Source organism: Streptomyces sp. NPDC006430, assembly GCF_040612395.1.
In the GTDB taxonomy this organism is placed as follows: Bacteria; Actinomycetota; Actinomycetes; order Streptomycetales; family Streptomycetaceae; genus Streptomyces.
Map to the genome: position 1 here is coordinate 224,085 of NZ_JBEXQA010000002.1, position 54,043 is coordinate 278,127.

58 protein-coding genes and 1 pseudogene (2 of these 59 only partly in view) are annotated in these 54,043 nt (G+C 70.1%); 23 read left to right on the plus strand and 36 right to left on the minus strand.

From position 1 onward, the window contains the following. A protein-coding gene (locus tag ABZZ20_RS04145; protein ID WP_356866510.1) for a serine hydrolase domain-containing protein crosses the window boundary here: on the minus strand, positions 1 to 912 show its 5' portion. Its footprint begins 258 nt before the window's first position; only the first 912 of its 1,170 coding nucleotides appear in the window; the start codon lies at positions 910 to 912; its stop codon lies off the left edge, out of view. 145 nt (positions 913 to 1,057) lie between these two features. Between ABZZ20_RS04145 and ABZZ20_RS04150 the strand changes: the two genes are divergently transcribed. Beyond that, positions 1,058 to 1,678 carry a hypothetical protein gene (locus tag ABZZ20_RS04150; protein WP_356866512.1) on the plus strand — a complete coding sequence of 207 codons (621 nt, stop codon included), beginning with the start codon at positions 1,058 to 1,060 and terminating at the stop codon, positions 1,676 to 1,678. Between the two features lie 218 nt (positions 1,679 to 1,896). On the opposite strand, the pseudogene ABZZ20_RS04155 reads toward ABZZ20_RS04150, so the two are convergent. The 3 genes and pseudogenes from ABZZ20_RS04155 to ABZZ20_RS04165 all read right to left on the minus strand — a co-directional run bounded on the left by ABZZ20_RS04155 (position 1,897) and on the right by ABZZ20_RS04165 (position 4,596). Then, positions 1,897 to 3,112 (minus strand): annotated as a pseudogene (locus ABZZ20_RS04155) (extracellular solute-binding protein). 420 nt (positions 3,113 to 3,532) lie between these two features. After that, entirely contained in the window at positions 3,533 to 4,150 is a 618-nt protein-coding gene (locus ABZZ20_RS04160; protein ID WP_356866513.1) for an SMI1/KNR4 family protein, read from the minus strand. Positions 4,151 to 4,209: 59 nt separating this feature from the next. Then, the gene (locus ABZZ20_RS04165) at positions 4,210 to 4,596 is read right to left on the minus strand and encodes a DUF192 domain-containing protein (protein WP_356866515.1); all 387 of its coding nucleotides are present in this window, start codon (positions 4,594 to 4,596) and stop codon (positions 4,210 to 4,212) included. Positions 4,597 to 4,667: 71 nt separating this feature from the next. On the opposite strand from ABZZ20_RS04165, the gene ABZZ20_RS04170 reads away from it, so the two are divergent. Next, positions 4,668 to 5,447, plus strand: coding sequence for an A24 family peptidase (locus tag ABZZ20_RS04170; protein WP_356866517.1), 780 nt, complete (start codon positions 4,668 to 4,670; stop codon positions 5,445 to 5,447). A gap of 132 nt (positions 5,448 to 5,579) precedes the next feature. Here ABZZ20_RS04170 and mgrA read toward each other — a convergent pair whose 3' ends face one another. After that, positions 5,580 to 6,617, minus strand: coding sequence for an L-glyceraldehyde 3-phosphate reductase (gene mgrA / locus ABZZ20_RS04175; RefSeq protein ID WP_356866519.1), 1,038 nt, complete (start codon positions 6,615 to 6,617; stop codon positions 5,580 to 5,582). 128 nt (positions 6,618 to 6,745) lie between these two features. Here mgrA and ABZZ20_RS04180 point away from each other — a divergent pair, with 128 nt between their 5' ends. The 5 genes from ABZZ20_RS04180 to ABZZ20_RS04200 all read left to right on the plus strand — a co-directional run bounded on the left by ABZZ20_RS04180 (position 6,746) and on the right by ABZZ20_RS04200 (position 12,587). After that, positions 6,746 to 7,507 (plus strand): isoprenyl transferase, encoded by a 762-nt coding sequence (locus ABZZ20_RS04180; RefSeq protein WP_356866521.1) that lies wholly within the window; start codon positions 6,746 to 6,748, stop codon positions 7,505 to 7,507. A 457-nt stretch (positions 7,508 to 7,964) separates the two neighbouring features. After that, entirely contained in the window at positions 7,965 to 9,281 is a 1,317-nt protein-coding gene (locus ABZZ20_RS04185) for a PhoH family protein (RefSeq protein WP_356866523.1), read from the plus strand. A gap of 410 nt (positions 9,282 to 9,691) precedes the next feature. Continuing rightward, positions 9,692 to 10,408 carry a transglycosylase SLT domain-containing protein gene (locus ABZZ20_RS04190; RefSeq protein ID WP_356867205.1) on the plus strand — a complete coding sequence of 239 codons (717 nt, stop codon included), beginning with the start codon at positions 9,692 to 9,694 and terminating at the stop codon, positions 10,406 to 10,408. A 102-nt stretch (positions 10,409 to 10,510) separates the two neighbouring features. Further along, entirely contained in the window at positions 10,511 to 11,917 is a 1,407-nt protein-coding gene (locus tag ABZZ20_RS04195; protein ID WP_356866525.1) for an AI-2E family transporter, read from the plus strand. Then, positions 11,901 to 12,587, plus strand: coding sequence for a hypothetical protein (locus ABZZ20_RS04200; protein WP_356866527.1), 687 nt, complete (start codon positions 11,901 to 11,903; stop codon positions 12,585 to 12,587). The genes ABZZ20_RS04195 and ABZZ20_RS04200 overlap by 17 nt, the downstream gene beginning before the upstream one ends. A gap of 74 nt (positions 12,588 to 12,661) precedes the next feature. Here the strand turns inward: ABZZ20_RS04200 and ABZZ20_RS04205 are convergent, their stop codons facing one another. Both ABZZ20_RS04205 and ABZZ20_RS04210 read right to left on the minus strand, forming a co-directional pair. Then, a complete protein-coding gene (locus ABZZ20_RS04205; protein WP_053786237.1) occupies positions 12,662 to 13,198 on the minus strand; it encodes an alkyl hydroperoxide reductase in 537 nt (178 codons plus the stop codon). Between the two features lie 3 nt (positions 13,199 to 13,201). Next, positions 13,202 to 13,756: a peroxiredoxin gene (locus tag ABZZ20_RS04210; RefSeq protein ID WP_356866529.1), complete on the minus strand. Its 555-nt coding sequence runs from the start codon at positions 13,754 to 13,756 to the stop codon at positions 13,202 to 13,204. A gap of 135 nt (positions 13,757 to 13,891) precedes the next feature. Between ABZZ20_RS04210 and ABZZ20_RS04215 the strand changes: the two genes are divergently transcribed. Then, entirely contained in the window at positions 13,892 to 14,839 is a 948-nt protein-coding gene (locus ABZZ20_RS04215) for a hydrogen peroxide-inducible genes activator (RefSeq protein WP_356866531.1), read from the plus strand. A gap of 46 nt (positions 14,840 to 14,885) precedes the next feature. Here ABZZ20_RS04215 and ABZZ20_RS04220 read toward each other — a convergent pair whose 3' ends face one another. The 5 genes from ABZZ20_RS04220 to ABZZ20_RS04240 form a co-directional block, all read right to left on the minus strand. Further along, positions 14,886 to 17,219, minus strand: a complete 2,334-nt coding sequence (locus ABZZ20_RS04220) for an FtsX-like permease family protein (RefSeq protein ID WP_356866533.1) — start codon at positions 17,217 to 17,219, stop codon at positions 14,886 to 14,888. Further along, complete coding sequence (locus ABZZ20_RS04225) at positions 17,216 to 17,902, minus strand: ABC transporter ATP-binding protein (RefSeq protein ID WP_356866535.1); 687 nt, start codon at positions 17,900 to 17,902, stop codon at positions 17,216 to 17,218. The genes ABZZ20_RS04220 and ABZZ20_RS04225 overlap by 4 nt, the downstream gene beginning before the upstream one ends. Further along, positions 17,899 to 18,423, minus strand: a complete 525-nt coding sequence (locus ABZZ20_RS04230; RefSeq protein WP_356866537.1) for a PadR family transcriptional regulator — start codon at positions 18,421 to 18,423, stop codon at positions 17,899 to 17,901. The genes ABZZ20_RS04225 and ABZZ20_RS04230 overlap by 4 nt, the downstream gene beginning before the upstream one ends. Positions 18,424 to 18,671: 248 nt before the next feature. Then, entirely contained in the window at positions 18,672 to 18,980 is a 309-nt protein-coding gene (locus tag ABZZ20_RS04235; RefSeq protein WP_356866539.1) for an AT hook motif protein, read from the minus strand. Beyond that, positions 18,977 to 19,888, minus strand: a complete 912-nt coding sequence (locus ABZZ20_RS04240) for an SPFH domain-containing protein (protein WP_356866541.1) — start codon at positions 19,886 to 19,888, stop codon at positions 18,977 to 18,979. The genes ABZZ20_RS04235 and ABZZ20_RS04240 overlap by 4 nt, the downstream gene beginning before the upstream one ends. A gap of 229 nt (positions 19,889 to 20,117) precedes the next feature. Between ABZZ20_RS04240 and ABZZ20_RS04245 the strand changes: the two genes are divergently transcribed. Beyond that, on the plus strand, positions 20,118 to 22,361 hold the full coding sequence (locus ABZZ20_RS04245) for a transglycosylase domain-containing protein (protein ID WP_356866543.1): 2,244 nt from the start codon (positions 20,118 to 20,120) through the stop codon (positions 22,359 to 22,361). A gap of 79 nt (positions 22,362 to 22,440) precedes the next feature. Here the strand turns inward: ABZZ20_RS04245 and ABZZ20_RS04250 are convergent, their stop codons facing one another. The 4 genes from ABZZ20_RS04250 to ABZZ20_RS04265 form a co-directional block, all read right to left on the minus strand. After that, positions 22,441 to 23,904: a catalase gene (locus tag ABZZ20_RS04250; protein WP_356866545.1), complete on the minus strand. Its 1,464-nt coding sequence runs from the start codon at positions 23,902 to 23,904 to the stop codon at positions 22,441 to 22,443. Between the two features lie 68 nt (positions 23,905 to 23,972). After that, complete coding sequence (locus ABZZ20_RS04255) at positions 23,973 to 26,339, minus strand: SpoIIE family protein phosphatase (protein ID WP_356866547.1); 2,367 nt, start codon at positions 26,337 to 26,339, stop codon at positions 23,973 to 23,975. A 280-nt stretch (positions 26,340 to 26,619) separates the two neighbouring features. Further along, positions 26,620 to 27,315 (minus strand): DUF402 domain-containing protein, encoded by a 696-nt coding sequence (locus ABZZ20_RS04260; RefSeq protein ID WP_356866549.1) that lies wholly within the window; start codon positions 27,313 to 27,315, stop codon positions 26,620 to 26,622. 103 nt (positions 27,316 to 27,418) lie between these two features. Further along, positions 27,419 to 28,834, minus strand: coding sequence for a class II fumarate hydratase (locus ABZZ20_RS04265; RefSeq protein ID WP_356866551.1), 1,416 nt, complete (start codon positions 28,832 to 28,834; stop codon positions 27,419 to 27,421). A gap of 106 nt (positions 28,835 to 28,940) precedes the next feature. Here ABZZ20_RS04265 and ABZZ20_RS04270 point away from each other — a divergent pair, with 106 nt between their 5' ends. Continuing rightward, positions 28,941 to 30,485, plus strand: coding sequence for a ricin-type beta-trefoil lectin domain protein (locus tag ABZZ20_RS04270; RefSeq protein WP_356866553.1), 1,545 nt, complete (start codon positions 28,941 to 28,943; stop codon positions 30,483 to 30,485). Positions 30,486 to 30,652: 167 nt separating this feature from the next. Here the strand turns inward: ABZZ20_RS04270 and ABZZ20_RS04275 are convergent, their stop codons facing one another. After that, positions 30,653 to 31,423, minus strand: coding sequence for a glycerophosphodiester phosphodiesterase (locus ABZZ20_RS04275; protein ID WP_356866555.1), 771 nt, complete (start codon positions 31,421 to 31,423; stop codon positions 30,653 to 30,655). 176 nt (positions 31,424 to 31,599) lie between these two features. On the opposite strand from ABZZ20_RS04275, the gene ABZZ20_RS04280 reads away from it, so the two are divergent. Then, positions 31,600 to 31,872 carry a hypothetical protein gene (locus ABZZ20_RS04280; protein WP_356866557.1) on the plus strand — a complete coding sequence of 91 codons (273 nt, stop codon included), beginning with the start codon at positions 31,600 to 31,602 and terminating at the stop codon, positions 31,870 to 31,872. Between the two features lie 673 nt (positions 31,873 to 32,545). Here ABZZ20_RS04280 and ABZZ20_RS04285 read toward each other — a convergent pair. The 4 genes from ABZZ20_RS04285 to ABZZ20_RS04300 all read right to left on the minus strand — a co-directional run bounded on the left by ABZZ20_RS04285 (position 32,546) and on the right by ABZZ20_RS04300 (position 35,972). Further along, positions 32,546 to 33,376: a helix-turn-helix transcriptional regulator gene (locus tag ABZZ20_RS04285; RefSeq protein ID WP_356867207.1), complete on the minus strand. Its 831-nt coding sequence runs from the start codon at positions 33,374 to 33,376 to the stop codon at positions 32,546 to 32,548. Further along, positions 33,373 to 33,891 (minus strand): DUF6879 family protein, encoded by a 519-nt coding sequence (locus ABZZ20_RS04290; protein WP_356866559.1) that lies wholly within the window; start codon positions 33,889 to 33,891, stop codon positions 33,373 to 33,375. Before ABZZ20_RS04290 ends, ABZZ20_RS04285 begins: the two co-directional genes overlap by 4 nt. Then, positions 33,881 to 34,078: a hypothetical protein gene (locus ABZZ20_RS04295; RefSeq protein ID WP_356866561.1), complete on the minus strand. Its 198-nt coding sequence runs from the start codon at positions 34,076 to 34,078 to the stop codon at positions 33,881 to 33,883. Before ABZZ20_RS04295 ends, ABZZ20_RS04290 begins: the two co-directional genes overlap by 11 nt. A 226-nt stretch (positions 34,079 to 34,304) precedes the next feature. Next, entirely contained in the window at positions 34,305 to 35,972 is a 1,668-nt protein-coding gene (locus ABZZ20_RS04300; RefSeq protein WP_356866563.1) for a fumarate hydratase, read from the minus strand. Positions 35,973 to 36,110: 138 nt separating this feature from the next. Between ABZZ20_RS04300 and ABZZ20_RS04305 the strand changes: the two genes are divergently transcribed. Together ABZZ20_RS04305 and ABZZ20_RS04310 are read left to right on the plus strand one after the other, a co-directional pair. After that, positions 36,111 to 36,806 carry a DUF1707 domain-containing protein gene (locus ABZZ20_RS04305; protein ID WP_356866565.1) on the plus strand — a complete coding sequence of 232 codons (696 nt, stop codon included), beginning with the start codon at positions 36,111 to 36,113 and terminating at the stop codon, positions 36,804 to 36,806. Positions 36,807 to 37,012: 206 nt separating this feature from the next. Beyond that, complete coding sequence (locus tag ABZZ20_RS04310) at positions 37,013 to 37,387, plus strand: WhiB family transcriptional regulator (RefSeq protein ID WP_356867209.1); 375 nt, start codon at positions 37,013 to 37,015, stop codon at positions 37,385 to 37,387. Positions 37,388 to 37,469: 82 nt separating this feature from the next. On the opposite strand, the gene glpX is transcribed toward ABZZ20_RS04310, so the two are convergent. Then, positions 37,470 to 38,501: a class II fructose-bisphosphatase gene (gene glpX / locus ABZZ20_RS04315; RefSeq protein ID WP_356866567.1), complete on the minus strand. Its 1,032-nt coding sequence runs from the start codon at positions 38,499 to 38,501 to the stop codon at positions 37,470 to 37,472. Between the two features lie 212 nt (positions 38,502 to 38,713). Between glpX and ABZZ20_RS04320 the strand changes: the two genes are divergently transcribed. Continuing rightward, a complete protein-coding gene (locus tag ABZZ20_RS04320) occupies positions 38,714 to 39,244 on the plus strand; it encodes a DUF4245 domain-containing protein (protein WP_356867211.1) in 531 nt (176 codons plus the stop codon). 126 nt (positions 39,245 to 39,370) lie between these two features. Here ABZZ20_RS04320 and ABZZ20_RS04325 read toward each other — a convergent pair whose 3' ends face one another. The 4 genes from ABZZ20_RS04325 to ABZZ20_RS04340 form a co-directional block, all read right to left on the minus strand. After that, positions 39,371 to 39,961, minus strand: a complete 591-nt coding sequence (locus ABZZ20_RS04325) for a malonic semialdehyde reductase (RefSeq protein ID WP_356866569.1) — start codon at positions 39,959 to 39,961, stop codon at positions 39,371 to 39,373. A 113-nt stretch (positions 39,962 to 40,074) separates the two neighbouring features. Further along, positions 40,075 to 40,308, minus strand: a complete 234-nt coding sequence (locus ABZZ20_RS04330) for an exodeoxyribonuclease VII small subunit (RefSeq protein ID WP_356866571.1) — start codon at positions 40,306 to 40,308, stop codon at positions 40,075 to 40,077. Positions 40,309 to 40,374: 66 nt separating this feature from the next. Beyond that, on the minus strand, positions 40,375 to 41,637 hold the full coding sequence (gene xseA, locus ABZZ20_RS04335; RefSeq protein WP_356866572.1) for an exodeoxyribonuclease VII large subunit: 1,263 nt from the start codon (positions 41,635 to 41,637) through the stop codon (positions 40,375 to 40,377). Between the two features lie 9 nt (positions 41,638 to 41,646). Continuing rightward, complete coding sequence (locus ABZZ20_RS04340) at positions 41,647 to 43,044, minus strand: APC family permease (RefSeq protein WP_356867213.1); 1,398 nt, start codon at positions 43,042 to 43,044, stop codon at positions 41,647 to 41,649. Between the two features lie 86 nt (positions 43,045 to 43,130). On the opposite strand from ABZZ20_RS04340, the gene ABZZ20_RS04345 reads away from it, so the two are divergent. Next, complete coding sequence (locus tag ABZZ20_RS04345) at positions 43,131 to 44,153, plus strand: 4-hydroxy-3-methylbut-2-enyl diphosphate reductase (protein WP_356866574.1); 1,023 nt, start codon at positions 43,131 to 43,133, stop codon at positions 44,151 to 44,153. A 144-nt stretch (positions 44,154 to 44,297) separates the two neighbouring features. Continuing rightward, positions 44,298 to 45,149: a polyphosphate--glucose phosphotransferase gene (ppgK, locus tag ABZZ20_RS04350; RefSeq protein ID WP_356866576.1), complete on the plus strand. Its 852-nt coding sequence runs from the start codon at positions 44,298 to 44,300 to the stop codon at positions 45,147 to 45,149. On the opposite strand, the gene ABZZ20_RS04355 is transcribed toward ppgK, so the two are convergent. Beyond that, positions 45,132 to 45,644 carry a DUF6542 domain-containing protein gene (locus ABZZ20_RS04355; protein ID WP_356866578.1) on the minus strand — a complete coding sequence of 171 codons (513 nt, stop codon included), beginning with the start codon at positions 45,642 to 45,644 and terminating at the stop codon, positions 45,132 to 45,134. The two genes, ppgK and ABZZ20_RS04355, sit on opposite strands and share 18 nt — an antisense overlap. Positions 45,645 to 45,778: 134 nt before the next feature. Between ABZZ20_RS04355 and ychF the strand changes: the two genes are divergently transcribed. Further along, positions 45,779 to 46,867: a redox-regulated ATPase YchF gene (ychF, locus tag ABZZ20_RS04360; protein ID WP_356866580.1), complete on the plus strand. Its 1,089-nt coding sequence runs from the start codon at positions 45,779 to 45,781 to the stop codon at positions 46,865 to 46,867. A gap of 111 nt (positions 46,868 to 46,978) precedes the next feature. Here ychF and ABZZ20_RS04365 read toward each other — a convergent pair whose 3' ends face one another. From ABZZ20_RS04365 to ABZZ20_RS04385, 5 genes are all read right to left on the minus strand, one after another. Then, positions 46,979 to 47,560 carry a Uma2 family endonuclease gene (locus ABZZ20_RS04365; RefSeq protein ID WP_356866582.1) on the minus strand — a complete coding sequence of 194 codons (582 nt, stop codon included), beginning with the start codon at positions 47,558 to 47,560 and terminating at the stop codon, positions 46,979 to 46,981. 61 nt (positions 47,561 to 47,621) lie between these two features. Further along, the gene (locus ABZZ20_RS04370) at positions 47,622 to 47,885 is read right to left on the minus strand and encodes a type II toxin-antitoxin system RelE/ParE family toxin (protein ID WP_356866584.1); all 264 of its coding nucleotides are present in this window, start codon (positions 47,883 to 47,885) and stop codon (positions 47,622 to 47,624) included. Beyond that, positions 47,878 to 48,147 carry a type II toxin-antitoxin system Phd/YefM family antitoxin gene (locus tag ABZZ20_RS04375; RefSeq protein WP_060180502.1) on the minus strand — a complete coding sequence of 90 codons (270 nt, stop codon included), beginning with the start codon at positions 48,145 to 48,147 and terminating at the stop codon, positions 47,878 to 47,880. Before ABZZ20_RS04375 ends, ABZZ20_RS04370 begins: the two co-directional genes overlap by 8 nt. Before the next feature lie 295 nt (positions 48,148 to 48,442). Then, complete coding sequence (locus tag ABZZ20_RS04380; RefSeq protein WP_356866586.1) at positions 48,443 to 48,835, minus strand: DNA-binding protein; 393 nt, start codon at positions 48,833 to 48,835, stop codon at positions 48,443 to 48,445. After that, the gene (locus tag ABZZ20_RS04385; protein WP_356866588.1) at positions 48,835 to 49,086 is read right to left on the minus strand and encodes a hypothetical protein; all 252 of its coding nucleotides are present in this window, start codon (positions 49,084 to 49,086) and stop codon (positions 48,835 to 48,837) included. Before ABZZ20_RS04385 ends, ABZZ20_RS04380 begins: the two co-directional genes overlap by 1 nt. A 300-nt stretch (positions 49,087 to 49,386) precedes the next feature. On the opposite strand from ABZZ20_RS04385, the gene ABZZ20_RS04390 reads away from it, so the two are divergent. Both ABZZ20_RS04390 and ABZZ20_RS04395 read left to right on the plus strand, forming a co-directional pair. Beyond that, complete coding sequence (locus ABZZ20_RS04390; RefSeq protein ID WP_356866590.1) at positions 49,387 to 49,668, plus strand: type II toxin-antitoxin system prevent-host-death family antitoxin; 282 nt, start codon at positions 49,387 to 49,389, stop codon at positions 49,666 to 49,668. After that, positions 49,665 to 49,919, plus strand: a complete 255-nt coding sequence (locus ABZZ20_RS04395) for a Txe/YoeB family addiction module toxin (protein ID WP_356866592.1) — start codon at positions 49,665 to 49,667, stop codon at positions 49,917 to 49,919. The genes ABZZ20_RS04390 and ABZZ20_RS04395 overlap by 4 nt, the downstream gene beginning before the upstream one ends. A 229-nt stretch (positions 49,920 to 50,148) precedes the next feature. Here the strand turns inward: ABZZ20_RS04395 and ABZZ20_RS04400 are convergent, their stop codons facing one another. Continuing rightward, a complete protein-coding gene (locus ABZZ20_RS04400; RefSeq protein WP_356866594.1) occupies positions 50,149 to 50,535 on the minus strand; it encodes a CPCC family cysteine-rich protein in 387 nt (128 codons plus the stop codon). A 148-nt stretch (positions 50,536 to 50,683) separates the two neighbouring features. After that, the gene (locus tag ABZZ20_RS04405) at positions 50,684 to 50,851 is read right to left on the minus strand and encodes a hypothetical protein (RefSeq protein ID WP_356866596.1); all 168 of its coding nucleotides are present in this window, start codon (positions 50,849 to 50,851) and stop codon (positions 50,684 to 50,686) included. Between the two features lie 136 nt (positions 50,852 to 50,987). On the opposite strand from ABZZ20_RS04405, the gene ABZZ20_RS04410 reads away from it, so the two are divergent. Further along, on the plus strand, positions 50,988 to 51,188 hold the full coding sequence (locus ABZZ20_RS04410) for a DUF5988 family protein (RefSeq protein WP_356866598.1): 201 nt from the start codon (positions 50,988 to 50,990) through the stop codon (positions 51,186 to 51,188). A gap of 53 nt (positions 51,189 to 51,241) precedes the next feature. On the opposite strand, the gene ABZZ20_RS04415 is transcribed toward ABZZ20_RS04410, so the two are convergent. Both ABZZ20_RS04415 and ABZZ20_RS04420 read right to left on the minus strand, forming a co-directional pair. Continuing rightward, the gene (locus tag ABZZ20_RS04415; RefSeq protein ID WP_356866600.1) at positions 51,242 to 51,940 is read right to left on the minus strand and encodes a hypothetical protein; all 699 of its coding nucleotides are present in this window, start codon (positions 51,938 to 51,940) and stop codon (positions 51,242 to 51,244) included. Next, the gene (locus ABZZ20_RS04420) at positions 51,937 to 52,506 is read right to left on the minus strand and encodes an RNA polymerase sigma factor (RefSeq protein WP_356866602.1); all 570 of its coding nucleotides are present in this window, start codon (positions 52,504 to 52,506) and stop codon (positions 51,937 to 51,939) included. Before ABZZ20_RS04420 ends, ABZZ20_RS04415 begins: the two co-directional genes overlap by 4 nt. 164 nt (positions 52,507 to 52,670) lie before the next feature. Between ABZZ20_RS04420 and ABZZ20_RS04425 the strand changes: the two genes are divergently transcribed. The 3 genes from ABZZ20_RS04425 to ABZZ20_RS04435 form a co-directional block, all read left to right on the plus strand. Then, positions 52,671 to 53,108 carry a copper-binding protein gene (locus ABZZ20_RS04425; protein WP_356866603.1) on the plus strand — a complete coding sequence of 146 codons (438 nt, stop codon included), beginning with the start codon at positions 52,671 to 52,673 and terminating at the stop codon, positions 53,106 to 53,108. Then, the gene (locus tag ABZZ20_RS04430) at positions 53,098 to 53,535 is read left to right on the plus strand and encodes a hypothetical protein (RefSeq protein ID WP_356866605.1); all 438 of its coding nucleotides are present in this window, start codon (positions 53,098 to 53,100) and stop codon (positions 53,533 to 53,535) included. Before ABZZ20_RS04425 ends, ABZZ20_RS04430 begins: the two co-directional genes overlap by 11 nt. Positions 53,536 to 53,818: 283 nt before the next feature. Next, positions 53,819 to 54,043, plus strand: partial view of a DEAD/DEAH box helicase gene (locus ABZZ20_RS04435; RefSeq protein WP_356866607.1) — the beginning only. 1,950 nt of this gene lie beyond the right edge of the window; only the first 225 of its 2,175 coding nucleotides appear in the window; the start codon lies at positions 53,819 to 53,821; the stop codon falls past the right edge of the window.

Sequence of the window (54,043 nt, forward strand, 5' to 3'; positions counted from 1 at the left end):
GTGGAGCCGCGCGAACTCGGCCGCGGTCTTCGGCGCCAGCAGCGGGGCCCGGCCGCCGAGGCCGCTGATCGCCGCCGCGTACATCCCCGCGACACCGCGCGCCGTGCCGATGCCGCCGGCCGAGGCCGGGCCCATCGCCTTCACCTTCGGGTGGTTGGCGAAGGCCACGAGGTCCATCGGCGGCTCCCGGTGTGCGTTGAAGGCGACCGGCAGCAGCTCGGGCATCACCCGGTCGTCCGCCGCTTGGGCCGCCAGCTGATCGGGCGTGGGGAGCATGTCCAGGACCGGCTTCCAGCGGTCCTCCAGCGCCTGTGGCAGGCCCATGTACAGGTCGAGGCCGTGCGGTGCGCGGATGCGCTCCTCGAATACCTCCTGGAGGGACCTGCCCGTGGCCCGCCGCACCAGCTCGCCGATCAGCGCGCCGATCACGAAGGCGTGGTAGCCGTACGCGGTCCCGGGCTCCCAGTACGGCTTCTGCGCGGCCAGCCGCGCCGCGACCAGCGCGTCGTCCGCGATCTCCTCGTAGTCGAAGCCCTCCGGGGTGTTGAGCAGCCCGGACCGGTGCGAGACCAGCTCGCGCACCGTCAGCCGTTCCTTGCCGTCGCCGGTGAACTCGGGCCAGTACGCCGACACCGGGCGTTCCAGCTCCAGTACGCCGTCCTGGACGAGCAGTGCCACCACCAGGTGCGCCCCGCCCTTGGTGATCGAGTAGACCCCCGTCAGGGTGTCGGCGTCGGTGTCCGCACCGGCCCACAGGTCGACCACGCGGCGGTCGCCCCGGTACACCACCAACTGCGCCTCGGGGGAGTGCGCCTCGGCTGCGACGAAGGCCTCGAACTCATCCCGCACGGGCTCCCAACCTGCGGCGACCGTGCCGTTGACACTCGCGTCCGCTCGCGCGCTCACACCCATCGGGACCCCCTGTTGTCGCTGCGTTTCCTCGCTCCGCCCCGGTGAACTGAAGGCGATCAAGAGATATTCCGGCACGCCGATCCCGTACGGGTGAAAGCCCGCCCGGCCTCGTTCCAGCCCGCCGGAAGCCCCCGTTGGACCGGACATGAAGCGCACCCGCATCGCCGTTCTCGCCCTCGCCACCGCCGCGGCGGCCCTCGCCCCCCTCCTCGGCCAGGCCGCCACCGCCGCGGAGGGCACCTACCTACAGGACCCCTCCGGCGGTGAGAAGGCGATGAAGTCGCAGTGGACCAAGGACGAGATGCACAAGGTGGAGGGCCAGTTCCGCCTCTACCCCGGCATCCAGTACAAGACGGTGGCCCGCCCCGGTCCTTCGGGCGCCCCCGACTACGAGCGGCGGGTCGCCGACCCCAAGTCCCTCGCCTGGCAGCCGGCGTTCGACTTCGCGTGGGCGGTGTCGGACTCGACGGTGGTGAAGAAGGCCCTGACGACCAAGGAGGGCAAGCACCCCATCGTCGTGCACGCAGTCCTGCGCTCCGCGGGCCACGGCAAGGCGCTGGAGGTGCACCAGGAGCTGACGGACCAGCCGGCGACCGGGCGCGCCAGGGTCCCGGGAGGCAAGCGGATCGCCTGCGACACGGGCGAGTACACGGTGGAGTGGTCGGTCACGCGCTCGGGCTACGGGACGCTCACGGGCACGCTGCGCTGGGACTCCAGCTGCGAGCAGTACCGGACGGCCTTCTCGACGGAGAACGGCAAGGCTTGACCCGACCAGACACGACCCGGAGTCCGCCCCGGAATGAACGGGGGAGCGGGACGCGGGGAGTGGGACGGCGGGGAGCGGAGGGGCCGGCCGCCCCGCGCACCTTGTGGGCGCTCGGCGGGCGACTGGGCCGCGGCCTTGGATCAAGGGCCGTAGCAGCCATTATGCCGCACGGGGTGGGGTGCGGCAGGGGGCGAAAGTCCCTTTTCGGACGGGACGTTTCAGTGCTTTCTGCTGGCCTCGTTCGCCTTGGTGGCGATGTCTTCGAGGACGGCCTTCGCGTCGCCGTTCGCTTCCACGGCACGGCCGATGTTGCGCTTGATGATGTCGCTGACCGTCACCCACGACGGGTCGTTCACCGGGTACAGCTGGGCGCCGCGCAGGGCGGTGAGGAACTGCTCGTCGTTCCGGTCGATCCCACCGCCGGACGGGTTGCGGGAGGCGGAGACGGTCGAGGGGAGCAGGTGGTAGCGGTTCGCGAAGTCCGACAGGCTCTTGTCCTGGTAGACGAAGTCCAGGAACGCGCCGATCTGCTCCCGCTTGCCGTGCTGTTTGAACGCCATCATCCAGTCGGCGACGCCCACGGTCGGCGGCACCTCCCCGGACCCGATGGTGTCCGAAACCGGCATGGCCACGGTGCCCACGCCGATGCCCTTGGCACGCGCCTCGTGGGCGAGCGAGGGATAGCCGTTGAGCATGCCGACCTCGCCCCGCACGAAGGCGGCGAACGCGTCGGCGCGGTTGAGCCGGGACGGGCCCGGTCAGCCCGGGGGTGACGAGGTTGTCCTTGATCCAGCGGAAGGTCTGGACGTTCTGGTCGGAGGCCAGGTCGTAGTTGCCGCTGTTGTCGGCATAGCCGCCGCCGTTGCTCAACTCCCAGATCATCGCTTCGGCGTGCGCCTCCTCCGGCCCCAGGGGCATGGCGTACGGGAACTTCACACCCTTGTCCTTGAGCGCCTTGGCTGCGGACTTCAGATCGGACCAGGTCTTGGGGGCGCTGACGCCCGCCTGCTTGAACAGTCCTTCGTTGTAGAAGAGGAGACGGCTGCTCGCCACCCAGGGCAGGCCGTAGAGGGTGCTGCCGACGGAGCCGGCCTCGGCGAGCGGCTGGAGGAAGTTCGCCTCGGCGTTGACCGAGAGGAGCTCGTCCGCGGAATAGAGCTCGCCCCGGGCCGCGAAGTCGGAGTACGAGCCCATGAGGGCGATGTCCGGCGGGTTTCCAGCCTTGACCATACGAGAGACCTCGCGGTCGATGTCCGTCCACGGCAGGAGTTGGACCTGGACCCTGATGTCGGGGTTGGCGCGGGTGAATTCGGCCGTCACCTCGTCCCAGAAGGCTTTGGAACTGGTGGCCTGGCTGTCGCCGTATTCCGCCGCGACCAGGCGCAGCGTGCCCCTGTCACCTGTGTCGTTGACGGAGCCGCCGCATCCGGCCAGCGGGATCAGCAGGCCGAGCACGACCGCGGTCGCGGCCGTGCCGGAGATTCTTCGTTGCACGGTGGTATTCCCCTGAATTTCTTTTGAGTCCCGTTACTGCTTATGAGTTGCTCCGGGCCGGGCCGGGCAGGGCCGGGGCGTCCGTCCGTGGCCCGTTGGCCGGAATTCTCTCCTGTGGCGGGGCAGTTGATCCCATTGGCTCAGCACTTGTGGTCAATGCTCCAAGTGCGGCTTTTCCAGATGGTGTTTTCCGATATGTGGTCAACAAATCGGACGCGCGTAGACATGCCGAAACGCCCGGTTCCGGCCGATCGGGGTCGGGGAACGGGATGACGGGTGCGGATCAGGCGGGGCGGGCCGGGCGGGCCGGTCGGGTCGAACAGACAGGGCGGGCCGGGTGAGCCCGCTGGAGCGGGCGGCTCAGTCGGCGAACTCGCCCGCGTACGGGTCGGGCTCGCCCGTCTCCGGATTGCGGCCCTCCTGCCAGCGGCGCTGGGCCTTGCGCCAGTGCACGAAGCTGAGGTGCCCGCCGTCCCAGAAGGTGATGCTGACCGGGCTGACGTCGAACTCGTCGGAGCAGAGCCGGTAGAGGAATTCGGCCATGCCGTACGGATGGACGGCGAAGGGGTCGGAGGTGTGGCGGCCTATCACCAGGACGGGCCAGCGGTCCGGATCGGGGTCGGTGGTGAGCCAGCAGAGGATGTCGGACCCGCCGGTGACGCCCCACGCGATGACCGACTCGGGGTCCACGTCGAAGGCGGCCCGGCCGCCCTCCGCCTCCCAGAGTTGGCGGGCGTTGTCGGTCTCCTCGGCCATCGTGGCCGGGTCCCACTGGAGTCCGGGCTTGGGCAGCGGCAGCAGGATGCTGGCCTCGCCATTGATGGAGCCGGCGCCGAAACGGCCCATGAACGCGATGAAGTCGGCCGGGAAGCGGGTGTTCCATGCGGCCTCGGCCGCAGGCCAGTCGATGTCCTCGTCGGCGCCGTGCGTCGCCGGCATGATCTGCTCCAGCGCCTTGATCCGCGCGTTCTCCGTCATGCCGCTCCCCTGAGACCCCAGCTCAACCGCCCCAACCTACCGCCGGGGCCGCGCGTGACCTAGCGACAGTTGAGACGCTCCGGTCCGTCGATGCTCACCTGTGACCCGACCCGCAGACCCCATGCGGCCATGGACCCGGCCCCGGCCTCCAGGACGTGCCGGGAGCGCAGCCGGGGCAGTCCCAGCCGCCCGGGCGGCATGGTGGTCAGGGCAATGACCCGCAGGCGGCGGTCCAGGTACGCCACGTCGATCGCGAACCGCATCCGGAAGGTGTGCACGCTCCCGGCCGGAGTGAGGAGCAGGGCGCCGTCGATCCGGTCCCGCCCGAGCAGGCCGCGGGTCCGGGCCCGGTAGGAGGCCGCGATCTCCAGGGGGACGGGCTCGTGGTCCGTGTCGAGGCGGAGCAGGGCCCCGCCGTCCTTCCACCGCCGCCGCGTGACCGTCATGGCCGCCAGGGTAGGGGTGGTTGGGCCCCCGGGCCCATGCCGGCGGCGGCGTCTGCGCCTACCGTCGGCGGATGGGCCTGGTCGTGATCATCCTTGCCGCCGCGTACGGCGCGGCCACCGGGCTGTTGCTGCCGCGGGCCGCATACCGACTTTCGGTCGAGCCGGGCGAGCCCTGGCGGGACCGCTGCCCCGAGGGCCACGCGATCCCCGGCTGGCTGGGCCCGTCCCGCTGCCGGCTCCCTGCGGGTGCCCCGCCGTCCCCGGGGACGGCGGGGACGCCGGCGGCGGGGGCGGCGGGGCGGCATGCGTACGGCCCCGGCGCGGTCGGGGCCGCCGCGGTCGCCGGTGGGGTGTGCGGGGTTCTCGGTTGGGCCGTCGGGGGGCGGCCCGAGACGGTGGTGTTCGTCGGGGTGGCGCCGCTGCTCGTGTTGCTGGCGCTCGTCGACCTGGCCGTGCACCGGCTGCCCGACGTGCTCACCCTGCCCCTGGCGGCCGGCATGGCCGCCGCGCTCGGTGGGGTCGCCCTCCTGCCCGGCTCCGCCGGGTCCTGGCGGCTCGCGCTGCTTGGCGGGGGCGCGCTCGGCGCTGCGTACCTGGTGCTCTTCCTGATCAATCCCGCCGGCATGGGGTTCGGCGACGTCAAGCTGGCGCTCGCGCTCGGGGTCGCCCTTGGGTGGTACGGGTGGGGGGTATGGGCCGCCGGGGCCTTCCTCGGCTTCCTCTTCGGCGCCCTGTACGGCCTGACCCTGGTGCTCCGGGGCTCCGGAGGAGGCGGGAAGGCGTTCCCCTTCGGTCCGTTCATGGTCGCCGGAGCCCTCACCGGAGTGCTGCTGGGTGGTTTCGGAGCGTAATCATCTTGCGCCAATGCACGCATCACGCTTTACGAAGGGTTATGGTGGAACCCCCCCCTCGGGCCGGTCCGTATCCCCCCCCACGGACCGGCCCGTTTTTTGTTTTCCGGAGCTGTCGGGCAAAAGCGCAGGTCAGCCCCGCTGGGCCCAGATGTTGGTGCCGGGGGTGGAAACGGCGAAGGAGTCGATCTCCTTCAGCTCCTGTTCCGAGAGCGGCGCGCCGGCCAGAGCCGCCACGTTCTCCTCCAGCTGGGACACGCTCGAAGCACCGATCAGTGCGGAGGTCATCCGCTCGTCGCGGAGCACCCAGCTCAGCGCCAGCTGCGCCAGCGACTGCCCGCGCCGCGCGGCGATCTCGTTCAACCCGGTCAGGCGTCGGAGCACCTCGTCCGACAGCAGGTCCGGGTCGAGGGACTTGCCCTGGGTGGCCCGGGAGCCCTCGGGGATGCCCTTCAGGTACTTGCCGGTGAGCAGCCCCTGCGCGAGCGGCGCGAAGGAGATGCAGCCCATGCCGGCCTCCTCCAGGGTGTCCAGCAGCCCGTCCTCCTCCGTCCAGCGGTTGATCATGGAGTACGAGGGCTGGTGGATCAGCGGTCGCACCCCCATCTCGCGCAGGATCCCCGCCGCCTCGGCCGTCTGCTCTGCGGTGTACGAGGAGACGCCGACATAGAGCGCCTTGCCCTGCTGGACCGCGGACGCGAGCGCGCCCATGGTCTCCTCCAGCGGGGTCTCCGGGTCGAAGCGGTGCGAGTAGAAGATGTCGACGTAGTCCACGCCCATCCGCTTCAGCGAGGCGTCGAGCGAGCTCATCAGGTACTTGCGGCTACCCCACTCGCCGTACGGCCCCTCGTGCATGAAGTAGCCGGCCTTGGTGGAGAGGATCAGCTCGTCGCGGTAGGACGCGAAGTCCTGCGCGAAGATCTTGCCGAAGTTGAGTTCGGCCGAGCCGGGGGGCGGCCCGTAGTTGTTCGCCAGGTCGAAGTGGGTGACGCCGAGGTCGAAGGCCCGGCGCAGGATCGCCCGCTGGGACTCCAGTGACTTGTCGTCGCCGAAGTTGTGCCAGAGGCCGAGGGAGATCGCGGGGAGCTTGAGGCCGCTGCGGCCGGTGCGCCGGTACTCCATGGAGTCGTAGCGCGAGGGCTCTGCCCGATAGAGATTGTTATCAGTCACGTTGTCCTCCCTATCACGGACTTGTGACAGACCGAGTTGGGTACCCGATCCCGCCGCGCAGTAATGTGGCGGCCTCGGGGGAGGACCGCAATTTGCACGGGGGCTTTGCACGGAGGGGCTGGAAGATCGTGAAGCTGCGCGACCTGGTGTACAGGCTCTATGCACGCCGGGTGGAAGGCCGCCTCGACCACGACGCGTCGCCCAAGCACATCGGCGTGATCCTGGACGGGAACAGGCGCTGGGCGAAGGCGTCCGGAGGTACGACGGAACAGGGCCACCAGGCCGGGGCCGACAAGATCTCCGAGATGCTGGGCTGGTGCACCGAGACGGACGTCGAGGTCGTCACCCTGTGGATGCTGTCCACGGACAACCTGGACCGGCCGGAGGTCGAGCTCCGTCCGCTGCTCAACATCATCGAGAACACGGTCCGGGGCCTTGCCGCGGACGGCCGGTGGCGCATCCACCACGTCGGCAACCTCGACATCCTGCCCGGGCAGACGCAGTCCGTCCTGAAGGAGGCCGAGCAGGCCACGCATGACGTCGACGGGATACTCGTCAACGTCGCCGTCGGCTACGGCGGCCGCCAGGAGATCGCGGACGCGGTCCGCTCGCTGCTGCTGGAGCACGCGGAGAAGGGCACCTCCTTCGAGGAGCTCGCCGAGATCCTCGACATCGACCACATCGCCGAGCACCTCTACACGCGCGGCCAGCCCGACCCGGACCTGGTGATCCGCACCAGCGGCGAGCAGCGGCTGTCCGGGTTCATGCTGTGGCAGAGCGCGCACTCGGAGTACTACTTCTGCGAGGTCTTCTGGCCGGCCTTCCGCAAGGTCGACTTCCTGCGGGCGCTGCGCGACTACGCGGCACGCCACCGGCGCTACGGCACCTGACGACCGGGGCGCCTGACGCCCCCTCGGGCCCCCTCCGCCCCTCACCGCTCCCCCTCGGCCTCTTCCACCCCTCCCGAAACACCGTACGGCGATTTTCGGCACCTCTCGCGGCGCGCCCCGGACCTCCGGTGGCGCGCCGTCGCCGTGCCCCGCGCGCCCCTTCGGCACCACCCGTCCTCCCCGCAAGGCCTTCACTAGGGATTCACCGAGCGTCCGTCATATGCCATGGCATGGCTGGACCTGTTCGGGGAATATCCCTTTCAGGTCGATGCCCGATCCACGGGTGTCGAGTCTCAGCGGACGGCATGGGGTCGTCCGCCCGGGAGGCCCTTTGCACCAGGACGCACGTGCGGTTCGCACGGACGAAGTGGGAGGGCCGGAAATCGGCCCCGGCATGGGTGCCGATGACCGGTCCGGTCTTCATGGCCCGACCTCTTCCGAGGGGGTACGTCCTTCCGTGGTGACCAGCACAAAGCGCCGCCTGCCCGACAGGCGGACCTACGTCCTCGACACCAGCGTCCTGCTGGCAGACCCCAACGCGTTCTCCCGTTTCGACGAGCACGAGGTCGTGCTCCCGATCGTGGTGATCACTGAGCTGGAGGCGAAGAGGCACCATCCCGAACTCGGCTACTTCGCCCGTCAGGCCCTGCGCCTGCTCGACGACTTCCGGGTCCGCTACGGTCGCCTCGACGCTCCCATCCCACTGGGCGATCTGGGCGGCACCCTGCGTGTCGAGCTCAACCACTCCGACCCCGGTGTCCTGCCCGCCGGCTTCCGACTGGGGGACAACGACTCGCGGATCCTCGCCGTCGCCCGCAATCTCCAGGCCGAGGGCTATGACGTCACGGTCGTTTCGAAGGATCTCCCGCTGCGCATCAAGGCCTCCTCCGTGGGGCTGCTGGCCGAGGAGTACCGGGCGGAGCTCGCGATCACCGATGCCGGCTGGACCGGTATGAGCGAGCTCGTGCTCTCCGCGGAGCAGATCGACCTGCTCTACTCCGAGGAGCGGCTGTACGTACCGGAGGTCGCCGAACTGCCCGTGCACACGGGGCTCGTCCTGCAGTCCGAGCGGGGCAAGGCCCTGGGCCGGGTCACGGCGGACGGCAACGTGAGGCTCGTACGGGGTGACCGCGAGGCCTTCGGGCTGCACGGGCGCAGCGCCGAGCAGCGGATCGCCCTCGACCTGCTCCTCGACCCGGAGATCGGCATCATCTCGATGGGCGGCCGGGCCGGCACCGGAAAGTCGGCGCTGGCGCTGTGCGCGGGCCTGGAGGCGGTGCTGGAGCGCAGGCAGCACCAGAAGGTGATGGTCTTCCGGCCGCTGTACGCCGTCGGCGGCCAGGACCTCGGCTACCTGCCCGGGGACGCGTCCGAGAAGATGAGCCCTTGGGCGCAGGCGGTCTTCGACACCCTCTCGGCGGTGGCCGGCCGCGAGGTCATCGAAGAGGTGCTCAACCGCGGGATGCTGGAGGTCCTGCCGCTCACGCACATCCGTGGACGCTCGCTGCACGACGCCTTCGTGATCGTGGACGAGGCACAGTCGCTGGAGCGCAATGTCCTGCTGACCGTTCTGTCCCGAATCGGGGCCAATTCACGGGTCGTTCTGACCCACGATGTCGCCCAGCGGGACAACCTGCGGGTCGGCCGGTACGACGGAGTGGTAGCCGTCGTTGAGAAGCTGAAGGGCCATCCGCTCTTCGCCCACGTCACGCTCGCCCGCTCCGAGCGTTCGCCGATCGCCGCGCTGGTCACCGAGATGCTGGAGTCCCTGTAGGGATGAACGCCTCCGGGGCGAACCCGGCAAACGCCCCGTAAGGGAAAGAGAGTTGGCGCCGCCCGGCAAAGGCATCAGAGCCTAGTCGGGCGGCGTCGTGCTGCACAGGTCTTTGACGAAACCAACCGCAACATGCCTGGTGTGACCTTTCCCACGCATCGGAGAATTGCCTTGCGGTGTCGGGGTCCGGCAGAGTCTGTTTTCCGTCAGGCCCCGCATACGGCCACACCTGTACCTCTCGTGAGGTACGCGCAGCACCACAACTCCACAGTCGTTCGCCGTATGCCGCCCGAGCACCACGCGGCAACCTCCGCAAGGGAGTTGCCCACGGGCCAGCGCCTCCAGTGATCGCAGCAGTATGGAGGCCAGTATCGAGGGGCACTATTGCGCCCGCCCGGTCACTGCGGACGCTGCTGGAAGGACACCGTGTGAGCCGGATCTCGGTCCGGGGATTCGCTGTGGCTTCGGCCACGGCGGTCACCACCGTCGGCGCAGTCGTGGGCGTTGCCGCTGGCGACCCCGCCTCGAACGATCTCGAGACCACCGCGTCCGGGGCGACCCTCCTCACGGACATCCCGGTCGGCGAGCAGGCGCAGGTCCAGAACGCGTCCCTGACGCAGCAGGCCGACGCCATCGCCCAGGGTGCCGACGCCGATGCCAAGCGCTCGGCCGAGGAAGCCGCCCGCATCCAGGCCGCCGAGGACGCCAAGTCCAAGAAGGCCGAGGCGCAGAAGGCTGCCGACGAGAAGGCGAAGAAGGAGCGCGAGGAGAAGGAGCAGGTCGCCAGCCGCTCCGCGACCCGCAGCGCCGGCGACTTCGCCGTCCAGAGCTCCTACACGGTCGCCCAGGTCAAGGCCATCGCCCAGCAGATCGTCCCGGCGGGACAGTTCCAGTGCTTCTCGAACATCGTCGATGCTGAGTCCACCTGGAACTACAAGGCCGTGAACTCGTCCTCGGGCGCGTACGGTCTGGTCCAGGCGCTCCCGGGCTCGAAGATGTCCTCGGTCGCCGCCGACTGGCGCACCAACCCGGCCACCCAGATCCAGTGGGGCCTGAACTACATGAACAGCCGCTACGGCAGCCCGTGCAGCGCCTGGAGCTTCCACCAGGCCAACGACTGGTACTAGCCTCCGCTCAACTCCCAGGAGCCCCGCACCGTCCTACGGTGCGGGGCTCCTCGCGTGTACGGTCTTTCGAGGTGTGTCCACGCATGGGGGGAAAGGAACGACATGTCGAAGACGGCAGGCTGGCTCGGCCGGCTCGGGAACAGGCTGAACCGCATGGAGGCCCGGCTCAACGCGCGGCGTGCCGAGGTCGAGGCCGAGGCCATGGGCGCCCGTCCGGTCCCCGCTGCCGTCCCCGCCGCCGCTGCCGTCCCCGCCGGTGTCGGGAGCGGCGCGGACGCTTCGGTGTCCCCGACCCCCGGAGCCTTTGCGGCGCATCGGGAACACCTCGACCGTCCGGGCCCGCCCGGCCCGCGCGAGCGCCCCGATCCGGTGAGCGTCGTCCCGTGGGGCGTGCGGGTCGCCGCCGAGGTCAGCTGGCGGCTCCTGCTGCTCGCCGGGATGCTCTGGGTGCTGATGAAGGTGATCAGCGAAGTCCGCCTGGTCGTCCTCGCCTTCGCCGCCGCCCTGCTCGTCACCGCGCTGTTGCAGCCCTTCGTGGTCCGGCTGCGCCGCCTCGGCCTGCCGCGCGGGCTCGCCACCGCTGTCACCGCGATCCTCGGGTTCGTGGTCATCGGCCTGGTCGGCTGGTTCGTGGTCTGGCAGGTCATGGAGAACCTCGACGACCTCTCCGCCCGAGTCCGCGACGGCATCAACGAGCTCAAACTCTGGGCACTGGACAGTCCGTTCCACGTGACCGAGAAGCAGATCAACGACATCGCGAAGAACCTCAGCGAGACCATCGGCACCAACACAGAGCAGATCACCTCCGCCGGTCTGCAGGGCGTGACGGTGCTCGTCGAGGTGCTGACGGGCATCCTGCTCGCGATGTTCTCGACGCTGTTCCTGCTCTACGACGGCAAGCGCATCTGGGTCTGGGTGCTCGGCCTGGTCCCGGCCGCCGCCCGACCCGGCGTCGCGGGCGCCGGTCCGCGCGCCTGGCGCACGCTGACGGCGTACGTGCGCGGCACGGTGCTCGTCGCCCTGATCGACGCCATCTTCATCGGCCTCGGCATCTACTTCCTCAAGGTGCCGATGGCGGTGCCACTGGCCGTCTTCATCTTCCTCTTCGCGTTCATCCCGCTCGTCGGCGCCGTCATCTCGGGCGCCCTCGCGGTCGTCGTCGCCCTGGTGACCCAGGGGCCGTGGACCGCGCTGCTGGTGCTGGCCGTGGTGCTGGCCGTGCAGCAGATCGAGGGGCACGTGCTCCAGCCCTTCATCCTGGGCCGGGCGGTACGGGTGCATCCGCTCGCGGTGGTGCTCTCGGTGGCCGCGGGCGGCATGATCGCGGGCATCGGTGGTGCGGTCGTCGCCGTCCCGCTGGTCGCCGTCACCAACACGGTGGTGGGCTACCTGCGGGCCTACTCCCGGGACCAGCTGCTGTACGGCGCAGCCCCGATCGGGCCCGCTCCGCACGGGTCGACGGCGTTCGAAGAGACCGTTCGGGAGGCCGGGCGTGATCAGCGAGCCTGAACTCGAAGGGGAGTGGGAGGCCGGCCGACCTGCCGGGCCGGCGGAACCCGACGCCCCGCGCGAGCCGGTACGGGGGTTGCGTACGGCCTGGTTATGGGCCCTGGGCGGGGCCGTGCTGGCCTCGGCCGTCTGGGCGGGGCTCCTGGCGGTGCAGGACCGTTTCGCCGATGCGCCGCGGATCGCCTACCGGCAGACCGAAGACCTCTGCAAGGTGCCGCTGCCCGCGGTGTTCCGGTCCACGGCGGTGCTCGCCGAGGGCACTTCGCGCCACGGCGAGCACCCCGCGCTGGACTGGTCGTACTGCGCGCACGAGGCTTCGTACGTCGAGGGCCGTACGTCGTACGAGGTCCAGGTGGCGGTGCAGCTGCACAAGAAGACCGATCCCCGGCCCGAGTTCGGCGCGGGCCCGCCCAGCATCGGGGGCATCGGGGGCTTCGGGGACATGGCGGGCACGGGCGCCGCGAAGGAACAGGTCCCCGGGCTCGGTGAACGGGCGCTGCTGCACCGGTGGACCGGTGGCACGCGGCTCCAGGTGATCGACGGCGGCGCCGTCTTCACGCTCAGCGTCCACTGGTTCGGGGAGTCGAACGACAGCCGCCCGGACGAGGACGCCGTCCAGGCGGCGATGATCGAGGACATGCGCGCGCTGATGGCGGCCCTGCATACGTGATGCGGCACACGTGACGCGCCAGGCCCCCGCGGCCGGGAACGGCTGCGGGGGCCTGGAGTCCGTACGGGGAGGACCTACTCGGCGGCGAGGGCGGCCTCGGCGTCGAGGGTGACCGCGACGGCCTGGATCACCGAGGCGATCTTGAAGGCCTCCTGGATCGTCTCGCGGTCGACGCCGGCCTTGCGCAGGACCTGCTCGTGCGAGTCCAGGCACTGGCCGCAGCCGTTGATCGCGGAGACGGCGAGCGACCACAGCTCGAAGTCGACCTTCTCCACGCCCGGGTTGCCGATGACGTTCATCCGCAGGCCCGCCCGCAGCGTGCCGTACTCCGGGTCGGAGAGCAGGTGCCGGGTGCGGTAGAAGACGTTGTTCATCGCCATGACCGCGGCTGCGGACTTGGCGGCGGTGTACGCCTCCGGCGACAGGGCCGCCTTCGCCTCCGGCTCCAGCTCACGCAGCACGCGCGGGGAGCGCGCGGCGATCGCACAGGACAGGACCGTGCCCCACAGCTGCTGCTGCGGGAGGTCGCTGTTGCCGATAACCGAGCCGAGATTCAGCTTCAGGTCCTTGGCGAAGTCCGGTATCGCGGACTTGAGGGAGTCGAGCGACATCCGTCACTCACCGGCCAGCAGCGCGCCGGCGTCGAGGGTGTCCTCGCCCTTGGTCCAGTTGCAGGGGCACAGCTCGTCGGTCTGCAGGGCGTCGAGGACCCGCAGGACCTCCTTGGGGTTACGGCCCACGGAACCGGCGGTCACCATCGAGAACTGGATCTCGTTGTTCTGGTCGACGATGAAGACGGCGCGCTGCGCGAAGCCGTCCTCGCCCTGCACGCCACAGGCCTGCATGAGCTCGTGCTTGGAGTCGGCCAGCATCGGGAAGGGCAGGTCACGCAGGTCGGCGTGGTCCTTGCGCCAGGCGTGGTGGACGAACTCGGAGTCGCCGGAGACGCCGAGGACCTGGGCGTCGCGGTCCAGGAACTCGTCGTTCAGCTTGCCGAAGGCGGCGATCTCGGTCGGGCAGACGAAGGTGAAGTCCTTCGGCCAGAAGAACACCACGCGCCACTTGCCCTCGTAGGTCTTGTGGTCGATCTGGGCGAACTCGCTGCCGGCGTCGAGCGAGACACAAGCGGTCAGATCGTAGGCAGGGAACTTGTCACCGACAGTGAGCACGTGCTCTCCTTGCGGAAAGGAAAATAGCCCTTTTGGGGGTTTTCCGAGGGGGTTGGACGGATCTCACATGCTGACACAGCTGCATTGATTACGGAAATAGATAGTCTTGTGTTGGGTGATCGGAGGTGCCTATCAGTGGCTGTCGGTAATAGGGGAGCGAAGCAGGCGACGCTCGCGCAGCTGCGCGCGTTCGCGGCCGTCGCCGAGCACCTGCACTTCCGGGACGCCGCCGCGGCCATCGGAATGAGCCAGCCCGCGCTCTCCGGGGCCGTCTCCGCCCTGGAAGAGGCCCTCGGCGTGCAGCTGCTGGAGCGCACCACCCGCAAGGTGCTGCTGTCCCCGGCGGGTGAGCGGATCGCGGCCCGGGCCCGGGCGGTCCTCGACGCCATGGGCGCCCTGCTGGAGGAGGCCGAGGCGGTACGGGCCCCCTTCACCGGAATCCTGCGGCTCGGGGTCATCCCCACAGTGGCTCCGTACCTGCTTCCGACAGTGCTCGGGCTGTTCCACCGGCGCTATCCCCTGATGGACCTCCAGGTGCACGAGGAGCAGACGTCCTCGCTGCTGGAGGGGCTGGCCGGAGGGCGGCTCGACCTCCTGCTGCTCGCGGTGCCGCTCGGGGTCCCCGGGGTCACCGAACTGCCCGTCTTCGACGAGGACTTCGTACTCCTCGCCCCCCGGGAACATCCCCTCGCCGGCCGCCGCGACATCCCGCGCGAGGAACTGCGGGGCCTGCAACTCCTGTTGCTCGACGAGGGGCACTGCCTACGCGACCAGGCCCTGGACATCTGCCGCGAGGCGGGCCGGACCGACGGGGCGGACGTCACCACCACCGCGGCCGGACTGTCCACCCTCGTCCAACTGGTCGCCGGTGGACTGGGGGTGACGCTGTTGCCGCGCACCGCGCTGCGGTTGGAGACCGCCCGCAACGAGTACCTGGCCACCGGGTACTTCGCCGAGCCCGCCCCCTCGCGACGGATCGCGCTCGCCATGCGGACGGGCACGGCTCGCCAGCAGGAGTTCCGGGAGATCGCTGCCGCGCTGCGCGAAGCCGTACGCCCGCTCCCGGTCTGGCCCGCCGAGTAGGGCGGCCCGGCGGGAACGGGCGTACGGACGGCTGCGTGCCAGGGGCTCACTCCGTACGCAGGCCGTCCGGGCGCATCAGGCGCAGCAGCGGCGGCAGGCTGAGCAGGGTCACCAGGGCGACCACGCCCGCGCCGGCGGCGACCAGGGCGGCGACCGCGTACCAGTCGATGTGGACCGCCACGTCCGTCATCCGCATCAGCACCGAACCCAGCCCGACGCCGACGGCGGTGGCCAGCCCCAGGCCCAAGCCGATCGGCAGCGCCGTCTGCCACAGCACCGACATGCTCAGCGTGGAGCGCTTGGTACCGAAGGCGACCAGCGCCGACAGCAGCTTCTTACGCTCGCGCAACTGCTCCAGCTGCGAGACCAGCAGGCTCGCGCCGATCAGCACCAGCACCACGGCGGCCCCGATGAACAGGGCGGTGCGGATGGCCGTGAAGCGTTTGCTCTGCCGGACGTACTGGAGGGTCAGGGCCGTACCCGTCGGGTCGGCCCGGAAGGCGGCGGCCCGGGCCCACTCCAAGGCGTCCGGCACGTTCGGGTCGACCTGCGCGTGCACCTGCGACCATTCGGTCGCGCCCGTCGGCTTCGGCGCCGCGGCGGGGGTCACCAGCAGGCCGCCGTGTACGACGCCGACCGGGTCGCGCCGCCCGGCGGCGCTCTTCAGCCGGGCGGGAACGGTCCACGACCCGACGCCGGAAGCGTCGGACGGGTGCTGCACCGCCCCGACGAAGACCTTCCGTCCGGGCGCCGCGGTCTCGGGGTTCGCGCCGGGCAGGACGAAGACGTCCCCGTCCTCGCAGGAGTCGAAGAACGCGATCTCGCGCAGCGACTCGCAGGTGCCGATGGTGAGTTCGACGCCGGTGTTCGTCGGGGCGGGGACCGAGGGCGCGGCGCGCACCCCGGTCAGCCCCACGGCCCGGGTGACGCCCCGAGCACCCGCCATCTCCCGGGCGACGTCCTCGGCGGTGGGGTCGCCCGTCCCGGCGCGCAACTGGATCGAGAGGGAGGCCCGCGAGGGGTCCTCGCCCGTCTCCTGGAGGTACTTGTCCTCCACGCCCGCAAAGAGCATCTGCAGGGCGATCGCCCCGGCCACGGCGACCGCGATGCCGTTGACCAGCCGTGCCGCCGTGCCGCTGCTGACCTGGAGGCGGCGCACGGCGAGCTGCACCGACACCCTGCCACCCCTCAGCCGTCCCACGACCCGCTCCAGCACCCAGGGCAGGAGGGCGGTGATCCCGACGAGCAGGAGGACCACTCCGCCGGAGACCTGCCACTGGTTGAACCGGCCGCCGGAGTCGCCGCGGCCCGTCAGCGGCACCAGCGCGGCCAGTCCGGCCAGCGGCATCAGCAGCCGCCACGCCACGCGCCGTCGGCCGGGGGTGATGGTCCGTACGACGCCCAGCGGTTCGATGACCACGCCGCGCAGGGTGAACAGGGTCACGGCGACGGCGACGGCCGGGACGGCGAGCACGACGAGGGTGGCCAGCACGGGGGAGGGGTTGAGGTCGGCCGGGAAGATGCTGCGCTGCGAGACAGAGATGTCGCTGACGAACCGGCTGCCGATCAGGAAGAAGCCGGTCCCCAGGACGAGCCCGGCCAACGAGCCCGCCAGGGCCTCGCCCGCCGCGATCCGGCGTACCGCACGCCCGTCGGCGCCGACCAGCCGCAGGGCGGCCAGCCTGCGGTCGCGGCTGTCGCTGCCGAAGCGGACGGCCGCGGCGACGAACACGGCCACCGGGGTCAGCAGGGCGACGAAGGTCAGCACGACCAGCAGCATCAGGACGGGGGTGAGCGGCTCCTCCCCGAAGTCGTCGGCGAAGTCGGTGACCCGCTTGACGCGGGAGGCCGGGCTGCCGTCGGCGCCGTGGAGGTCGCCGCGACCTTGGTAGAAGTACAGCTCACCGGGGCCGGCCAGGCCCGCGTCGCCGATGATCGCGGTGACGGGGCCGCTCAGGCGCGCCCGCAGGGCCGCGCCGTCCTCGGACTTCAGCAGCGCGTCGAGGGCGGGGGAGACGGCCAGTTCACCGTCACCGGGGATCTTCTTCAGGCCGGGCGGCACGGGGGCGTCCGGCCCCTCGGCCTTGAGGAGCGCACCGAACACGCTCAGGTCGCGGAAGGTCTGCGAGCTGGGGGAGACGAGCAGGGTGTCCGCCGCCGGCTCGCGCGCCAGGTGCGAGCTCGCGGTGGAACGGGCGCTCCCGCGCTCCTCCCGGGCAGCCAGGGCGCTCGGCAGGGCGGCGGTGATCAGCAGCAGGGCGACGCCGAGGCCGACGCCCACGCCGGTGAGGAGGATGCGGGTCCAACCCTCGCGGCCACCGGCGAGGGCGAACCGGGCGCCCATGGACAGGTCGCGCCCCCACACCCGGATCCTGCTCATGCGATGCGCTCCATGTCGCGGGACCTGCCGTCGCGTACGACGATCTCGCGGTCGGAGTACGCGGCCACCCGGGTCTCGTGCGTGACCAGGACGACGGCGGCATCGGCGGAGCGGGCGGCCTCGGTCAGCAGCTGCATCACCAGCTCGCCGTTGAGGGAGTCCAGGGCGCCGGTGGGTTCGTCGGCGAAGATCACTCGGGGGCCGGTGACCAGGGCGCGGGCGACGGCGACGCGCTGGCCCTGACCGCCGCTGACCTCGCCGGGGCGCTTGTGGCCCACTTCCTCGACCTCGAGCTGCTCCATCCAGTGCAGGGCGGTCCGTTCGGCCTCCCTCCGCTTCACCCCGTTCAGGCGGAGCGGGAGGGCGACGTTCTCCACGCAGCTCAGCTCGGGGACGAGCTGGCCGAACTGGAAGACGAAGCCGAACTCGCTGCGGCGCAGCGCGCTGCGCTCGGCGTCGTTCATGGCGGACAGCTCGCGGCCCGCGTACGTGATGGTGCCGGAGTCGGGCGGGACGATCCCGGCGAGGCAGTGGAGCAGGGTCGACTTGCCGGAGCCGGACGGGCCCATGATGGCGACGACCTCACCGGGGTGGATGGAGAACTCCGCGCCGTCGAGGGCCTTCGTGGGGCCGTACGTCTTGCGGAGGTCCGTGGCCGAGAGCAGGGCGGCGGCTGGGGTCATCGGCGTACCTCCTGGGCGAGTTGGTCGAGGCGTGCGGCGGCGAGCTCCAGCCACCGCAGGTCCGCTTCCAGGTGGAAGAGGGCGTGGTCGCACACGAGTTGGTCGGCGAGGTCGCCGTTGCGCTTGCGCTGCGTCAGGACGCGCATGAGCCGCAGGTGTTCGGCCCGCTGGCTGTCCAGCAGGTCGGCCGCGCTGCGGCCGGTGAGCAGGGCGAGGACGACCTTGGTGTAGAGGGTCGAGTGGAGGTAGGGCTCGGGCTTCTCGGGCTGGGCGAGCCAGGCGTCGACGTCGGTGATGCCGGCGTCGGTGATGGTGTACCGCTTGCGGTCCGGTCCGGAGCCGCTCTCCATTCCCTCGACCTCGACGAGGCCGTTCTTCAGGAGGCGGGACATGGTCGAGTAGACCTGCCCGTAGGCGAGGGGGCGGTCGTGGCCGAACTTCTCGTCGAAAGCGCGCTTGAGGTCGTAACCGTGGCGCGGGCCGGCCTCCAGGAGGCCGAGCAGCGTGTGACCGATGGACATGCACCGGACTATACACACGGTGTATACGCTCCATGTATACATCCGGTGCACAGCGGGCTTCGCGTCCACCCTGCGGCCATTCGAAGGGACTTGGGCCCGCCGGGCGGCGGCTCGGAGCCGGGCCCCGGGGCGGCTGGCACCTTGAGGGCAAAGGGCCCTGCTCCGGAAGCTCTCGAAAGGCGCGCCGTGCACGCCCCCACCACATCGGGCCGGGGCCGGCCCCGGCCCGGGCGCCACCCGTACGGCCGTCAGGAGTCGGGCGAGACCCGGGGGCGGCCGCGGGGCGGGATCGGGGCGGCGCCACCCGGGAGGCGGCCGGCCTCGGACAGGGCGCGCCGGAGCAGGAACTCGATCTGCGCGTTCGCGCTGCGCAGTTCCTCGCCCGCCCAGCGCGCGAGGGCGTCGTACACCTGCGGGTCGAGCCGCAGCAGTACCTGCTTGCGTGCCTGGCGGGCCGTGCGCGTATCCCGCTCCTGCCCCGGCGTGGCGCCCGGCGCTCGCCCCGGTGCCCGGCGCCGTTCCTGCCCGGAGGTTTCCGGCTCGCCGGCGGGGCTCACTGGTAGAGGGTGCCCGTGTTGACGACCGGCTGGGCCGCGCGGTCCCCGCAGAGGACCACCATCAGGTTCGAGACCATGGCGGCCTTGCGTTCCGGGTCCAGGTCCACGATGTCCTCCTCCGCCAGGCGGGTCAGGGCCAGTTCGACCATGCCGACCGCCCCTTCGACGATCTGCTTGCGGGCCGCCACGACCGCACCTGCCTGCTGGCGCTGGAGCATCGCGGAGGCGATCTCCGGAGCGTACGCGAGATGCGTGAAGCGGGACTCGATGATGTGGACGCCGGCCGCCTCCACCCGTGCGTGCAGTTCCTGCGCCAGCTTCTCGGTGATCTCCTCGGCGTTGCCGCGCAGCGACAGGCCGCCCTCCTCGTGCGAGTCGTACGGGTACTCGATCGCGATGTGCCGGACCGCCGCCTCGGTCTGGGTCTCCACGAACTCGGTGAAGTCCTCCACCTCGAAGGTGGCCCGCGCGGTGTCCTCCACCCGCCACACCACGACCGCAGCCAGCTCGATCGGGTTTCCGTAGGCGTCGTTGACCTTCAGGACGGCCGTCTCGTGGTTGCGCACCCGGGTGGAGATCTTCTCCCGCGAGGTCAGCGGGTTGACCCAGCGGAGCCCGTCGGTACGGATCGTCCCCCGGTAGCGGCCGAACAGCTGGACCACGCGGGCCTCGCCCGGAGCCACCGTGTTCAGACCGCTCATCGCGACGACCGAAGCGAGGATCAGCAGGATGCCGGGCATGATCAGGCCCACGTGCGCCGGGGCGCCGTCCGCGCTCGCGCCGAGTGCGATCAGTCCCGCCCCGGCTATCGCCCCCAACAGCCCTGTCAGCAGGGCCAGTCCACCGCCGACGCTGCGCGCCGTGAACTCCCGTACGTCTATCGCGGTTCCCGCCGTCTTCGTCATCATCTGCCCCGTTTCGTTAGATGGCGGCCGGTCGAGCCGCCTAGCAAAGTGATATCACTTTTCTGGGGTGCCGCAACCCTATGGGCTTGGGGCGCGTCGGTTCCCTTGATGTGGGTGCTGATTCTCACGTCCGAATTGACCGATATTGGCCATGGTTGGCCAACCTTTGTCACAACCTGCGGTGTTAGCTTTCTGAGCTGACATCGGGGGGATATCGAGCGGAGCGGGAGCGATGGGCCGAGCAGAAGCGCGAAAGGCGCAGCAGCAGCGCGGCGCGCGGCGTACGCCACGCGGGCGCGCCACGGGGAAGGGAAGTACCGGCAAACGGACCGGTATACGCCGCTTCTTCACCTGGAAGAAGATCCTCGGGGCGTTCTTCGGGATGGCTCTGCTCGGCATGGGCGCACTCGTCGCCCTCTACTTCTACGTGGACGAGCCCGACCCCAACGCCGACGCCATCAAGCAGAGCAACGTCTACAAGTACGCCGACGGCTCGATCATGGCGCGCGACGGCACGATGAACCGCGAGATCGTGCCGATCGACAGGGTTCCGGAGGACGTCAAGACGGGCTTCATCGCGATCGAGAACAAGTCCTTCTACCAGGACAGCGGCGTCGACTTCATCGGTGTCGCCCGAGGCCTGTTCAACACGGCCACCGGCAAGGGCACGGCCGGCGGTTCGACGATCACCCAGCAGTACGTCAAGAACTTCTACCTGAACCAGGACCAGACGGCGACCCGGAAGCTCAAGGAGCTGGTGATCTCCCTCAAGGTCGACCAGCGCATGAAGAAGCCCGAGATCCTCGCCGGCTACCTGAACACCAGCTACTTCGGGCGCGGCGCATACGGCATCCAGGCCGCGGCCCAGGCCTACTACGGCGTCGACGTCGACAAGCTGACCCTGGAGCAGGGGGCCTACCTCGCCGCCGTCCTCCAGGCTCCCAGCGACTACGACGTGGCGACGGCCGGCCCGAACGGCAAGAGACTGGTCATGATCCGCTTCAACGGCGTCCTCGACAACATGGTCGAGATGGGCGCACTCGACGCGGCCAAGCGCAAACAGCTCCAGTTCCAGGCGCCGATCAAGCCCAAGGCCGATCCCGGCATGGAAGGCCAGAAGGGCTACCTGAAGCAGGCGGCCGACGCCGAGCTGCGGCGGCAGACCGGGATGACCTCCCAGGAGCTCAAGGCCGGCGGCTGGGAGATCACCCTCAACATCCAACCGAAGAAGCAGGCGGCCCTGGAAAAGGCCGTCCAGGACGAGCTGGAGTCCAAGCTCGACCGCAAGGACCGGCCCATCGACGCGAGCGTCCAGGCCGGCGCCACCTCCGTGGACCCCAAGACCGGCGCGATCGTCGCGATGTACGGCGGCACCGGCCTGTCCGACCACTGGTCGAGCAACGCCCTGCGCACCGACTTCCAGCCGGGCTCGACCTTCAAGCCGATCGTGCTCGCCTCCGCGCTGGAGAACAAGGCGACCACGCAGGACGGCAAGCCGATCACCCCGAACGCGCTCTACGACGGCACCAGCAAGCGCCCGGTCGTCGGCAGCAAGGTCCCCTTCGCGCCGCAGAACCAGGACAACGTCAACTACGGCGACCCGATGCTCACGGTCCAGGCGGCCACCAACTCCTCCGTGAACTCGGTGTACGCCCAGATGATCGTGGACGTGAAGCCGCAGAACGTGAAGAAGACGGCCCTCCAGCTCGGCATGCGCGACCGCGACGGCTGGCCCGACGACAAGCCGGCCATGTCGCTCGGCACCATGAGCGCCAACACCGTCGAGATGGCCGGCGTCTACGCCACCCTCGACAACCACGGCAAGAAGATCACCCCGACGATGATCAAGAGCGCCAAGCACCACGACCGCGAGTACAAGCCGGTCGAGTCCGTCGGCGCCCAGGCCGTCAGCCGCGAGACCGCCGACACGGTGACCAAGGTGCTCACCGGCGTCGTCAACGACGGCTCCGGCAAGGCCGTCAAGAGCTCCGCCTACGAGGCCGCGGGCAAGACGGGCACCACCGAGTCCAACGTGGCTGCCTGGTTCACCGCGTACACGCCGGAACTCGTCACCGTCGTCGCGATGTTCGGTGAGGAACCGGGCACCGCCAAGCAGGTCACCCTGACCGGTACCGCCGGCGGTGGCCGAGCAGGTGGCTCCAGCTTCCCGGCCGAGATCTGGAAGGCGTACACGCTGGCCGCGCTCAAGGGCGTGGACACCGCCGAGTTCGACCTCTCCGAGGCGAAGATGGGCCCCTCGCAGACGCCGACCCGCAGCAACTCCCCGTCGAGTTCGGCCAGCCAGTCCTCCAGCCCGCCGGCGGCCAGCAACTCGCCGTCGCAGGCCTCGCCGGGCCCGACCAAGAGCTCGCCGAGCCCGACCAAGAGCCCGACGAAGCCGGACCCGACGAAGTCCCCGGACCCGACGAAGAGCCCGGACCCGACGAAGAGCCCGCCGAACCCGGTGCTCCCGTAGCGGATCGGGGCCCCGAACACACCGCCGCCCCGCAGCATCCGTGCTGCGGGGCGGCGGTCGTTTGTCGCGTGGTCCGGACTCAGCCGCCCTGCACCGCCGTGGCGATTCGGTCGCCGAGGGTCTTGTCGACGTTGCGCCAGTACTGGAACGCACGCTCCAGGACCGGGGCACTGACCCCGTCCTTCAGGTGCCCGCTGACGTTCGAGACGAGACGCTCGCGCGCCGCGTCGTCCAGCACCTGGCGCACCATCGTGCCCGCCTGCCCCCAGTCGTCGTCCTCGCTGCGCAGGGAGTACGCCTCCCGCACCATCTCGCCCGCCGTCGCCCAGCCGGCCGGCTCACCGAAGCGGTCGACGTCGGCCGCCGGGCCGCCGTACGAGTTGGGCGCGTACGGACGGGCCGCGTTCGACGCCTCGAAGCGCATGGCGCCGTCCTTCGCGTACGAGGAGACCAGCGAGCGGGCCCGGTTCGGCGGGAGCTGGGCGTAGTTCGGCCCGATCCGGTACCGGTGGGTGTCCGGGTACGAGAACAGGCGGCCCAGCAGCATCTTGTCCGGCGACGGGCCGATGCCCGGCACCAGGTTCGAGGGCTCGAAGGCGGCCTGTTCGATGTGGATGAAGTAGTTGTCCGGGTTCTTGTTTAGCGTCATCCGGCCGACCTCGATCAGCGGGTAGTCGCCGTGCGGCCACACCTTGGTCAGGTCGAAGGGATTGAACCGGTAGTCCGGAGCGTCCTCGAACGGCATGACCTGGATCTTCAGCGTCCAGCTCGGCGGCTCGCCGTTCGCGATCGATTCGAACAGGTCCTGCCGGTGGTAGTCGGGGTTCTCGCCCGCGATCCGGTCGGCTTCGGCCTGCGTCAGGAAGTCGATGCCCTGGTCGGTCTTGAAGTGGTACTTCACCCAGAACTTCTCGCCGCCGCCGTTGACCCACAGGTAGGTGTGGGAGCCGTAGCCGTTCATGTGGCGGTACGTCTTCGGGATGCCCCGGTCGCCCATCAGCCACGTCACCATGTGCGCGGACTCGGGGGACAGGGTCCAGAAGTCCCACTGCATGTCGTGGTCGCGCAGCCCGTTGTCGGGTCGGCGCTTCTGCGAGCGGATGAAGTCCTGGAACTTGCTCGGGTCCCGCACGAAGAAGATCGGCGTGTTGTTGCCGACCAGGTCGTAATTGCCGTACTCGGTGTAGAACTTCAGGGCGAAACCGCGCGGGTCCCGCCAGGTGTCGGGAGAGCCCTGCTCTCCCGCGACCGTCGAGAAACGGGCCAGCATCTCGGTCCTGCGGCCCGGGTGGAACACGTCCGCCTTGGTGAACTGGCTGACGTCGTTGGTCACCTGGAAGACGCCGTACGCGCCCGCACCCTTGGCGTGGACCACCCGTTCGGGGACCCGCTCGCGGTTGAACTGGGCCATCTTCTCGATCAGGTAGTGGTCCTGGAGCAGGATCGGGCCGTCGGGGCTGACGGTGAGCGAATGCTCGTCGCTCTCCACCGGCACCCCGGCGTTGTTGGTCGTGTACGGGATCTTGCGCGCATCCTGGGTCACGAGCGTCATCCCCTGGGTCGGTAGGGTCGCTTCTCCAGCCATCGCTGGGCCTCCCCCCGCCTACCCAGTCAACGCCGATCATGCGCTCCGGGCAACGGGAGCTCGAACCAGACCACCTTTCCGCTGCTCAGCCGGGTCGCACCCCAGCGCCGCGCCATCCGGTTGACCAGGAACAGCCCGCGGCCGCCCTCGTCGGTGTCCCTGGCCCGGCGCTGGCGGGGCAGCTGCGGAGAGTCGTCGCCCACCTCGCAGCGCAAGACGTCGGTCCGCAGCAGGCGCAGGGTCACGGGCCGCTCGGCGTACCGGACGGCGTTGGTGACCACCTCGCTGACCAGCAGTTCCAGCGAGTCCTGGAGCTCCTCCAGACCCCACCGGGTCAGCGCGCGGCGGGCGAACCGACGGGCCCGACCCGGAGCGGTCTCCTCCGGGTCCAGGAACCAGTACGCCACGTCACTCGGAGCGATCCCGTCGAAGCGGGCCGCGAGCAGGGCGATGTCGTCGTCCCGGTCGCCCGGGCCGAGCATGTCCAGGACGTCGTCGCACAGCGCCTCCAGCGGCGGCGGGTGGTCCAGTCCCGTCAGCTGGGCGGTGGTGGCCAGCCGCTCGCGCAGTTGCTCGATGCCGGTCCACACGTCCCGCAGCCGGGACTCCACCAGGCCGTCGGTGTACAGCAGCAGGGTGGCCCCGGCGGGCGCGTCCAGTTCCACGGCCTCGAAGTCCACGCCGCCGACGCCGATGGGGGCGCCCGGCGGCACCCGCAGCACCTCGGCACGACCGCCGAGGTGGAGGAGCACCGGCGGTGGGTGGCCGGCATTGGCGATGGTGATCCGGTGCGAGACCGGGTCGTAGACCGCGTACAGGCAGGTGGCCATCCGGTCGGAGCCCAGGCGCTGCGCCTGCTCGTCCAGGTGGTGCAGCACCTCGGCGGGCGGCAGGTCCAGCTGCGCCAGGGTCTGCGCGGTGGTCCTGAGCTGGCCCATGATCGCGGCAGAGGTCATGGAGTGACCCATGACGTCGCCGACGACCAGTGCGACCCGGCTGCCGGGCAGCGGTATGGCGTCGTACCAGTCGCCGCCGACCCGAGCCGTCTCGGCGGCGGGCAGGTAGCGGGAGGCCAGCCGGACCCCGGTGGGCTGGGGGAGACTGTCGGGGAGCATGGTGCGCTGGAGCTCGTCGGCGATGTACGCCTCACGGCCGTACAGGACCGCCTTGTCGATGCCGAGCGCGGTGTGCGTGGCCAGCTGGGCGGCGACCAGGAGGTCATTCTGCTCGAAGGCGGGCCGCTCGGGGCTGCGCAGGAACACCGCCGCGCCGATCACGCGGCGCCGGCCGCGCAGCGGCGCGAGGATGGCCCGCTGGCCGCGCGGTACGGGGTGCTCCGAGCCCAGCAGCTCCGGCAGCGCGTCCATCGCGCCGGCCGAGGACCCGAAGACGGGCCGTACGCCGCGCAGCACCTCGGCCAGCGCGCCGCCGGAGAGGATCTCGCACAGCTCCGCCGCGGGCAGGTCACCCTGCGGGCCCACCATCGGCAGCTGGCTGAAATCGAGCCCGTCGGCCGTTCCGCTGGGCGCGCCGGTCCCGGCGGTCCCGGCGGGTGCGCCGGCCGTGCCGGTGCCGGCTCCAGCGCCGGTGACTGGGCCCGCGTCGCTGCCGGTCAGATCGTCGATCGGCCGGAGCCGGTCGGTTCGTCGGAGCCTTAAGACGACGGGGCCGACGGGGCGCTCGTCACCCACCGGCAGGGGATCGCGCAGGTAGACCAGAATGGCGTCCGAGAAGGTCGGCACGGTGGCCCGGCACAGGCCGAGCACGATCTCGTCGAGGTCGATGCCGCGGGCGATCCGCCGCGTGGCCGCCCCGACGAAGCGCAGCCGGTCCCCCTCCCGACGGGCCAGCCCGCCGTCCCCGCCCAACGGGGCCTGCCCGACCCCGGAGCTCCCGCCGCCCGGGGCCACGGGCGCGTCCGTGCCGGCGGCGTCCCGGGCTTCGTGGGCGCGGTCGGCGGGGGCGTCCGCGCCGGTCTCGGCCTCGGCGCCGCGCGGGCGTGATCCGCTCGGTATCCCTGCCGCGCCGCGAGCGGCATTGCGTGCCGCGTCGCCGTCGCGTCCGCGCCGGCCGCCCGAGCCCTGCGCTGCGGCGCCGCGCGCACGGGAGCGGCCCGGGCGGGGTGCGCCGTCCTGCGGGGCGGGCACGCCCTCGCCGCGGGGGCGGGGGACGTCGGAACCCCGACCGGTGGCTTCCGCGTGCGCACGTACGGGGTCGTCGCCGGGCGCGGCCGAACCGCGAACGGCCTCGGCCGCCGGGACGGGAGCCTTCCCGTGGCCGAGCTCGTCCGCGCGACCGCCGGAGGTGGAGGGCATGCCGGGGCCGCCCGGGGCCGGTGTCGCGGCGGCCGCGGCAGGCTGCTGGCCCTCCTGCGAGGTGGGGTACTCCGTCACGCGTGGAATTCCGTCCGTTTGCGCTCGATGTGCGCTGCACTCAACTCGGTCAGTCGCGGTATACCCGCTCAGCGGCCGGGGCACCATCACCCCGCGGTTCCTCTCCCAAACTTCGTCCGGGGGGACCCGCCCACCCGCTCGATACCTCTCGCCTTGTGTTGACCCTCGGTCAAATTCCGCGTACGGAACGACATTTACGGTGGTGCGGCCGAGCACTTCTTCCGCGCGAGGCCTGCGGAGGGAGATCTTACGTTTGAACCCCGGGGGCGCATCAAGGGTCTCATGAGGTCATATGCGCCGGGGTGCGGTCCCAGTCTTCGGGCAGGGTCGGAACGCGCCAGTTCGGATCCGGCCGCCAGTCCTGCCAGCCGTCGGAGAACGGAGCTCCCCACTCCTTGATCACCCCGACCGCCGCCCGCCCGGCGTCCTGCACCCGGCGGGCCTGCGCCGCGTCCATCAGGCCGGACCGCTGGGCCTGCGCGAACTCGTCCTCGTCCCGCCACTTCCACGTGCGGTCGGGGTAGACGGAGATGTCGAGGAAGTGGTCCACCGAGTCGACCCCGCGGGCCCAACGCGTCCGCGGTTCCTCCAGGTTCACGTACCAGCTCTTGAACCGCCAGCCGTGCTCCCAGAACAGCCACACCGACCACGGGTCGCCGGGCCGGGCCAGCTTCAGTACGCCGGCGCCGAACCAGCGCGACCGTACGGTGGTGCGCGGCGCCGTGTACCGGGTGACGAGGGGCTCCTCGTGGACGGGGGTGCCGTCGGCCAAGACCGGCTTGACGCATTCGGTACCGGGAGCCATCCACACGGCCAACAGCTCGGCGGTGTCCTGCACCACGGTCACCGGGCGGCAGATGTGGACGGCGCCCTTCAGGCCCGGGGCGTGGTCGCGGTAGCGCCAGAGGATCTGCTCCCCGGGCTGCCAGCGGGTGCCCTGTGCGTCGCCGCCCCCGCGGCCTCCGGTACCTGTCATGCGCAGATCTTAGGGCTGGGGCCGCTGCGCCCGCTGCGGTGCAGGTCACGGAGGTGCGCGAGGACGGGAAACGACCGAATCCGGCCCCTGTCCAGAAACGTTTTCAGGGCCGGGTCATCCGCAGGACGTCGAGGGCCTCGTCCAACTGTTCCACGGTGAGGTAGCCGCGGTCGACGTATCCGGACTCCAGCACGACCTCCCTGATCGTCTTCCGCTCCGCGAGGGACCGCTTGGCGACCTTGGCCGCCTCCTCGTAGCCGATGTACCGGTTCAGCGGGGTCACCACCGAAGGAGAGGATTCGGCGAACTCCCTGGCCCGCGCCGCATTGGCGGTGATCCCGCCGATCGTGCGGTCGGCCAGCAGACGACTCGCGTTGCCGAGCAGCCGGATCGATTCCAGCAGGTTCCTGGCCATCACCGGCAGCATCACATTGAGCTCGAAATTGCCCGCCGCGCCCGCCACCGCGACCGTGGTGTCGTTCCCGGTCACCTGTGCGGCGACCATGAGTACGGCCTCCGGGACCACCGGATTGACCTTCCCGGGCATGATCGACGAGCCCGGTTGGAGATCAGGCAGGTTGATTTCGGCCAATCCTGTGCGCGGTCCCGAAGCCATCCAGCGCAGATCGTTGCAGATCTTGGTCAGCGAGACGGCGATCGTACGGAGCATCCCCGAGGTCTCCACCAGCGCGTCCCGCGCACCCTGGGCCTCGAAGTGGTTGCGGGCCTCGGTCAGCGGCAGTCCGGTCGCGGCGGCCACCTCGGCGATCACGGCGGCGGAGAACCCGGTCGGGGTGTTGATTCCGGTGCCCACCGCGGTCCCGCCCAGCGGCAGCTCGGCGAGTCGGGGGAGCGCCGCCCGCAACCGCTCGACGCCGTAGCGCACCTGCGCGGCGTACCCGCCGAACTCCTGGCCCAGCGTCACCGGGGTGGCGTCCATCAGGTGCGTCCGGCCCGCCTTGACCACCTCGGCGAACTCGGCGGCCTTGAGTTCCAGGGCGGCCGCGAGGTGCTCCAGTGCCGGGAGCAGGTCGCGGGTGACGGCGGCCGTCGCCGCGATGTGGATGGAGGAGGGGAACACGTCGTTGGAGCTCTGCGACGCGTTGACGTGGTCGTTGGGGTGGACCTCGCGGCCGAGCCGCTCGCCGGCCAGGGTGGCGATCACCTCGTTGGCGTTCATGTTGGACGAGGTCCCGGAGCCGGTTTGGAACACGTCGACCGGGAAGTGCTCGTCCCAGCGTCCCTCGGCGACCTCGGCGGCGGCGGACCGGATCGCGTCGGCGACCGCCTCGTCCACCACCCCCAGCTTCGCGTTCACCGCAGCGGCGGCGGCCTTGATCAGGGCGAGCGCCTCGATGTGGGCGCGCTCCAACCGTTGTCCGGACAGGGGGAAGTTCTCCACCGCGCGCTGGGTCTGAGCTCGCCATTTGGCGTGCGCGGGCACCCGTACCTCGCCCATCGAGTCGTGCTCGGTCCGGTACCGGCCCGCCTGTCCGTCGGCCTGTTGATCGTTCGTCATATTCGTTGCCTCCTCAAAAAGTTGAGCAATTGTCTTGTTCGAAGTGTTCCCAACTCCCCTACCGGCCAGTAAATACCGGGGGTAACACCAACGTCGGGGAGGCGCCATGACACGTGTACGTACGAAGCCCAGGCTCAGATCTACCTTCGCCGCCGCGGCGGCGATCGCGGCCGCCCTCGGGGGCGTCACCGCCATCACCCCCATGGCCCACGCGGCCACCCCCACCGGGGCCCTCGCCCCCGCCGGGACGGTCACCCCCCTCCCGCCCGAGCTGGAGGCCATCCGCGCCGCGGAGGCCACCAAGATCTACGGCGACCCGGCGATCCGTCCCCTCAACGAGCGCAAGACCGGGCTGATCTCCCTCGGCGACAGCGAGATCTCGGGCGAGGGCATCGGCACCTACGACCCCGCGACCAACACCTCGACCAACCAGTGCCACCGCTCGCCCGACACCGCGATCCACCGCACCGGAATCCCGGCCGACCTGACCTTCAACGTGGCCTGTTCCGGCGCGTACACCGGCAACATCCGGATAGGCGGCAGCAAGCAGTACGCCGACGAACTCGTGCAGAGCGACAACCTGGCCGTCAAGGCCCGCAACACGAAGATCAAGATGGTGCTGCTCGTCGCGGGCGCCAACGACGACCTGCAGTTCGGCCCGGTCATGACCGACTGCGTGACCCGCTGGGTGCTCAGCCAGGGCACCTGCGAACCCACGTACGGACCGGGCTGGCAGGCCCGCGTCGACGGGCTGAAGCCCAAGGTGGAGTCCACCGTCGCCGACCTCAAGACGGTGATGCGCGACGCGGGCTACGCCGACTCCGACTACAAGCTCGTCGTGATGGGCTACCCCAGCCCCATCGGCCCCGACTTCTACGACAACCCGAACTTCCCCGGCAAGCTCCCCGGAGGCTGCGCCGGCTACGACTCCGACGCCGCCTGGGGCCGCAACTACGCGGTTCCCACCTTCGAGAAGGGCATGCGCGCGGCGGCCCTCGCCTCGGGCGCCACGTACCTGGACAACTCGCGGCTCTTCCAGGGCCATGAGGTGTGCATGGAAGACACCTGGGCCCGCGGCCTCTACCTGGACCTCGCGGACCACTTCCCGTGGGACGAGAACACCACCCGCCAGTCCTTCCACCCCAACTACCGGGGCCACGGTGCGTTCGCCGCCTGCCTGACCCAGCTCTACACCTCGGGCCTGCGCGAGGGCTCCTGCGCCGATCCGGCGAGCACCGGCACGCCCGTCCTACAGGCCGGGGCCTGGGACGAGCTGTACGAGCCGCTCAAGAACGAGGCGACCGGGAACTGCCTCGACGCCAACGGCGGCTCCAGCGCCAACGGAACCAAGGTCATCGGCTGGGACTGCCACGGCGGCCGCAACCAGGGCTGGTGGTACGACTCCGCGCGCAAGTCCGTCCACATCGAACTCACCCACGACCGCTGCCTGGACGCTCCGGGCGCCAACTACGGCGCGGGCACCGGCCTGATCCTCTGGAACTGCCACGGCGGTGCGAACCAGCAGTGGGTCCGTGACGGCTCCACCCTCCGCCCCGCAGCCGCCCCGGGCATGTGCCTGACCGTGGCCGCCGCCCACGACCAGCTGCGCCTGCAGACCTGCAACGGCTCGGCCAACCAGCGCTTCGCATAACCCCCTCCGCCGCTCCGCCGCGGCTAAGCCCCCACACCCGGCCGGTTGAACGGCCGGGTGTCCTGCATTCCGGGCGCCCTGCTTTCCGGGCGCCCTGCTTTCCGGGCGGCCGAGCGCGTGCGGGGTCGAGCGTGTGAGTGGTCGAGCGGCCGGGCGCCGCCGCCGTCTCACAGGCCGTTCAGGTACTCCCGTACCTCACGCGGCCGGTTGGTGATCAGCGTGTCCACGCCGAGGCGCAGGCACAACTCCACGTCCTCGGGCTCGTCCACCGTCCATACACGGACGCGCAGCCCCTGGGCCTTCAGCCGCGCCACCAGCCCCGGATCCCGGCGCACCAGGTCGATGCCGGGCCCGGCGTGGCCTGCGAAAGGCGGCCGGGCCGGCCGCAGCCGCCGCTCGATCAGATAGACGGCGGGCAGGCCGGGAGCGAGTCGGTGCAGCCGGGTCAGAGCGTTCCGGGAGAAGCTCATCACCTCGACGCGGCCGTCGGAGCCGTCCGCCAGTCCGTGGTCCTTGAGCATCCGGACGAGCTCGGCCTCCAGGCGTCCGCCGGCACGCGTCGGGTGCTTGGTCTCGACGGCCAGCCCGACGGGCCGGTCGGCGGCCAGCGCCTCCTTGAGCAGGTCTTCGAAGAGCAGCACCTGCGCCCCGCGGTGCTCCTCGCCCTTCCAGCCGCCGAAGTCGAGGGCGGCCAGCTCTTCGTACGTCATGGCCGAGACGACCCCGCGACCGTCGGAGGTCCGCTCCACGCGCCGGTCGTGCACGCACACCAGGCGTCCGTCGGCGCTCAGCCGTACGTCGCACTCCAGCGCGTCGGCGCCGTCGGAGATGGCCTGCCGGTAGGCGGCGAGGGTGTGCTCGGGGTGCTCGTGGGAGGCCCCGCGGTGGGCGATGACCCGAACGTCGCGGGCGGTGAAGAGCGTGGACTGCCGGTTCATGGGTCAGACGTTATCCGGATGAGGCGACCGGCTGGGTCCAGCATGCTGCTCCGGCGGCTGAACAGTGCGTGACATTGCCCTGGCGAACCCTGCACACCGCGCCGCGCGCGCCGCACCGAGATCGGGCGCCGAGGGCTCGGCAGGCCGAGCCCTCGGTCCGCTCCTACACTGTGACCATGGCCCTGTGGATGTCCTGGGAAGTCGCGCCCATCGCTGTGGCGGGTGAGGACGTGGACGACATCGAAGGCGCTGTGAGGGCTCTCGACCAGTCGGTGCGGCGGATCCAGGAACGCGTCATGGCCCCCATGGACGGTGCCGCCCTGGACGAGTCGGCGCAGGTCATCCGTGCACAGATGCTCAGCGACGGGCGCGCGGCCGTGGAGCGCGGAGAGCGCTGGAGGACCAAGGTGGGACAGGTCGAGGTAACGCTCGTTCCCCTGATCCAGTGATCCGGCGGAGGCGGAGCGGCCCTCCGCTACGCGGAGCGATGAACCGATACGGGGTTGTCCGGCGAGTCGAACCACATCCCGTCCACCGTTGCCGTCTGCGCGCAGGCCGAACCGATCGAACGGGGAACCTGAGGCCCGTCCCTACCGCGTCGCGCCGCCGCGAGCAGGGGAGGGACGGGAGGTTTCCGCATCGGCGCGCACGACGATCGCGAACGATGTGCAGAGCCGCCGGAAGGACTTGTGACCACTCAGGCCTGCATGACTCATGCATTCCAAGTCCACAGCCGCACCATCTGGAGAGGCTTCGGCCTTCCATTTGCATGCCAGGCACTCGGCTTCGAACGTCACGTCAGTGTCCGGGTGCTGCGTGATCCGATGCGTGACGAATCTCAGGGCCGCGCGGGTCATCGCGCGGAACGCCTGCCGTGGGGGTGGTTCCGGATCTCCACATCCGCATCCGTCGCGGCCGACATGTCCCCCTGGTCGACCGCCGCTTTTTTCTGCTTCACCAGCGACTCGCACACACCACAGCCTTGGGCCGCCGTCGGAGGGTCGTTGGGGAGGGACAGGTAAACAGGGCCGTCCATGGTCGTCTGCCTTGCGCTCATCGCTGATTGCCTCCCCGGTTCGGATTTTCCGTTCAAGCCATGCTCTACCGGGGAGGAGGCCCCGCCTAGCCGGTTTCCTGTTCGCGCAAGAACTCGTCCCGAATCTCCTCAAGCATGGCGCGGGCCCCGTTGCCGGAAAGTGCCATGGTTGCGAAACCCTCAAACTTGCGGACGTAGAGAGACACATCCCTCGGGTCCGTAACTACTATTTCGGCATGGGTCGTTTCGACCGTCACTGTTCGGTCATCCCGGATGACAAAGGCGTGGTTGGCTATGTCGTGCTGCCGCGCAGACAGAGGGACGATGCGAACGTCTATGTGTGGAAGGCGAGAGAGAGAAACGATCCGGTCCATTTGCTCCGCCATCCTGGATGCCGTCACGATTCGCCACCGCAGGACAGGTTCTGTGATGATGAACTGGAGTTCCTTGGCCGAGTCGTAGAGAGCTTGTTGGCGCTCCAGGCGGGCGCCGATGGTTCTGGTAAGTACCTCGTCGCCGAGATCATGACGCGCCAGAATAGCTCTGATGTACTCGGGCGTTTGTAGTAGGCCAGGGATCAAAGCCGGCTGGAACAGCCGCAGAAGTGCCATCTGGGCTTCCAAGGCTCTCGTTTGCTGCTGAGCTTTATGTACTCCCATGCGGCGGATGAGACGCCATGCTGTGGCCTCGGTCGCCGCCGCCCTGACGGCTTCTAGGTACTCTTCCTTGACCGCATCCGAAACACCGATGGCTGCAAGGATGCGCTCAACATCCACAGTGGACGGAGCAACCTTCGCAGTCTCGATCTTGCTCAGCTTGCTTGCGGACATGACTGCACTGCGGGCTACGGCCTTGGCTTCCTTCCCGGATGCCAGCCGTAGTGCCCGCAGTGCGGCGCCCAGCTCTCCTCTGTTCACTCGCCGTGCTTCGCCCACCATTCGGGGAATGGCACGGCATGAGTCATGGCCGCGTCTCGGTACGTACGAAATTCTTCCGCCCGTTGCGCAGGGAGGATTTCGACCCCGAGGAACGATCCGTCGTCCGAGTAGTTCATGACCCCTGGCGTCAGGTTGTCCATCAGCCAAAAGTCGGGAACGCCTTCCAGTGGATTGGATTCCTCGGTGGTGTCGAGGATGTAGAACTCCTCGCCGCCTCTCATGTTTGCGTGGTAGCCCCAACCCAGCTCGAACCGTAGATACGGCGTGAGAGGGCGAGAGAGAATGTGCACGCGATAGACGCGCTTTCCAGCGTCGCTGTGGGAACGGAGTTCTGACACCCAGGCCTGGTTGTAGTCAGCCGGCTGTGGATTCCCGGCGAGGAACGCCTGATAGGCGTCCACGTTCCCTGAGTTGCTGTAGTCATCCCGGGTCTCAAGCCGGAACGCCTCCTGCTCGAAGGTGTCGAACAGCTCGCCGAGCGTCCTAGGCGCCACGAAGACCCTTCCGGATGAGATCGAATACGAGCTGTTCCGGGATTTCTACCACGGTTTCGTGGGCAGGAATATCGAGCCCGTGGTCCGTGGGGGTTTCTCCCTGGACAAGCAGGGTGCCCCTGTCGGTGAGGTAGATCGTCGGACAATCCTTGAGGTCGCAGGTGCTGACAAGCTTGGTGACCTTCATCAGGTTCCCCTCCTGGCCTTCGGCGTTGCGTCTCAGTCGATGCTCGCGACCAACTGACCTGAGACGCAAGGGGTTGCAGTTTCTGGAACAGGAAACCGAAGCAGACGAAGCGGACCCAACGTCGGCAGGGTCGCTTCTGCGCGGGCCTGCGAGGCGGGGAGGGGTGGGAGCGACGAGAGCCCCCGGCGGGCGCCGGGGGCTCTCAAGGGGGCGTGAGGGGCGGTAGCTACGCCAGGCCGGGACCGCGGACCGGGATGTGGGTGAACGTCGGCTCCGGGGCCGGGTTCTGGAAGAAGTCGTTGCCCTTGTCGTCCACGACGATGAAGGCCGGGAAGTCCTCGACCTCGATCTTCCAGACCGCCTCCATGCCGAGCTCCTCGTACTCCAGGACCTCGACCTTCTTGATGCAGTCCTGCGCCAGGCGCGCCGCCGGGCCGCCGATCGAGCCGAGGTAGAAGCCGCCGTGCGCGCCGCACGCGTCCGTCACCTGCTGCGACCGGTTGCCCTTGGCCAGCATGACCTTGGAGCCGCCCGCCGCCTGGAACTGCTCGACGTACGAGTCCATGCGTCCGGCCGTGGTGGGGCCGAAGGAGCCCGAGGCGTAGCCCTCGGGGGTCTTCGCCGGGCCGGCGTAGTAGACCGGGTGGTCCTTCAGGTACTGCGGCATGTCCTCGCCCGCGTCGAGTCGCTCCTTGATCTTGGCGTGCGCGATGTCGCGGGCCACGACCAGCGGTCCGGTCAGGGACAGGCGGGTCTTGACGGGGTGCTGCGACAGGGTCGCGAGGATCGACTCCATCGGCTCCCTGAGGTCGATCGAGACGACGTCCGCGGACTCGTCGAGGTGCTCGTCCGTGGTCTCCGGCAGGAACCGCGCCGGGTCCCTTTCGAGCTGCTCCAGGAACACGCCCTCGGCGGTGATCTTCGCAGTGGCCTGGCGGTCCGCCGAGCAGGACACGGCGATCGCGACCGGCAGTGAGGCGCCGTGGCGCGGCAGGCGGACCACGCGGACGTCGTGGCAGAAGTACTTGCCGCCGAACTGGGCGCCGATGCCGATCTTCTGGGTCAGCTCGAAGACCTGCTGCTCCAGCGCCTCGTCACGGAAGCCGTGGCCCAGCGGGGAGCCCTCGCGCGGCAGCTCGTCCAGGTAGTGGGCGGAGGCGTACTTCGCGGTCTTCAGCGCGTGCTCGGCGGAGGTGCCGCCGACGACGATCGCCAGGTGGTAGGGCGGGCAGGCGGCCGTACCGAGCGAACGGATCTTCTCTTCCAGGAACTTCATCATGGAGGCCTCGTTGAGGACCGCCTTGGTCTCCTGGTACAGGAAGGACTTGTTGGCCGAGCCGCCGCCCTTGGCCATGAAGAGGAACTTGTACGCGCCGCCGTCGGTCGCGTAGAGCTCGATCTGCGCGGGCAGGTTCGAGCCGGTGTTCTTCTCCTCCCACATGGTGAGCGGGGCCATCTGCGAGTAGCGCAGGTTCAGGCGGGTGTACGCGTCGTAGATGCCGCGCGAGAGGGCCGCCTCGTCGCCGCCCTCGGTGAGGACGTTCTGGCCGCGCTTGCCCATCACGATTGCCGTGCCGGTGTCCTGGCACATCGGCAGGACGCCGGCCGCCGCGATGTTCGCGTTCTTGAGGAGGTCGAGCGCGACGAACTTGTCGTTCGCGGAGGCCTCGGGGTCGTCGATGATCCGGCGCAGCTGCGCGAGGTGCGCCGGGCGCAGGAAGTGCTGGATGTCGTGGATGGCCTCTTCGGCGAGCTTGCGCAGCGCCTCCGGCTCCACCTTGAGGAACGTACGGCCGTCGGCCTCGAAGGTGGAGACGCCTTCGGAGGTCACCAGCCGGTAGGGGGTGGTGTCCTCGCCCAGGGGCAGCAGGTCGGTGTACGCAAACTCTGGCATGACGGCAGTCATTCCTCACTCGGCAGACAGCGCTGGCGACCAATTGGCAGCGCGGTTAACCAGCGTAGGACCTCCGCCGGGGGCTGTGTCTGTGAGGTAAGGCTCACTGGCGACTATCGCGATCTATCGTGTCTCGCTATGCTGATTGACGTGGACCTGGAAAAGAAGCCCGCCGCCCCCGCAGCCGGCCCCGCCGACCTGCGGGCCTCCGACGCCGACCGCGACCGCATCGCACACATCCTGGCCGACGCCCTCGCCGAGGGCCGGCTGACCGCCGAGGAGCACTCCGACCGCCTGGACTCGCTGTATGCCGTCAAGACGGTAGGGGAGCTGGAGGTCCTCGTACGGGACCTGCCCGCGCCCGGCGCGACCCCCGCGGGGCCCGCGTACGCGCAGGCCCCGGCGAGCCCCGCCACGGCAGGCCCGGCCGGCCCGGACGTGGTGTCCGAAACGATGGTCGCCGTGTGCAGCGCCTCAGCCCGCAAGGGCCGCTGGCGGCCGGGAGCCCGCACCCGCGCCGTCTCCGTCATGGGAGACATCAGCATCGACCTCACCGAGGCCGTCTTCGAGCAGCAGGTCACCGAGATCGACGTGACCTGCGTGCTCGGGAACGTCGAGATCCTGGTCCCCGAGAACATCACGCTCCGCGGCTACGGCAGCGGGGTCCTCGGCAACTTCGAGGTGCGCGGCGAGGGCAGCTCCGGGACCGATCCGAACGCGCCGGTGGTGATCGTCCGGGGCTTCGCCCTGCTGGGCAACGTCGAGGCCCGGCCCAAGCTCGGCGCACGCCTGGTCGACCTGGCCCTCAAGTTGCGCAAGCGCCTGGAGGGATAGGGGCCGCTCGGAAACTCGGGAGGGGCGGAAGCGCCGGGTGGGGCCGGCCGGCGGCTGAGGCGGGTTTCGGTCGAATTTTTCCAGGGCGGCGCGCTTGCTCCACGCAGTGCATAGGGGCGCGTACAGCGGGTAGGGACAGGTGCATCGTCTCTCGCTTGCGTATACGTCGTCAGGAGTAGGCCGTGCAGCATCCGCCGCATCAGTCCCTGCAGGTAGCCGTCGTACAGAGCCTTCAGGCGCGTCCGGCCGCCGTGCCGAAGCCGCGGGTGCCGGCGAGGGAAGAGGACGGCCCGTGGCACGCGGAGGCGGTGTGCCGCCGCGACGAGGCGGGGCTCTTCTTCGCCCCGTCCAAGGAGCCGACGGCGGCCAGGCTGTCCCGCGAGGAGGCCGCCAAACGCGTCTGCGCCCGCTGCCCGGTGATGGTCGCCTGCCGCGAGCACGCACTGCTCCAGCCCGAGCCGTACGGGGTCTGGGGCGGGCTCACCGCGGCCGAGCGCCGCGTGGTGCTGGCCCGCCGCAGGCGCCGGGCGACGGAACTGCGCCAAGCTCCGGGGGCCGGGCCGATAGCCGCCGCGGGCTGAGGCCCGTACGCACGGCGAGAGGGGCGCCACCGCCGCACGCGGTAGCGCCCCTCTCGCCGTGCCGTCGGCCGGCCGACCCGCCTTACTGCGCGCGGTCGAAGTCGATCGCGCTGTAGGCGCGCAGCTTCGACAGGCGGTGGGTCGAGTCGATCTGCCGGATCGTGCCCGACTTCGAGCGCATGACCAGCGAGGACGTGGTCGCGGTCTCGGAGCGGTAGTGGACGCCGCGCAGCAGCTCGCCGTCCGTGATGCCGGTGGCGACGAAGAAGACGTTCTCGCCGGAGACCAGGTCGTTGGTGTGCAGGACCCGGTCCAGGTCGTGGCCCGCGTCGATGGCCTTCTGGCGCTCGGCGTCGTCCTTCGGCCACAGCTTGCCCTGGATCGTGCCGCCGAGGCACTTGATGGCGCAGGCCGAGATGATGCCCTCGGGGGTGCCGCCGATGCCCAGGAGCAGGTCCACGCCGGTTCCCTCACGAACCGCCATGACCGACCCGGCGACGTCGCCGTCCGAGATGAACTTGATCCGGGCGCCGGTCTCGCGGATCTCCTTGACGATGCCCTCGTGGCGGGGGCGGTCCAGGATGACCACGGTGACGTCCTCGACGGCCATGTTCTTGGCCTTGGCGACGCGGCGGATGTTGACCGAGACCGGGGCGTTGATGTCGACGAAGTCGGCGGCCTCGGGACCGGTGACGAGCTTCTCCATGTAGAAGACCGCGGACGGGTCGAACATGGTGCCGCGGTCTGCGGCGGCGAGTACGGCGATGGCGTTGGGCATGCCCTTGGCGTTCAGGGTGGTGCCGTCGATCGGGTCCACGGCGATGTCGACCTCGGCGCCGGTGCCGTCGCCGACCCGCTCGCCGTTGAAGAGCATGGGGGCTTCGTCCTTCTCGCCCTCGCCGATGACGACGACGCCGTTCATCGAGACGGTGGAGATCAGGGTCCGCATCGCGTTGACCGCGGCGCCGTCGGCGCCGAGCTTGTCGCCGCGTCCGACCCACCGGCCCGCGGCCATGGCGGCGGCCTCGGTGACCCGGACGAGTTCCAGGGCGAGGTTGCGGTCGGGGGCCTCGGGAGAGACTTCGAGCTGGGGCGGCAGGTTGTGCTCGGTCATCGGAGCGCACCTTTCTGTACGACGACGGCCGGAAGGTGAGGGTGCCTGGAACTCTATCGGTACGTCGACAAATTGAGCAGGGCGGGTCACGTATGAGCGGAATATTGGTCGGGCGATTGGCCTGAGCGGACCTCTTGCGGGCGTGTGCCGCGCCGCGCCGACCCCGGCAGTGATCACTCCCGGTCATGGGGGACGATAGGGGCGTGGCAGGTATGAAGGGCAAGCAGACGGTCTGGGACATGGTCCGGTCGCTGGCGGTGATCGGTGTGGTCGTAGCGGGCATCTACATCGTCATCCCCCATGACGACAAGGCCGATCCGACACGCGTGGTCGACTACCGGGTGGAGACGATCACGGCCCGGCGCGCGGCGCCGTACCCGCTGGCCGCGCCCGTGGGGCTCCCCGCGCAGTGGCGGGCGACTTCGGTGACGTTTGACCGGGGCGCCGCCCACGCCTGGCACCTGGGCTTCCTGGACCCGCAGGGCCAGTACGTCGCCATCGAGCAGTCCAGCGACACCTCGGCCAAGTACCTGGCCCACGTGACCCAGAAGGCGAAGGCCACCGGGCAGACGCAGCAGGTCGGCGACCTGGCCTGGGAGCGCTGGGACGGCGAGAAGTACGACGCCCTGGTCCGGCAGGAGCAGGGTCACGTCACGGTGGTGACCGGGACGGCCCCCTTCGAGGACCTCGGCACGATGGCGGCGGCGCTTGAGTTCAAGCAGAGCGGCCAGGCCAGCAGGTAGCCGACACGGGCAGCCCCGTACGTACGCGAAGGCCGCGCCCCGGATTCCGGGGCGCGGCCTTCGCGTAGCTGGGACGCCAGTCCGTCAATCAATCAGTCATCCCAGCCGGTCCCAGTCAGTCCGGGCTCAGACGGTGGTGATGACCTGGTCGAAGCTCAGGCGCGGGCCGCGCGGGAACCATGCGTCCTCGCCCGGCTTGCCGATGTTGACGACCATCAGCGGGGTGTGGTCGTCGTCCAGGAACTCCTTCTGGACGCCGGCGAAGTCCAGGCCGCCCATCGGGCCCGCGGCCAGACCGGCGGCGCGGATGCCGACGATGAAGTACGCGGCCTGGAGGGCTGCGTTCATCAGGGCGCTCTGCTCGCGGACCGGGCGCTCGCTGAAGAAGGCGTCCTTGGCCTGCGGGAAGTGCGGCAGCAGGGTCGGGAGCTCCTCGTGGAACTCGTTGTCCGCGGAGAGGATCGCGACGAGCGGCGCGGCGGCGGTCTTCGCCTGGTTGCCCTCCATCATCAGGTTCACGAGGCGCTCGCGGGCCTCGGGGGAGCGGACCAGGGTGATGCGCAGCGGCGTCGAGTTGAAGGCGGTGGGGCCGTACTTGACCAGGTCGTAGATCGCCTGGACCTGCTCCTCGGTGACCGGCTCGTCGGAGAACGAGTTGGCGGTGCGGGCCTCGCGGAACAGCAGGTCCTGGGCGGCGGCGTCAAGAACGAGAGACATCGGAAAGCCTTCTTCCATACGGAGGTGAAGCGATGTCCCGACTCTAAGCCGAAAGTTGTATAACTTTCAACTAAATCGGTCCGCGGGTGACTCGGATCACGCTTCGCCCGGTCTTAGGCGTCCCGCTCGTCACTCCCGCCACTTGCGTCGCGGGCCGCCAGCGCCGAATCGAGTCGGGCGCGGGCGCCTTCCAACCAGTGCCGGCAGACCTTCGCGAGCTCCTCGCCGCGCTCCCAGAGTGCGAGGGAGTCCTCCAGCGAGGTGCCGCCGGCCTCCAGCTTGCGGACGACCTCGATGAGCTCGTCCCGGGCCTGCTCGTACCCCAACGAGGTATCGGTTTCAGTCATTCCCGTCCCAACCTTTGTGTGCAGTACATCGACCATCGACTACGAAGCGGGCGCGTTCCCCGCCACTCACCCGACACCCTGTTCGGCCTGTTCGGCCTGTTCGTCGTGCGCTGTCGCGACCGGGGCCGCGACGCGGACCGTGAACTCCCCCTCCGCCACCCGGGCTCGCAGCACGTCGTCCGCCGAGACCTCCTGCGGCGAGCGCACCACGTGCCCGTCCGCCCGCTGGAGAACGGCGTAACCCCGCTCCAGCGTCGCCGCCGGGGACAGTGCGACCACCCGGGCCAGGGTGTGCGCGAGTTCCGAATCCGCCCGGTCCAGCAGGTGTCCGAGGGTGCGACGGGAGCGGCCCAGCAGGGCCTCCAGCTCGTCCTCGCGGGTCTCCACCATCCGCTGCGGATGGACGAAGACGGGCCGGGCGAGCGCATGCCCGAGCCCCCGATCCTCCCGGTCGAGCAGGGCCCGTACCGCCCGCAGCCCGCGCTCCTGGAGCTGACGTACCCGCTCCAGCTCCTCACCGACGTCCGGGACCACCTTCTTCGCCGCGTCCGTGGGCGTGGAGGCCCGCAGGTCCGCGACCAGGTCCAGCAGCGGGGAGTCCGGCTCGTGCCCGATCGCCGAGACCACCGGCGTACGAGCCGCCGCGACCGTCCGTACGACCTCCTCATCGGAGAACGGCAGCAGGTCCTCCACGCTGCCGCCGCCCCGCGCCACGATGATCACGTCGACCTCGTCCAGGGCGTCGAGCTCCTTGACGGCCTGGATCACCTGGGGCACCGCGTACACCCCCTGGACGGCGACGTTGCGCACCTCGAAGCGGACCGCGGGCCAGCGGCGCCGCGCGTTCTCCAGTACGTCGCGCTCCGCGGCGGAGGCCCGCCCGACCACCAGGCCGATCAGCTGCGGCAGGAAGGGCAGCGGCTTCTTGCGGTCCAGCGCGAACAGGCCCTCGGAGGCGAGCGACCGCTTGAGCTTCTCCAGCCGGGCGAGGAGCTCGCCGATGCCGACGGGCCGTATCTCGGTGGCCCGCAGGGACAGCTGCCCGCGCGGGGCGTACCACTCCGGCTTGGCCAGGACGACGACCCGAGCGCCCTCCGTCACCGCATCCGCGACCTCGTCGTAGACCTGCCGGTAGCAGGTCACGCTGAGGGAGATGTCGTGCGAGGGGTCGCGCAGCGTCAGGAAGACCACCCCAGCCCCCGGCCGCCGCGAGAGCTGCGTGATCTGCCCTTCCACCCACACCTGGCCGAGCTTGTCGATCCAGCCCCCGATGAGCCGGGACACCTGGCCGACCGGCAGCGGCGCGTCAGCCGACGTATTCAGTCCCATGCACGCAGGCTAGCCGCCAGAACCGACACCGTCCCCGGGCTCGGCCGGATGATCCTCGCCGCGTCGGCCGCGCTGGGCCACCAGTACCCCCAGACCCACCACCAGCCACACCGCCCCCACCAGTTGTGCAGTCCATGTCGCCTCGACGATCACCGCCACGGTCACCGCCGCGCCGAGCACCGGGATCACCAGGTGCTTCCACCAGATCGGCGCGCCCGCCCGGCGCTTGACCACGAACCAGCCGACCACCGAGGCGTGCAGCAGGGTGAAGGCCACCAGCGCTCCGATGTCCACCACCGAGACCAGGTGGTCGAGCCCGTCGTCGCGGCGGGCCGCCCAGACCGCCGCGATCAGCGTGATCGCCGCCGCCACCAGCAGGGCCGGCCGCGGCGTCCCGTCCGAGGTCCGCGCGAGCGCACCCGGCAGCCGCCGCTCCCGGGCCATCGCGAACACCAGCCGGCCCGCCGCCGCCTGCCCGACCAACGCCGCGAAGGCCGCCCCGATCGCCTTGCTGGCCGCGACCAGGTCGTGTAACCAGGAGCCGACCGAGGACTCCACCGCGTCGTAGAAGGCCGGGCCCTGCTGCGCCGGATCGGCCGCCAGCTCCGCCGAGGACACCGGCATCAACAGCGCCGCCAGGTAGCCCTGCACGACGAACAGCACCCCGGCCAGCGCCAGACAGAACAGCACCGCCCGGGCCACGCGGGCCGAACCGCCCGTGGCCTCCTCCGCGAAGGAGACGATCGCGTCGAAGCCGAGGTACGAGAGCACCGCCACCGACACCGCGCCCAGGACGGCCGTCACGGAGAAGCCCAGCGAGCCGTCCCCGGTCAGCGGCGAGAGCCAGCCGCGCTGGGCCCCGCCCTGGACCAGCACCGTCACCGCGGCCACCACGAACACCACGAGCACCGCGATTTCCATGGCCAGCACGGCGAAGCCCACACGTGCCGCTGCCCGTACGCCCCAGAGGTTGAGGGCCGTGGTCACGAGCACGGCCAGCGCCGTCCACACCCACTGGGAGACCCCGGGCACCAGCGCGTTCATCGCGATCCCGGAGAAGAGGTAGGCGACCGCCGGAATCAGCAGGTAGTCGAGCATCGCCATCCAGCCGGCGATCAGTCCGGGCCCCTCGCCGAGAGCCGTGCGGGCGTACGTGAAGACCGAGCCGGCCTGCGGGGCCACCTGGACCATCTGTGCGTACGAGAAGGCCGTGAAGGCCATCGCGAGGGTCGCGACGAGGTAGACGAGGGCGACGGCGCCGTGCGAGCGCGCGTCGAGCGTGCCGAAGACCCCGACCGGGGCCATCGGGGCGATGAAGAGGAGCCCGTACACGACCAGGTCCCGGAAGCCGAGGCTCCGCCGCAGGGCGGGCACCGGCTCCGTACCGGGGGCGGCCACGGACGCCATCATTCCTCCGAGGGGCGATCGGTACGGACATTCGCCCCAGTCTCTGCCGAACGGGCGACGCCCGACCTGCTGGAGACCCCCGTACGATGGACCGCATGACTGCTGCCGCCCCTGCTCCCGCTTCCCGACGCGTCCTGCTCGCCGCCCCGCGCGGCTACTGCGCGGGCGTGGACCGAGCCGTGATCGCCGTCGAGAAGGCTCTCGAGCAGTACGGTGCACCGGTCTACGTCCGGCACGAGATCGTGCACAACAAGTACGTCGTCCAGACGCTGGAGAAGAAGGGCGCCATCTTCGTCGAGCGGACGGAGGAGGTACCCGAGGGCTCCATCGTGATGTTCTCCGCGCACGGCGTGGCGCCGGTGGTGCACCAGGAGGCGGCGGCCGGCAAGCTTGCGACGATCGACGCGACCTGCCCGCTGGTCACCAAGGTGCACAAGGAAGCGATCCGGTACGCGAACGAGGACTTCGACATCCTCCTCATCGGCCACGAGGGCCACGAGGAGGTCATCGGCACCTCCGGCGAGGCCCCGGACCACATCACGATCGTCGACGGCCCGGACGACGTGGACAAGGTCGTCGTGCGCGACGAGTCGAAGGTCGTCTGGCTCTCGCAGACCACGCTCTCGGTCGACGAGACGATGGAGACGGTCGACGCGCTGAAGACCAAGTTCCCGCTGCTGGTCTCGCCGCCGAGCGACGACATCTGCTACGCCACCTCGAACCGACAGGCCGCCGTCAAGGCGATGGGCGCCGACTCCGACCTGGTCATCGTCGTCGGTTCCAAGAACTCCTCGAACTCCATCCGGCTGGTCGAGGTCGCGCTCGACGCGGGCGCGCGCGCCGCGCACCTCGTCGACTTCGCGAGCGAGATCGACGAGGCCTGGCTGGAGGGCGTCAGCACGATCGGCCTGACCTCGGGCGCCTCGGTGCCGGAGGTGCTGGTCGAGCAGGTGCTCGAATGGCTCGCGGAGCGCGGCTTCGAGGACGTGGAGATCGTCAAGACCGCCGAGGAGTCGATCGTCTTCTCGCTGCCCAAGGAGCTGCGTCGCGACCTGCGTGCGGAAGCGGCCGCGCTGGTCGCCGCTCGGACCGGGCAGCCCGAGGAGTAGGTCGAGGAGTAGGTCGAGGGCGGCCGAGGAGTCGGCCGACGGGCAGCCACGAGTGGGACACGAGTGAGCCCGGCCAGACGAGTAGGCCCGACGAGCAGGTCCGACGAGTAGGCCCATCCCCGTGATGTTCCCTACGGTGATCCCATGCAGATCTTCGGTGTGGACATCGGCGGTTCCGGGATCAAGGGCGCTCCCGTGGACCTGGACCGCGGCGACCTGGCGCAGGAGCGCCACAAAGTGCTGACACCGCAGCCGGCCACCCCCGACGGGGTGGCCGGCTGCGTCGTCGAGGTGGTGCGCCACTTCGACTGGGACGGCCCCGTGGGGGTGACCTTCCCCGGGGTGGTCACCAGCGGCGTCACCCGTACGGCGGCCAACATGGACAAGGCGTGGATCGGCGTCGACACGGCGGCGCTGATCGAGGAGCAGCTCGGCGGCCTGCCCGTCACGGTCCTGAACGACGCCGACGCGGCCGGGATCGCGGAGATGACGTACGGCGCGGGCCGGGGCCGCGACGGGACGGTGATCATGCTGACCCTGGGCACGGGCATCGGGAGCGCGCTGTTCACGGGAGGCCGGCTGGTCCCGAACACGGAGCTCGGCCACCTGGAGCTGAAGGGCCACGACGCCGAGAAGCGGGCGTCGGTCAAGGCCAAGGAGGACGGTGAACTCACCTGGGAGCGGTGGGCGCACCGGGTGCAGAGGTACCTGGAGCACGTGGAGATGCTCTTCTCCCCGGACCTCTTCATCATCGGCGGCGGCGTCAGCCGCAAGCCGGAGAAGTTCCTTCCGCTGATCGAGGGCATCCGGGCCGAGATCGTCCCGGCGAAGCTCCAGAACAACGCGGGCATCGTGGGGGCGGCGATGGCGGCGAAGGCGACTGCGGGAGGTACGAGAAGCACGGGAGACACGGGAGACACGGGAAACACCGGAGGCACGGGAGGTTCGGAGGCGCAGGGCCCGGGCGTCGGCGCCGGGTCAGACCGTTCGCCGTGACATCTTCCGCCGGGAGCTGAGTACGGCTTTGCGGACGAGCACGATCAGCGCGGACACCAGGGTCCCCCCGTACAGCCAGCCGGCGTGCAGCGACAGGGCGGACACGATGCCCATGAGCTGCCCGCCGAAGCCTTCGGAGCCGCCCGAGACGGGCCACACTCCCACGGCGAAGGCGATCGGCGCGGTCATCGGCGCGGTGATCAGATCGGCCGGCCGTACCCAGAGGGCGGTGGCGGCCGCTACGGGCAGGAAGAGCAGCCCGTAGGCGAACAGTGAGCCGTCGAAGAGCAGCCAGACGACCCCGGCGACCAGGGTCATGGCGGCGCACGCGAACAGCCCGCCGCCGAGCCCGGTCAGCCGGGGCCGCGGCCGCCACCGGGCCGTCGCGGGCCGGGGCCGCCCACCCTGGGCGGGCACGCCGCCGATGGGCTGGGCCGGGCGTCGCTGCTGCTGTCGCTGCGGGTGATCCGCCGAACGCGTCCTGTATTGCTCCACCCCACAAAACTAGGCGGGCCGAGCGCGGTATCGGTGTGGGGACACGCGTACAACGACTGCCGCTCATCGGAAAGTAAACTGTCCGGTGGCCCACTCCCGGGCCGCCGCCCCTCCAGCTACGGGAAGTCGCCAACGTGTCGCTCACGATCGGAATCGTCGGCCTGCCGAATGTCGGCAAGTCGACCCTGTTCAACGCCCTGACCAAGAACGACGTGCTGGCGGCCAACTACCCGTTCGCCACCATCGAGCCGAACATCGGCGTCGTGGGTGTCCCGGACCCGCGCCTGGCCGTGCTCGCCGGCATCTTCGGCTCGCAGCGCCTCCTCCCGGCGACGGTCGACTTCGTCGACATCGCGGGCATCGTCCGCGGCGCCTCGGAGGGCGAGGGCCTGGGCAACAAGTTCCTCGCGAACATCCGCGAGTCGGACGCGATCTGCCAGGTCATCCGTGCCTTCAAGGACGAGAACGTCGTCCACGTCGACGGCAAGGTCTCGCCGAAGGACGACATCGAGACGATCAACACTGAGCTGATCCTCGCCGACCTCCAGTCCATCGAGAAGGCGATCCCCCGTCTGACGAAGGAGTCCCGCCTCCAGAAGGACAAGGTCGCGGTCCTGGCGGCGGTCGAGAAGGCCCAGAAGATCCTCGAAGCCGGCGACACCCTCTTCTCCCAGGGCATCACGAAGGGCACGGAGCAGGGCGACCTCCTCCACGAGCTGCACCTGCTGACCACGAAGCCCTTCCTCTACGTCTTCAACGTGGACGAGGACGAGCTCGTGGACGACGCCTTCAAGGCGGAGCAGAGCGCACTGGTCGCCCCGGCGGAGGCGATCTTCCTCAACGCCAAGCTGGAGCAGGACCTCTCCGAGCTGGACGACGAGGAAGCCCTCGAACTCCTCCAGTCGGTCGGCCAGGACGAGCCCGGCCTCGCTACCCTCGGCCGGGTCGGCTTCGCGACCCTGGGCCTGCAGACCTACCTCACGGCCGGCCCGAAGGAAACCCGCGCCTGGACCATCAAGCGCGGCGCCACGGCCCCCGAGGCGGCCGGCGTGATCCACACCGACTTCCAGCGCGGCTTCATCAAGGCCGAGGTCATCTCCTTCGCCGACCTGGTCGAGTGCGGCTCGGTAGCCGAGGCCCGCGCCAAGGGCAAGGCCCGTATGGAGGGCAAGGACTACGTCATGCAGGACGGCGACGTGGTCGAGTTCCGCTTCAATGTGTAATTACGTCATCACTGCACGTTAGCTAGTTTCGTCAAACGTGCAGTCGGAAGGGGTCGGACCCTGGTGAGTCCGACCCCTTCTGCATTCCCGTGCTGACTCGGTGCTGACTTTTCAGTTGCTTCGGGGCGGCGTGAGCTTGTCGAGGTCCAGGCTGACCTCGAAAGGCACCGGGCGCTGGAGGGTGCCTCGGAAGATCCCGGCGGGTGCGTATGCGCCAGTGGGTTCGTCGAGCTCGTAGACGTGGACGACGGGTGCCCCGTCCTCGTCCTCGATGCACCAGTAGTGCGGGATGCCGGCCTCTGCGTACTTGCGAAGTTTTACTGTGCGATCGCAATGGGCGGACTCCGGGGATACGGCCTCCACGACGAGCTTCACGTCCTCCGGGGCGTACCAGGTGCGGTCGGGGTCGTAGGGCAGGTCCGTCAGCAAGAGGTCCGGCTCGGGGCGGTTGCGGGCATCGAGGCGGATCGTCATCTCCCGCTCGACCTCGAATCCGGCCGGTGCCTGCGCCATGAGCGTGGTGGTCAGGGCGGTGACGAGGCGGCCGTGCCAGGACCGCTGGGGCGACATCATGAAGACGAGGGCTCCATCGATCAACTCGGTGTGGCGGGGTGCCTCGGGGAGGCGGTCGAGGTCCTCCGCGAACCAGCCTTCCGCGCGCGGCGGGCGCATCCAGTCGGGCAATGCGGTCATGGCTTCACGGTAGCGGCCCGCAGCTCAAGCTGTCCGCAGCAGTCCGCAGAACCTGGAGCGGCTACGTGTCGTAGACCGTGGAACGGTGGCCGACGTGTACGACCCACACCACCAGCTCCCCGTTGTCGATCGTGTAGACGACACGGTAGTCGCCGACCCGTAGGCGGCGGCGCTCGGGCTGGGATACGAGTGGGGCGGTGTTGAAGCCGAAGGGGTCGCTCTCCAGCTCTGTCAGTTTGGCCAGGATGCGAAGCGCCATGTCGCGCGGGATCTTGCGCAGCTCGGCCTGGGCCTCGGGCCGGAACACCGTGCGGTAGTCACTCACTGCGTGCCAGCGTCTCCCTCATCACGTCCTCGATCGGGACGCCGGCGGCCGGGCTCGCCATACGCTCATCGATGATGCGGTTGATCTCGCGCTCCTCCCACTCCTGGTACTTGCGCAGTACCTCGATCGAGACCACGGCGGCGACCTGCTTGCCGCGCCGGGTGATGACAGTGGGCACGTCGTCGCGGTCAGCCCGTTCGACGACTTCGGCCAAGTGAGCGCGTACGTCGCGGATGGACTCTATGGGCAGCGGCTGAGTCATGAGCCCAAGTGTACCGAGTGTTCCATGTGTACACCACGGGCCCAGGGTGAGGCCGTCCGAGTGGCGCTGGACGTTCTGGACGACTTCCCACCGGGCTGGATGGGTGATGCCGCCGGCCATGGTCGGCCAGCGGAACTGGACCCCGTCGTCCTCCCAGAAGCAGACGGGCGGATTTCGTACGAGCCGGGCATCGTGCCCAGCACGCGGTGCCCGCAGCACGGGCAGGGGGAGGAGTCGCTCACCTGCGCAGTTTCGTTGCAGGTCCCGCCCGTGTGCCATGGATTGTGGCCGGCGCTCAGACCTTGACGACCTCTACGGCAGGGCCGCACAGGACCGTCAGATCCTCGGGATCGGAGGTCAGGACGGTGACCGGCTGGGGTGCGGTGCGGGCGATGACGGCGAAGGCGGCGTCGATGGCGTACCTGTGGCCGTGGAGGTGATGGGCGCGAAGGAGGGCGGCGGCTTCGTCGGTGACCTCTCTGGTGACGTCGTGAATGTCGACGCGGGAGAGGATCCACTTGATGCGGGCCGGGTGGATCCGCTCGTAATCGGCCTCAAGAGTGGTCATGGCGCTGGTGGCCACGCGGACGCCCTCCTCTGATGCCGCCTGGACCAGAGCCACGACGGCGCGGTCCTTGCGGTAGAGCTTCGAGAGGCCTTCGCTGTCGAGCAGTAGGGTGCCGGGCATCAGGCGGCGGCCCCGCCGGCCTGTCGGTGGTCATGGCGCAGCAGCCCGCGGGCGGCCTCGACCTCCTCGCGGGTGAGCTCGTCATTGTCGGTCTCGAAGTCGGCGACGATCTCCCGGAGCTTGTCCATGGCGACCCGTTGTTCCAGGGCTTCGGCGACGTAGGCGGAGAAGCCGCCGGGTCCGACATGGGCGCGTACGGCCTCGGCAAGGTCCTCGGGCAGGCTGATGGAGTATTTTCTGCTACTGCTCATGGTGTCGATCCTACCGACGGTGGTAACTCTGTGGGCGCGAACGGCCATGGCGGCGGGAGGCGGCTCGGCGCTTCACCCTCCGCCTTGCGGGAGGCTGCCCAGCCCGCAGGCAGTCACGCCGGGCTCGACGCGGTACGTGCCGTGAGGAGGGGGGAGGGCGCGCCCAAACATGCAGGTCAGAAGGGGGTGACTCCTCCGGGGGGCGACCCCTCCGGGAGTCGGCGCCTTGTTCTTTCCCGTGCCGAGATGGCGCTGGGAGTGGTACGTTATTAGGTACCACTTGAGGGAAGAGGTCAGGTCATGTCCATAACCGCGAGCGAAGCCCGCAAGGAACTCTTTCCGCTGATCAAGAAGGTCAACGAGAACCACGAGGCCATCGAGATCGTCTCCAAGCATGGGAACGCCGTGCTCGTCTCGGCCGAGGACTATGCGGCACTGCGTGAGGGCTCGTACCTGCTGCGCTCCCCGGCGAACGCTCGCCGGTTGCTCAAGGCGTACGAGAACGCCCTGGCCAACATCAACGTATCGGAGCGAGAGCTGATCGATCCGGACCCGGCGGACGCGGGTGCGGGTGCCGCGTGAGGCTTGTCTTCGAGGATCAGGGCTGGGAGGACTACACGTCCTGGCTCAAGAACGACCGCAAGATGCTCGCCCGGATCAACAAGCTCATCGAGGACGTCAGGCGTGACCCGTTCTCGGGAATCGGCAAGCCCGAGCCGCTGAAGTACCACTTGCCGGGGGCTTGGTCTCGACGGATCGACGATGAGCACCGCCTCGTCCACCTGGTTACGGACAGGGAGATCGTCATCCTTGCTGCCCGGTATCACTACTGACCGTGGAGCGGTTCCGGGTGGGAGGGCACCCGTGCTGACCTGATCTCGAACGGCATGGATCGTTGGAGCGTGCGGCGGAAGATACCGGCGGTGCGTAGGGCAGCAACAGGAGGCGGTCCGGAGCCGATGCGGGTGGCTCCGGACCGCCTTCGGCCGTCCTGGTGCGCGGTCCGGCCGGAGCCGGCCGCGGCTCGTTCCTGCTTGCGCGGCGGGGCCGAAGCCCACGTGATCACGGCGCCGGGTGCTCGCGGCGCCAGAAGGTGGGAAGCCACCAGCAGAGCACCGAGTGGTCGTCGGGCCACGGGGCCCGTGCCTCTGCTTCCCAGTCTTCGAAGGAGTCGCGGGTCAGGTCGATGGGGCGCCAGGCAGGGTCGAGCGGCTCGTCCGCCGCCGGGGGTCGAACGTACTGTCGGCCGTGCTGGTCGCAGGCGCCGAAGTCCTGGTAGTTGAGCTGCGCCTCTACGAGGGAGACCCGGTTGGCTCCGACGGACGTGGTCGGCCAGCGGAACTGCACCCCGTCGTCCTCCCAGAAACAGACGGGGCAGATCTCGTAGGAGCCGGGCATCTCGCCCAGGACGAGGTGCCCGCAGCAAGGGCAGGGAAAGCGGCGGTTCACCTGCTCAGTGTCATCGACGCTCCGGTCGGCGTGCTACGGATTTCCCTGCGCCGCACACCCGGTGTGGGCGGTCTCCGCCGGTGTCCGGTGCCCGGTGCGGGCTGCGGAGGCGCGCCCGATGGGGCGGGCGCGCCTCTCGCGGGTGCTGCTAGAAACCGCGGGATGTGTCCGACGAGCGCGGGTGCTCCTCGCGGGTCTCCATGTCGTCCGACATGGACCGGGGGTCCTTCGCCTGGCGCTTGGCCTCCTGCATCTTCTGCTTGGCCTGCTCCTTGAGCTTGTTGGCCTTGTCCTGGGGGGTTTGCTTCTTGACCATGTCGGTTCACTCCTCGATGAGGGGGGAGGGGGACGACCACCACCCTGACACCGGGTCGTGACTCATGCATGTCGGAGCGTCACGTTCGGTGATCGCCCGAGGTGCGGGGGCCTTCCGCGGTGACCAGACTGGGGGTATGGCCGTCAAAGCACTGCTGGAGGGTGGACCGGACGATCTGCTGGAGCGGATCGTTTCGGTCACCACCCCAGGAGAAGACCTGAAGATCCCGCACCGCGGCGGGTACGAGCACTTCAAGGGCACGTCGCGGTACCAGGACAGCCCCGAAGGGCGGCTGCCCGTGTACGAGTGGTGGGAGCGGACCGAGATCGCCGAGTGAGCCGTGAGGCCGAGCAACTGAGCGAGCCGAGCGAGGTGCGTGGCGGTGTTCGGTCAGGTGAAGCGGGCCGTGGCGAGGACCGTGCCGGACGGGTCGAGGAGCCGGGCGCCCGACAGGGTGGCCGGGTCCACGTCCGCCCTCGCGGCCCAGTAGCCGTATCCGTCCCGGAGGGGGAACGTGCCGAGGCGCGTGGTCGTGCCGTCCGTGTGGTCGAGGACGCAGCGCACCTGGAACGACGCCCCCTCCAGGTCCACCGACATGTACACCCAGCCCGCCTCGCCCGGACGGGCGCCCGGATGGGCGAAGATCCGGCCCACCTCGCGGCCTTCCGAGAGCAGCGGCGCCTGGAGCAGTGCGGCGTTCGTAGGGGCGGTGGGGGACGCGGGCCCCGAGGCCTGTTCGATCGCCGTGCCCACCGCCCAGCCGCCGAAGCCGCACGCCACGGCCAGGACCGCCGCCGCGACCGCGAGTCTGGGCCGGAGCAGCAGCGGCCTGCGCCGGGCCGGTGGCGCCGCCGCCGGCGGCGGCTGGAGGCGGGTGGTGACGCGGGACTCGAAGCCGACCGGGGGCTCCGTGCCCGGCAGCAGGCCGAGCAGGCCGTCACCGACCAGGGCCAGCTGCTCGATGTGCACCCGGCAGCCGGGGCAGTGGCCCAGGTGGGCGAACGCCCGGGCACGCTCCTGGGCCGGAAGGATGCCCAGTGCCAGCTCGGCGTCGAGTTCCCTCAGCTGCTCGCAGGTCATCTCGGTCATTGCAGGCTCTCCTCGGCCCCCAGGGTCGTCCGCAACCTGTGCATCGCCGTCCGGATCCGCGTCTTGGCGGTGCCGAGTGGTATCCCCTCCATGTCGGCGATCTGCTGCGCGGTCATCCCGTAGATCCCCGCCATCACCAGGGCGCGGGCCTGTTCCCGGGGCAGGGCCGCCACGGCCGCCCGTACCCCCGCGGACGTCTCGGAGGCGAGCGCGTGCTGCTCGGGGGTCTCCGTCACGATGTCGAGGAGCGCGTCCAGGTCCTCGGGGGCGACCGGGCTGGCCCGGCGGGCCCGGACGGCGTCGATCGCCAGGTGGTGCGCGATCGTGGTCAGCCAGGTCCGTACCGACCCGCGGCGCGCATCGTAGACCTGCGCGTGTCGCCAGGCCCGCTCGAACGTCTGCTGCGCCACGTCCTCGGCGAGCTGCAGATCGCCGACGACGGCGTAGGCCACGCCGAACACCGTGCGCTGGAACCTGCGCACGAACGCGACGGCGATCTCGGGATCGCCCGTCGCCAGGCCCGAGAGCAAAACCTCGTCCGGCGTCCGCCCGAGCGGGAGGCCCATTCTCTGCACAGAAGTGGGTACGGTCGGCCGCCCCGAACGGATTGGTCCGGGTACGCGGTGAAACACCCCCTCATTCTCCTCCTCGTAATCCGACCGGTCCGGTCAATCTTCCGGGGCCCTTCGTCCGTATCCCCTGGGACTGAACTTCTGCGGAGGGCCGAGCCATGACAGGAACACTCACGCACAGGCGTATGGGGCCGGCGCTGGCTGCCGGAGTGCTGGCGGGCGTGCTCGCCGGCTGCGGGGGCGGGGGAGGCGGCTCGACGGCGCCCACCGTGCCCCCGCCGACCAGGAGCGCGCAGTCCGCCGCGACCCACGTCACGGCCGACCTGAGCGACTTCCACATCGCCCTGTCCCAGAAGACGTTCGCGGCCGGCGCCTACACGTTCACCGTCAAGAACACCGGCCACCACGACCACGCCCTTGAGGTCGAGGGCCCGGGCGGCGACCAGCGCTCCAAGACCCTGGCTCCGGGGGAGAGCGGGACGTTCGACATCACCCTCAAGAACGGCTCGTACGAGCTCTACTGCCCCGTCGACGGGCACAAGGACCTCGGGATGAAGACGGAGATCACCGTGGGTGGTGCGGTCAATGGCTACTGAGCGGGCCGCGGGGCCGGGCACCGAGCGGGCCGCTGCGCACGCGGGCGCAGTCCTCGCCCTGCGGCTGCTCGGCGCCGGCCTCACCGCGGCCATGGCCGCGATCCACCTGCGCCTCTGGGCCACGGGCTACGCGGACCTCGACGTGATCGGCGTCCTCTTCCTGCTCAACGGCATCGGCGGCGGGCTGCTGGCGCTCGCGCTCGTGGCGGCCCCCGCCCGGTACCTCGGCGCCACGGCCGCCCTCGGAGCCCTGCTCACGGCAGGCACCCTCGCCGGGCTGGTCCTCGGCCTCACCACGGGACTCTTCGGCTTCCGGGAATCCCTCGACGCGGAACTGGCGCGTCCCACCCTCCTCATCGAGTCCGCCGGGGTCGTCACCCTGACGACACTGGCCGTACTCGTCCGGGCGCGGCCCTCCTACCGCTGAGGCTGTCCGGTGATCCCTGGTGGATCAGCGCACGGCGTCAGATGCGGTGCATCACAAGGCGGAGGGGCGCCCTCATACTGTGCCTATTCGGGCGTTCCGACAACGCGGCGAGGTGCCGTGGCTGTCGTCGTGCGCCCGCCGGGGACTACGGGACAGCCCCGAGGCCCACCCGTCGCCGGGCCCGGTCGTCGCGGGTCGGGCGGGACTTCGATGACGGAGCCGGGCGGTAGGTTGCGTGCAGTCGTCCCCCGGCGGGGCCGGGAGCAGTCGAGGGGTGAGGGGCATGCGGCGCAGGGCGTCCGAGGTGATCGACGCGGGCGAGCGGCTGCACGCGGCGGCGCGCGGGCTGCTGGCCGACCACCGGCGGGCCGTCGAGGGCGTACGGGAGGCCTGGGCCCCGATCCACGAGGAGCTGGCACGCTGCGAACTCCGGCGGATTCCCGTGGACCGGCTGACCCGGGTCACGGAGGGGCGGCTGCGGGTGGCCGCCATCGAGGCGGCCGGATTC

Coding starts and splice junctions, on each gene's coding strand:
- ABZZ20_RS04345 (WP_356866574.1), top strand. CDS start 43,131: ATGGACCGCATGACTGCTGCCGCCCCTGCTCCCGCTTCCCGACGCGTC.
- ppgK (WP_356866576.1), top strand. CDS start 44,298: ATGCAGATCTTCGGTGTGGACATCGGCGGTTCCGGGATCAAGGGCGCT.
- ABZZ20_RS04365 (WP_356866582.1), bottom strand. CDS start 47,560: ATGACCGCATTGCCCGACTGGATGCGCCCGCCGCGCGCGGAAGGCTGG.
- ABZZ20_RS04340 (WP_356867213.1), bottom strand. CDS start 43,044: ATGGCGTCCGTGGCCGCCCCCGGTACGGAGCCGGTGCCCGCCCTGCGG.
- ABZZ20_RS04160 (WP_356866513.1), bottom strand. CDS start 4,150: ATGACGGAGAACGCGCGGATCAAGGCGCTGGAGCAGATCATGCCGGCG.
- ABZZ20_RS04225 (WP_356866535.1), bottom strand. CDS start 17,902: ATGACCCCAGCCGCCGCCCTGCTCTCGGCCACGGACCTCCGCAAGACG.
- xseA (WP_356866572.1), bottom strand. CDS start 41,637: ATGGGACTGAATACGTCGGCTGACGCGCCGCTGCCGGTCGGCCAGGTG.
- glpX (WP_356866567.1), bottom strand. CDS start 38,501: ATGACCGAGCACAACCTGCCGCCCCAGCTCGAAGTCTCTCCCGAGGCC.
- ABZZ20_RS04375 (WP_060180502.1), bottom strand. CDS start 48,147: ATGACTCAGCCGCTGCCCATAGAGTCCATCCGCGACGTACGCGCTCAC.
- ABZZ20_RS04260 (WP_356866549.1), bottom strand. CDS start 27,315: ATGACAGGTACCGGAGGCCGCGGGGGCGGCGACGCACAGGGCACCCGC.
- ABZZ20_RS04280 (WP_356866557.1), top strand. CDS start 31,600: ATGGCCCTGTGGATGTCCTGGGAAGTCGCGCCCATCGCTGTGGCGGGT.
- ABZZ20_RS04170 (WP_356866517.1), top strand. CDS start 4,668: ATGGGCCTGGTCGTGATCATCCTTGCCGCCGCGTACGGCGCGGCCACC.
- ABZZ20_RS04220 (WP_356866533.1), bottom strand. CDS start 17,219: ATGAGCAGGATCCGGGTGTGGGGGCGCGACCTGTCCATGGGCGCCCGG.
- ABZZ20_RS04320 (WP_356867211.1), top strand. CDS start 38,714: ATGAAGGGCAAGCAGACGGTCTGGGACATGGTCCGGTCGCTGGCGGTG.
- ABZZ20_RS04405 (WP_356866596.1), bottom strand. CDS start 50,851: ATGGTCAAGAAGCAAACCCCCCAGGACAAGGCCAACAAGCTCAAGGAG.
- ABZZ20_RS04425 (WP_356866603.1), top strand. CDS start 52,671: ATGACAGGAACACTCACGCACAGGCGTATGGGGCCGGCGCTGGCTGCC.
- ABZZ20_RS04265 (WP_356866551.1), bottom strand. CDS start 28,834: ATGACGAACGATCAACAGGCCGACGGACAGGCGGGCCGGTACCGGACC.
- ABZZ20_RS04410 (WP_356866598.1), top strand. CDS start 50,988: ATGGCCGTCAAAGCACTGCTGGAGGGTGGACCGGACGATCTGCTGGAG.
- ABZZ20_RS04195 (WP_356866525.1), top strand. CDS start 10,511: ATGTCGAAGACGGCAGGCTGGCTCGGCCGGCTCGGGAACAGGCTGAAC.
- ABZZ20_RS04240 (WP_356866541.1), bottom strand. CDS start 19,888: ATGATGACGAAGACGGCGGGAACCGCGATAGACGTACGGGAGTTCACG.
- ABZZ20_RS04230 (WP_356866537.1), bottom strand. CDS start 18,423: ATGTCCATCGGTCACACGCTGCTCGGCCTCCTGGAGGCCGGCCCGCGC.
- ABZZ20_RS04325 (WP_356866569.1), bottom strand. CDS start 39,961: ATGTCTCTCGTTCTTGACGCCGCCGCCCAGGACCTGCTGTTCCGCGAG.
- ABZZ20_RS04420 (WP_356866602.1), bottom strand. CDS start 52,506: ATGGGCCTCCCGCTCGGGCGGACGCCGGACGAGGTTTTGCTCTCGGGC.
- ABZZ20_RS04415 (WP_356866600.1), bottom strand. CDS start 51,940: ATGACCGAGATGACCTGCGAGCAGCTGAGGGAACTCGACGCCGAGCTG.
- ABZZ20_RS04295 (WP_356866561.1), bottom strand. CDS start 34,078: ATGAAGGTCACCAAGCTTGTCAGCACCTGCGACCTCAAGGATTGTCCG.
- ABZZ20_RS04300 (WP_356866563.1), bottom strand. CDS start 35,972: ATGCCAGAGTTTGCGTACACCGACCTGCTGCCCCTGGGCGAGGACACC.
- ABZZ20_RS04390 (WP_356866590.1), top strand. CDS start 49,387: ATGTCCATAACCGCGAGCGAAGCCCGCAAGGAACTCTTTCCGCTGATC.
- ABZZ20_RS04205 (WP_053786237.1), bottom strand. CDS start 13,198: ATGTCGCTCGACTCCCTCAAGTCCGCGATACCGGACTTCGCCAAGGAC.
- ABZZ20_RS04165 (WP_356866515.1), bottom strand. CDS start 4,596: ATGACGGTCACGCGGCGGCGGTGGAAGGACGGCGGGGCCCTGCTCCGC.
- ABZZ20_RS04380 (WP_356866586.1), bottom strand. CDS start 48,835: ATGCCCGGCACCCTACTGCTCGACAGCGAAGGCCTCTCGAAGCTCTAC.
- ABZZ20_RS04330 (WP_356866571.1), bottom strand. CDS start 40,308: ATGACTGAAACCGATACCTCGTTGGGGTACGAGCAGGCCCGGGACGAG.
- ABZZ20_RS04430 (WP_356866605.1), top strand. CDS start 53,098: ATGGCTACTGAGCGGGCCGCGGGGCCGGGCACCGAGCGGGCCGCTGCG.
- ABZZ20_RS04150 (WP_356866512.1), top strand. CDS start 1,058: ATGAAGCGCACCCGCATCGCCGTTCTCGCCCTCGCCACCGCCGCGGCG.
- ABZZ20_RS04245 (WP_356866543.1), top strand. CDS start 20,118: ATGGGCCGAGCAGAAGCGCGAAAGGCGCAGCAGCAGCGCGGCGCGCGG.
- ABZZ20_RS04385 (WP_356866588.1), bottom strand. CDS start 49,086: ATGAGCAGTAGCAGAAAATACTCCATCAGCCTGCCCGAGGACCTTGCC.
- ABZZ20_RS04270 (WP_356866553.1), top strand. CDS start 28,941: ATGACACGTGTACGTACGAAGCCCAGGCTCAGATCTACCTTCGCCGCC.
- ABZZ20_RS04305 (WP_356866565.1), top strand. CDS start 36,111: ATGCTGATTGACGTGGACCTGGAAAAGAAGCCCGCCGCCCCCGCAGCC.
- ABZZ20_RS04275 (WP_356866555.1), bottom strand. CDS start 31,423: ATGAACCGGCAGTCCACGCTCTTCACCGCCCGCGACGTTCGGGTCATC.